The organism is Bradyrhizobium sp. 197, assembly GCF_023073375.1.
GTDB lineage: Bacteria > Pseudomonadota > Alphaproteobacteria > Rhizobiales > Xanthobacteraceae > Bradyrhizobium.
Genome location: NZ_JADPJJ010000191.1, coordinates 113,369 through 169,313, shown reverse-complemented (window position 1 = coordinate 169,313; position 55,945 = coordinate 113,369). Strand labels below are relative to the sequence as shown.

The window sequence follows — 55,945 nt, the reverse complement described above, 5'->3', positions numbered from 1 at the left end:
GCTCGAACAGCACGAACAATACGATAATGATGCCGTAGATCGCGCCTTTCAGGCCATTGAGCGAGGCGAAGGCCGCGACCTTGGACTGAATGTTGGCCGCGCCTTGCGTGCCTGCTCCGAACATCGCGGCAATGCCGGCGATGATGCCGGGCATGTCGTCCTTGAGGTAGGTCAGGAACGGATCGATCATCACGATGAAGATCGCCCCCAACACCGCGCCGTGCAGGCTGAAGGTGCCGCCGATCAGGATCACGATGATGAACTCGATCGAGAGCTGCAGCGTGAACATCTCCGGTGAGATGAAGGAGAGCTTGTGCGCGAACAGCACGCCGGCGAAGCCGGTGATCGCCGCCGAGATCGCAAAGGATTTGACTTTGTACAGCGCGACATTGACGCCCATGCTCCGCGCCGCGGTCTCGCTGTCGCGGATCGCGACGAAGGCGCGCCCGGTCGGCGAACGCAGCAAATTGAGCGTGCCGACGATGGTCAGCACCAGCAGGGCAAGGCAGAGGAAATAGAAGGTCGGGCTGTCGCGCGAGACTGTGACGCCGAACAGCGCCACCGCCTTGATCCGCATGCCCTCGTTGCCGTTGGTGACGCTCTCCCAGCGCGCCAGGATCTCTTCGACGATGAAGGCGAAGGAGATGGTGGCGATGACGAGATAAATGCCTTGCAGCCGCAGCGCGGGGAAGCCGACCAGCGCACCGATCAGACCGGTCAGGAGCCCGGCCGCCAGGAAATAGACCGGGAACGGCACTCCATATTTCTGCAAGTACGCCGCCGTATACGCGCCGATCGCGAGAAACGCCGCATGGCCGAGCGAGGCCTGCCCGGTGAAGCCCGTCAAAATCAGCAGCGCCACACCGACGGTCGCATAGATGCAGACGAAGACGAGCTGGCTCATCAGATAGCTGGAGAGCACATAGGGCGCGATCAGCAGCACGGCCAGCAGGAGACCGTATGAGACGAAATAGCCCGAGTGCGGGAACAGCTTGATGTCGTCTTCATAGTCGGTCTTGAACGGGAAGCGCATGGCGTTCAGACCTTCTTGCGGACGTGACGGCCGAACAGGCCTTCGGGCTTCAGCAGGAGCACGGCGAGCAGCACGATGTAGGGCGCGACGTCCTTCCAGCCCTCGACCAGATAGAAGCCGGCCATGCTCTCGATGACGCCGATCAGGACGCCGCCGACGACGGCGCCGGGGATCGAGCCGAACCCGCCGAGCACGGCGGCCGGGAATGCCTTCAGGCCAAGCACCAGACCGACATTGGAATGGATGAAGGTGATCGGCGCCAGCAGCACGCCGGCGCAGGTCGCAACCGCAGCGCTGATCGCCCAGACGATCGACACCACGCGCTTGACCGGGATGCCCATGTAATAGGCTGCCAGCATGTTCTCGGAACTGGCGCGCATCGCGGTGCCGAGCGTGGTCTTGTTGAAGAACAGCCAGAGCAGCGTGCAGAGGATGACGGTGGCCGCGATCACCGAGAGCTTGTCGTAGGCCAGCACCAGCGCGCCGATCCGCAGTACGCCCTGGCTGAACGGCGTGTCGATCTTGAAATCGTCGGTGCCCCAGATCATGCCGGCGACCGAGCGCAGGAAATAGCCGAGCCCGATGGTGGCCATGATGATGGAGAATTGCGGATAGCCGAGGATCGGCCGCACCACCACGCGCTCGGCCAGCATGCCGAACAGCGCCATCGCCGCCACCGCGCCGGCAAAGCCGACCCAGTAGTTCAGGCCCAACATGCCGATGAAGGTGAAGGCAAAGAAGCCGCCCAGCATCATCAAATCGCCCTGAGCGAAATTGACGACCTCGGTGGCCTTGTAGACGAGCACGAAACCGAGCGCGATCAGGCCGTAGACGCAGCCGAGCGCAACACCGCTGACCAGCTGCTGAACGAAATCCAGCATCGCCGCGCATCCTCCCGATACAACCGGCGGTTCTTCCTGACCGCCTTGCCGCATCTTGTGTTCAGTCGCTACGCAGTCGTTTCGCTGCGTTCGCGCCATTCGTCCCTTGGCCAATTCAGCCTGAACCGCCAAGCGCTGTCAACAAACGGTGACTTGCCTTTAGTCCAATCCGGATGACGGAATTTGCGGCAGCGCGATTCACGGTGCCGAAACATCTTCGGATCATGGTCGCGGGCGATGCAAAACCGCAAAGTGTGGCCGTCATGAAGCCGGACGACTCGGCGCTCGAAGTCCTGGGGTTAACGAAGCGTTTTGACCGCCTGGCGGTCGATAGCCTCGATCTCACCATCCATGCCGGCGAATTCTATGCGCTGGTCGGCCCCAACGGCGCCGGCAAGACCACCACTTTGCGCATGATTGCCGGCTTGCTGCGGCCCGATGCCGGCGCGGTCTCGATCTTCGGCATCGATGCGCTCCAAAACCCCGTCGCCGCCAAGCAGGTGATGGCGTGGGTCTCCGACGAGCCCATGATCTACGACAAGCTCACCCCGCTCGAATATCTCGAATTCGTCGCCGGTCTGTGGGGCATCGCACCGTCGGTCTCGGAACCGATCGCCGAGGGGCTGCTCGCCTCGCTCGGGCTCGAGCCGCACCGGCACGAACGCTGCGAGGGCTTTTCCAAGGGCATGCGCCAGAAGGTCGCTCTCGCCGGCGCACTGGTGCACGATCCCCGCCTCATCATTCTCGACGAGCCGCTGACGGGACTGGACGCCGTCTCCGCCCGCCACGTGAAGGGATTGCTGAGCGATCGCGTGCGCAGCGGCTGCACCGTCATCATGACCACGCATATCCTCGAGGTCGCCGAACGCATGGCCGACCGCATCGGCGTGATCGCAGCCGGGCGCCTGGTCGCGGAGGGCACGCTGACCGAGCTGCGCCAGCAGAACGGCCACGCCGATACCAGCCTGGAAGATCTCTTCATCGCGCTGGTGACGCTGCAGGAAGCCGCATGAGTTCGGCCACCGCGCTCTCCTGGTTTGCCCGCCACGAGCTCCGGCTCGCCTGGCGCGAATGGTTCGCCATGATGACCGGCGGGCGGCGCAAACGGGCGCGTGTCGCGGTGATCGGCCTGCTGTTGTTCGCGGCGCTGCTGCACGTGCCGGCCTGGGCGGTGATCGGCCGCTTCGCGGACCTGGAACTGCCGCTCGACAAATCCTCGCTGATCGTGATTTCGGCGACCATCTTTCTCGCCTGGACGCTGATGCTGTCACAGGCGATCGAATCGGTGACGCGGGTGTTTTACGCCCGCGCCGATCTCGACCTCATCATGTCCTCGCCCGCGACGCTGGCCAATCTGTTCTCGGTGCGCATCGCCGCGATCGCACTCACCGTCACGGTGATAGCGCTGCTGTTCTCGACGCCCTTCATCGACGTGCTGGTGTTCGGGGGCGGCGCACGCTGGCTTGCGGCGTTCGGCCTCGTCGTCGCCATGGGCCTGTCGGCTGCGGCGATCGCGATTGCCGTCACCATCCTGCTGTTCCGCCTGATCGGCCCGGCGCGGACACGGTTCGTCGCGCAGATCCTCGCCGCGATCATCGGCGCCGGCTTCGTGATCGCGCTCCAGGTCGCGGCAATCATGTCCTACGGCACGCTGTCGCGCTTCACCATCCTGACCTCGGGTAGCGTGGCTGACCATGCCCCCGACGTCGACAGCATCTGGTGGTGGCCGGCGCGCGCGGCCATAGGCGACAGCGAAGCGCTGCTGCTGCTTCTGGCGCTCGGCCTCGTGCTGCTCGGGAGCGTCATGGCGATCTTCTCGGGCCGCTTTGCAGACACCGCGATCGATGCCGCCGCCTATGGCGCGTCCGGCCGCACAAGCGCGAAGGAGCGCCCGTTCCGCGGCGGGTCGCGGCAGCACGCGCTGCGGCGCAAGGAGTTTTCGCTGCTGTGGCGCGATCCCTGGCTGATCTCGCAGACCCTGATGCAGCTGCTCTATCTGGTGCCGCCGGCGCTGCTGCTCTGGCGCAGCTTTGCCGACAGCTCCGCGGCGCTGACGCTGATCACGCCCGTCATCGTCATGGCGGCGGGACAACTCGCCGGCGGGCTCGCCTGGCTGACGATCTCGGGCGAGGACGCGCCTGATCTGGTCGCGACCGCGCCGCTAACTTCGTCCAGCGTCATCCGCGCCAAGATCGAAGTGGTGCTGATCGCGATTGCCGTCATCTTCTGCCCGCTGATCGCCGCGCTCGCTTTCATCTCGCCATTCCAGGCCGCGGTCAGCGCCGGCGCGGTCATCGTCAGCGCGGCGTCCGCGACCGCGATCCAGCTCTGGTTCCGGGTGCAGGCCCGGCGCAGCCAATTCCGCCGCCGCCAGACTTCCTCCCGGCTTGCGACCTTCGCCGAGGCGTTCTCCTCGATCGGCTGGGCTGCCAGCGCAGCGCTGCTGCTCGCGCTGCCCATCGCCGGTCTCGTCAGCGGCCTGATCACCGCTAGCCTGGTCGCCATCACCTGGAAGTTCAGCCCAAGGCGGGAGTAGAGCCGGCTTGGCCTACCTAGCGCTCACTTGAAAGTAAGGCGATATTGCCTTACTTAAGCTTATCAGCGAGCGAGGATCCCCCATGGGCACGCTTACCGTCACGGTAAAGGGACAGGTCACGTTGCGGAAAGACCTCCTGGAGCACCTTGGTGTGCATCCGGGCGACAAGATTTCGATAGAAAAGCTTCCTGGGGGGCGAGTTGAGGTGAAAGCAGTTCGGCCCACCGGGAAGATCTCGAATGCCTTCGGCTTCCTGAAAGGAAAGACGAACGGTCGATCGCTCTCGATCGAGGAGATGAACGCGGTCATTGCTGACGGCTGGGCCGGCAAGCGATGAAGATAACACCCGACACCAACGTCTTGGTGCGGGTGTTGGTCGGAGATGATGCCGAACAGGGCAAGTTGGGCGAAGCCCTTCTGGAGAACGCGGACCTAATAGCCATCTCGATCCCCGCATTATGCGAGTTAGCTTGGGTCCTCTCACGAGGCTACAAAACCTCTGCTGGAAATATCGCGGCTTCGATCCGGCACTTGATCAATGCCTCCAATGTAGTCGTCAACCGGCCCGTAGCTGAGGCTGGATTAGCGCTCCTCGACGCCGGGGGCGATTTTGCCGATGGCGTCATCGCCCACGAAGGCAACTGGCTTGGGGCCGATACTTTCGTGTCGTTCGACAAAAAAGCCGTGAAACTGATCGAAGCGAGCGGCGGAATGGCGCGGCTCGCCAGCACCACATGACGCGAGGATAATTCGTAGATACACTCATCAGATCGTCGATAAGCGGCGGACGGTTCCTGATGTCTCGACTATTGCTGACGGTCTGTGCGCTTCTCGGTTGGCTGGTAACACCTGCCTTCGCCCAGCAGCCTCAGCGCAGCGAATGCCTGGCGATGGCGAATGCGGCCCCCCGCGTGACGCCTGTCGCGTTGCGGCAGGCCGCGGCCTCGGCTGAAGTCCAGATCACCTATGCCGGCCATTCCACCTATTTCATCGACACGCCCGGCGGCTTGCGCATCGCCACCGATTATAGCGGCGCCTATCAGGTGGGACGGCTGCCCGATGTCGCCACCATGAACCGGGCCCACAGCACGCATTATTCTCTATATCCCGATAGGCGCATTCCTCATGTGCTGCATGGCTGGGGCGAGGACGGCAAGCCGGCGCTGGTTTCGGAGCGCATCGGCGACACCTTCATCCGCAATGTCACCACCGACATCCGCCGCTATTTCGGCGACGATTCCGGCGCCGACATGATCCGCGACGGCAATTCGATCTTCATCTTCGAGGTCGCGGGCCTCTGCATCGGCCATCTCGGCCATCTCCACCACAAGCTCGACGACAGCCATTTTGCCCAGATCGGGCGGCTCGACATCGTAATGGTGCCGATCGACGGCACCTACACTATGTCGCTCGACGGCGTCTCCGAGATCACCAAGCGGCTGCGCGCCTCGGTGGTGCTGCCGATGCACCGCTTCGCGACCCCGCTCGACGAGTTTATGCGCCTCATCGGCCAACAGTTCGAGATCGACCGGCGCATGGAGCGAAGTTTCCGGATGTCGCGGGATGCGCTGCCGTCGAAGCCGACGGTGATTATCCTCGACGGCGTCTGACGCGCAATTTTCTCCAAGCCGGCCATCGGCCGGCCGTGCTGGTCTCCTGAGCAGAGGAGATCGACATGACAGACTTTGCGAGATTATTGCATGCGGACGGACCGAACCCCGAGCACGCGGCGGCGCTCCAGCTTTATGGCCGCTTCGTCGGCGATTGGGACGCCGAGATCAGCGCCCATGGCCCCCACGGAACGAAACACACCGCGCCCGGCGAAATCCATTTCGGCTGGGTGCTGGAGGGCCGCGCCGTGCAGGACGTCTGGATCATCCCGCGCCCGACAGGCAGCCCGGCCTTGCCGATCGCCGGCAATTGGTACGGCACCACGCTGCGGGTCTACGATCCGACCATCGACGCATGGCGGATTTCCTGGTTCGATCCCGGCCGTAGCGTGTTCCGCCAACAGATCGGCCGTCCGCGCGGCGAGGACATCGTGCAGGAAGCCACGACCGAAGCCGGCGACCTGACGCGCTGGAGTTTTACGGAGATCACCGAGGATTTCTTCCACTGGCTCGGCGAGGTCAAGCCGGCCACCGCAACCGACTGGCGGCTGGTGGTCGATGTGAGGGCGAAGCGGCGCAAGGGCTGACGACAGCGCCGCTGTGCCCGCGATGACGGGTGCGGTTGCGCAACGCGCGCTGCTACGTGCGAGGACGAGGTGCTAGGCTCCCAGAACAAGAAGCATACATCAGGGGAGCGAACGCCGATGGCTGCAAGCAGTCTGCCCGCCAACACGAGCGGGCTATTCGTCGAGCCGCGCGAGGACTGGCTCGCGCTGCATCAGGAGGAGATCATCGATCCCTTACGGCCGATCGTCGATCCCCATCACCATCTCTGGAATCGCGGACACCGCTATCTGATCGAGGAGATGGCAGCCGATGTCGCCTCCGGCCACAACATCATCGCCACCGTCTATGTCGACTGCCGCTCGATGTATCGCGCGCACGGGCCCGAAGCATTCCGGCCCGTCGGCGAGGTCGAGTTCGCCAACGGCGTGGCCGCGATGAGCGCGAGCGGCGCTTACGGCAAGGCCGCGATCTGCGCCGGCATCGTCAGTCACGCCAATCTTCTGCTCGGCGACGCCGCAAAGCCGGTGCTGGAGGCCGAGATCGCCGCGGGCAACGGTCGCTTCCGCGGCATCCGGCATTCCTCGGCCTGGGACGAAGACCCCGCCGTCGCCGGCATGTATGCGAACCGGCCGAAGGGATTGTTGCAGGACCCGACGTTCCGCAAAGGCTTTGCCTGCCTCGCGCCGCTGAACCTCAGCTTCGATGCCTGGCTGTTTCATCCGCAGATCGGCGAGCTGACCGAACTTGCCCGCGCCTTCCCCGACACCAGGATCGTGCTCGATCATTGCGGCGGTCCGGCCGGAATCGGCCGCTTTGGCGGGCGGCGCGAGGAGGTGTTTCCGCAGTGGCGCGCCTCGATCCGGGAGATCGCGAAATGCGAGAACGTGGTGGTGAAGCTCGGCGGGCTCGCAATGTGTTTGCTCGGCCACGACTTCCATTTACGCGACAAGCCACCGTCGTCCGAGGAGCTTGCCGCGGCATGGCGGCCCTATGTCGAGACTTGCATCGAGTCATTCGGGGTGAAGCGCGCAATGTTCGAGAGCAATTTCCCGCCGGACAAAGGCCAGTGCAGCTACCAGGTGATCTTCAACGCCTTCAAGCGCATCGCCGCGCCCTTGAGCGAGACCGAGAAGACGGCGCTGTTCTCGCAGACCGCGAGCGACTTCTACCGGCTCGACTTGCCTTGAAAAGGTTTGTGTCATGACGGAAAGAGGGGCCGGGATGTTGATCCCGACCCCTCTTCCGTCGTAGCCGCTGGGAAGCGTCCTTGAAACTGTTTGAGTGCTAACCGGCGCCCATCAGCGAGGCGGGGCGGCGCTCGCCGGCGGAGACGAACATCCGCTTGAGCCTGTTGACGACGCGGATCAGGAAACCGATCATCGCGGGATTGGTCTTGCGGCAGAAGGCGATCTTCTTGACGTGGCCTTCGACGTGCCACTTGGCATGCGCGCCGTCGCGGAAGAAAATGACGTCGCCTGGGCCGTAGCGCTTCGGCGGCATGCCGTCGCTTTCGAGCACGATCGATCCTTCCATGATCATGATCGTCTCGTCGATATCGTAGTACCAGTTGAAGCGCCCTTCGGTGCAAGCCCAGATGATGGTCGAAGCGGTACCATCGGAGCTGGTGGACAGGACGCGCGAGCGCGACACCGGATTGCCCTCGATGATCCAGGACGGCTCGATCGGCCGCAGCTCGAGGTCCACACTGCAACTACCGATTTCAATCAATGAGCGCGACATCTTTTCCCCTGGGATAAAATATGACCGGCCGGGGCTCGGCCCGGATTGTTTCAAAAGATGTTGGAACGCTAATAGCCGGCTTTTAATTCTTTCTTACGCGGGCCTCGACAATCAGCCGCAAGTTGCAGACCCGAAGCGGTTAACGTCGCGATTCCCCTGCATTTTCGTGCACATGAACCCACCTTTTCCGGGGTGCGACAAAGTGCGCGAACGTGACAATCGAAGGAGCCATGCCGATGCCCCTCACCCCGGAGGTCCTGATAGCCCAAGGCGAAGCCGTCGCCTGGCTCGGCAGCCTCGACGTCTCCTTCACAACCGACGAGGAGCCCTGGTTCACCGTCGACGGCATCGACAGCCCCCGGCAGATCGGCAGTGACGGCTCCGGCGGCGCGTTCGTGCTGCTGCCGTCGCAGAATGTGCTCTACGTCTCATCGGAAGGCCGCGCGGAAATTATCGCGGAGAGTTTCGAGGCTTTCGTGCAGCTCGTCGTCGCGCGCCCCTACTGGCTCGACATCCTCAAATTTTCCTCCGGCGGCGACCTCCCGGAGATGCGGCGTGCGGCCGATGAGCTGGAGGCGACGCTCGACGACGAGGACGACGTCAACGAGGCCCGCGAAGAAATCCGCCGGGGCCTCGACCTGCCCGACTCGAGCGATCCGGTCGGTGCGCTCTACGACGCGGTGGCGGTTTCCGACGCCATCGTCCGGGCCACCGACGGCAGCCCGTTCACGACGCTGTTCAACCGCTTCAGTATCGACAACAGCCCGATGCTGCGCAACGCGGCGGCGTGAGAGGGGCTTGAGGGTACTTGCCCGTCCTGCATGGTTCGAGACGCGCCGTAACGCGGCGCTCCTCACCATGAGGGTCTAAGATGTCGCAACGAAGCAAGACCTCATCCTGAGGAGCCCGCCAATGGCGGGCGTCTCGAAGGATGGGCCGCAAGACGCGTTACTTCGCCCATTCGCCCTTGCGAAACACCGGCACCTTGCTTCCGTCGGCGAGAATGCCGTCGATGTCGGTCTCGGCCGAGCCGATCATCCAGTCGATATGGATCAGGCTCTGGTTGCCGCCTTGCGCGGCGATTTGCTGCGGCGTGAGCTGCGCGCCGTTGACGAAGCACTTCGAATAGCACTGGCCGAGCGCGATGTGCGAGGCCGCATTCTCGTCGAACAGCGTGTTGTAGAACAACAGCCCGCTCTGCGAGATCGGCGACGAATGCGGCACCAGCGCGACTTCGCCGAGACGGCGCGCGCCCTCGTCGGTGTCCAGCACCTTGTTCAGCACCTCCGCGCCGCGCGAGGCTTTTGCGTCGACGATCCTGCCGTCCTCGAAGCGCACCGCGATGTTGTCGATCAGCGTGCCCTGGTAGGACAGCGGCTTCGAGCTCACGACATGGCCGTAGACCCGCCGGCAATGCGGCGTGGTGAAAACCTCTTCAGTCGGAATGTTGGCGTTGCAGCTGATTCCGTTCTTGGACAGCGAGGCCCCGCCCTCCCACTCGTGTCCGTCGGCAAGCCCGATGGTGAGGTCGGTGCCGGGACCTGAATATTGCAGCGCGCGAAAATGCTGGCCGTTGAGCCAGTTGGTGCGCTCACGCAGCACCGCATTGTGGCTCGCCCAATTGCCCATCGCGTCCTCGCGGTCGACGCGCGAAGCGGCAAAGATCGCATCCGCCAGCTTGCCGATCGCAACGTCTTCCGGATCGTTCGGAAACACCTGCTTCGCCCAGGACGGGCTGGGATAGGCGATGATGTTCCAGTTGGTGTCGAAGTTGACGATTTTCTCCAGCGCCGGCTGATAGGCCATCGAATTGGCCTTGCTGGCGCGCGCCACCTTGGACGGATCTTCGTCCGACAGCAGCATCGGATTGTCCCCGACGATGGCGAGCCGCGCCGTGTTATTGGAGAATGCCTTCGCCATGCCGTCATAGAGCCAGTTGGCGGCGCGATCGAAGCTGTTGTCGTGGCCGTGGCGGTAGCGCGCCAGCGTCATCTCTTCGTCGGAGAGTATCGGCGTCACGATGCCGGCGCCGGCTTTGTAGGCATGCACGGCGATCCGCCGCACCAGCGGCAACGCGATCGCGGGCGCCGTCAAGAGCACATCCTGGCCCGGCCGCAAGCCCAGGCCCACCTTCACCGCCACCTCGGCCAGCCGGTCGAGCTTCACGGGATCGATGGGAGGGGAGGTGATGCGTTGATCAGTCATGCCAGATCCTCTGCCGAACGTCTCTCACTCAATCTAAGTCTAGCATTGCGAGACACAAGTGTGCGAGTGCCTTGCGACACGCCAAAGATACCCAGTTTCACGCATTTTGGTTTTCAACGCGTTGCCGATTTCAGCACCCGGTCGACCATGGCGGTAGCAAGGCCGAGGTAATTTTTCGGTGATGTGAGCGCCTCGATCGTGGCACGGTCGATTCTGGCAGAGACGCGGGCGTCGGACGAGAGCGCGTCCGCCAGCGTCAGGCCGTTCTCATTGGCGAGCCTGCAGGCGTCATAGACCACGTCATGCGCCTCCTGCCGCCCGATCTGCGGCGCGAGGCCCATCATGACCGCTTCGGCCACGATCAGGCCGCGGCTGACGCCGAGATTCTCGTTCATCTTGCTTTCGTCCACGATGAGGCCGGCGAGCGCGAACTTCGCCTGGTGCAAGGCGCCGGCGGTCAGCACGAAGCTTTCCGGGATCGCCATCCATTCAGCGTGCCAGGGCCCGGTGGCGCGCTCGAAATCCTGCACCATGGCATCCAGCATGAGGCCGGCGTGCTGGCGCACCGCCTTGGACGCAGCGAGCATCAGTTCCGAGGAGATCGGGTTGCGCTTCTGCGGCATGGTCGAAGAAGCGCCGCGCCCCTTGACGAACGGCTCGTAGACCTCGCCGAATTCGGTCGAGGCCATGATCATAATGTCGAGCGCGATCTTGCCGAGCGAGCCGGTGACGAGTGCGAGAAAGTTCACGGTCTCGGCAAAGCCGTCGCGTGCGACGTGCCAGGTCGAGGCGGGAACGCCGAGCTTCAGCTCGGCGCAGAGCGCTTCCTGCACCTCAAAGCCCTTGTCCCCGAGCGAGGCCAGCGTGCCGGCCGCGCCGGCGAACTGGCCGACCAGCACACGCGGCTTCAATTGTGCCAGACGTTCGGCGTGGCGGTCGAACATCGCAAGCCAGATCGCGGTCTTGTAGCCGAAGGTGACCGGCAGCGCCTGCTGGAGATGGGTGCGGCCCGCCATCGGCGTGTCGCGGTAGCGCTTCGAGATGTCAGCGAGGATCTTGCGCAGGGCGGCGAGGTCCTGTTCGACGATCTCAAGCCCGGCGCGCAGTTGCAGCACCACGGCGGTGTCCATGATGTCCTGCGTGGTCGCACCCCAATGCACATAGCGGCCGGCCTCGCCGCATTGCTTCACCATCTGATGCACCAAGGGCAAGATCGGATAGCCGACGACATCGGTCTCCTGCCGCAACAGGTCGAAATCGAGTGCGGCAACATCGGTCCGCGCCGCGATCTGATCGGCAGCATCCTGCGGGATCACCCCGCACTTCGCTTCCGCCTTCGCCAGCGCCACTTCGACCTCGGCATAGCGCGCGACCGTCGCAACGTCGGAAAACACCTCCCGCATCTGCGGCGTACCGAAGGCATCGCGGAACAACATGGAATCGAGCACGGTGGTCGAGGCGTGAAAAGCGAGCATGAGCGTTTCTTCGTGGTTTGTGTTCTGTGTGAGGCAGCTTACGCAGACGGAGCTGTTCGGCAATGGACAAAGCCCCCTACTCCCGTCATTCCGGGGCGGGCGTAGCCCGGTGCATCCGGGCGCGACCATCCGGCTTCAATCGCCACATTCTCGTTGAAGTTGCATTCATCCTCACAAACCGCATGGCAGCCATCACGCGATCGTGGTGAACCGGGCAGGCCCCTCGGCGGACTCACAGACTTCAGTCGAAATCCGTTCTGTTTTTATTATTGCCGATGTCATCGTAAGGTCTGAGTCTTCGACGTGCAGTTTCTGTTCCGGGATCATCTGCTCGATACCGACTTGCGCGAACTGAGCCGCGAGCAGGTTCCCGTTGCCGTGGAGCCGCAGGTCTTCGATCTCGTCGTCCACCTCATGGAGAACCGCGACCGGGTGGTCAGCAAGGACGAGCTTATCGACAAGATCTGGCACGGGCGCAGCGTCTCCGAATCCACCCTGACCAGCCGGATCAATGCGGCACGCAAGGCGGTCGGCGACAGCGGCGCGAGCCAGGCACTGATCCGCACCATCTCACGCAAGGGTTTTCGTTTCGTCGGCGATGTCGAGACCAAGCGTGGGGCGACCGCTCCGGAACCCGGTTTCGGCGCGAAGGTTCTGCAGGCCCCGCTCGCACTACCGGACCGGCCGGCGATCGCGGTGCTGCCCTTCACCAACATGAGCGGCGACCGCGAGCAGGATTATTTCTCCGACGGGATCAGCGAGGACATCATCACAGCGCTGTCGAAGCTGCGCTGGTTCTTCGTCGTCGCGCGCAACTCCTCCTTCGTCTACACGGGCCGCGCCGTGCACATGCACGAGGTCGCGCGAGATCTCGGCGTGCGCTACGTGCTGGAAGGCAGCGTGCGGCGGAGCGGCGATCGCGTGCGTATCTCCGCGCAGCTCAACGACGTCTCGACCGGCAGCCATCTCTGGGCCGAACGGTACGACCGCGAGCTTGCCGACATCTTCGCCGTGCAGGACGAGATCACCGAGGCGATCGTCGCCGCGATCGAGCCGCAGCTCTATACCGCCGAGAGTTTTCGCGCCCAGCAGAAGCCGCCGGGAAGCCTGGATGCCTGGGACCTCGTGATGCGCGCCTTGTCGCATTACTGGCGCATCACCCGCGAGGACAATGCCGCCGCGCAAGAACTGCTCGAAAAGGCCGTCGCGCTCGATCCCGCCTATGGCAAGGCGCTCGGCCTGCTCGCGACCAGCCACATCTTCGGCGCGCATATGGGCTGGGCCGGCATGGCCGCGACCGTACCGGTCGCCGAGCGCGCGGCGCTCGCGGCGGTGGAGGCCGATCGTGAAGATGCCTGGGCCCATCACGGCCTCGCTTATACTTATCTATTCCGCCGCCGTTTCGACGACGCGCTGGCGGAATTCGAGCTGACGCTGGAGCTCAATCCGAACTTTGCGATGGCGCACGCCTTCCACGGCGTGACGCTGTGCTACGCGGGACGATGGCAGGACGGCGATGCCGCCGCGCGCCGCGCGCTGCGGCTCAGCCCGCGCGATCCGCTCGCGGCGATCTATTGCGGCGTTGCCGCCTATGCCCGTTTCATCGGCCACGACTACGAAGGCGCCATGCAGATGGCGCGCGAATCGATGCGGCAGCGCGCCGATTTCGTCGGCGCGCATCGCGTGCTGACGGCCGCCGCCGGAATGTCAGGGGATCCCACGCTCGCGGCTTCCGCACTGGAAGGCCTGCGCCGCGCCCAACCCGGCATCTCGCTCGCCTGGATCACGCGCGAGCTGCCGATGCTGCGGGATGAGGATCGCGAGCATTACCTCGAAGGATTGCGGCGCGCAGGGATGAGGTAGCTAACCTCTCCTCTCCCGCTTGCGAGGAGAGGAGAGGGGCACCGCTACTCCTGCATCATCTCGCCGCTGCCGCCGAGCTCGGCCGGAAAATCCTTCAGCTTGGGCAGGCCGTCGCGCATCGGCAGCACCGTCTCGGCGTAATTGACGTGAACGCCGGGCGCGAATGCCAGCGTAGGGATGGTGGCGGTGAAGACATCGACCAGGCCGAGCGGCGGATGGTTGGTCATGAGATGGCCGCCGCACTTCCGGCAATATTTGCGCTGGCTGAGCGGTGTCTTGGTAAAGGTCTCGACGTTCTGTGCGCCTTCGGTGATGCGCACGGCTTCGGGCTTCCACAGGCTGAAGGCGTTCACCGGTCCGCCCGACCACGAGCGGCAGGAGCGGCAATGGCAATAACCCATCGCCTCCGGCGCGTCCGTGACCTCGATTGTGACCGCGCCGCAGAAGCAGCTTCCGACATGTTTCATTTGGTCGTCTCCGTTGATGAAGGTTTAAATTCCTCTCCCCGCTCCTGTTTGCCGGTAAACTCGGCAGAACGGATGCGGGGCCGCGACGAGCTTTGCTCGCACTGATAGCGTCGGGGTGGGGGGATTCACCCCGAGAAACATTGAAGGCCGGGTCGGCAAGCTCCGTTACGCGCCTCGGCGCCGCCGCGCATCCTCCGTTCGGCCGACGCGGCGGAAATGCGCGCCAACTATACTGACTTGCGCCAGGGAATAAGCATCGACACACGTTGTTTGTACTGCCGATACTCGTCGCCGAAGAGATCGACGAGATCGTGCTCCTCCAGCGCAATGCCGACGAAGATGTAGAGCGTGGTCACGGCGGCGAACAGCAGATGGCCCGCGGTCATGACCGGCGCCGCCCAGAACGCGATGATGAAGCCGAGATAGATCGGATGGCGAACGAACTTGTAGAGCAGCGGCGTCTTGAAGCGCGGCAGCGACGCCTCCCTGCCGACGAGATGATTGGTCACCTGATGCAATCCGAACAACTCGAAGTGATTGATGATGAAGGTCGAGGTGAACACCAGGACCCAGCCCGCCAGCGACAGCGTGACGATCGTCACAGCAAGATCCGGGTTCGCGACGTCCCATATGACCGTGGGCAGCGGACGCCACTGCCAGAACAGGAGCAGCAATGACAGGCTCGCAAACAGCACATAGGTGCTGCGCTCGACCGGCTTGGGGACGTACTGCGTCCACCATGCCTTGAATTGCTGCCGCGCCATCACGCTGTGCTGGACCGCAAACAGGGCCATCAGGAGCAGATTGATGATGACGGCCTCGGCCACGGGCGTGTCGGTCCCGGTGTCGATGGTCTTCGGCACCACCAGCCCCATGACGAAGCCGATGGCGTAGAGAATGGTGACGAAAAACACGAGATACGCCGCAATTCCGTACAGAAAAGCGATGAACCTGAAAATGCGTGAGCCCGCAACCGGGCCGACGGGATGAACCTGATGATCAATTTGGGTCATAAACAGCTCCGTTGTGCCAAAACGCCGGCACTTCATTGGTCGCTGCACCATGCCGCATCGGAGTGCCGAAGACTTTCGCGGACGGTTGATTTTCGCCTGAGACGATTTTGATTTTTGCTTGAGACGACAGAAACGTGCGATTTCGCTTTGAAAACAACCTGCTCGACGGCGACCTGCGGGAACTGACCTGCAGCGGAGCCGCCGTGCCGTTGCAGCCGCAGGTGTTCGATCTCCTGCTCTATCTGGTGGCGCAGCGCACCCGTGTGGTCAGCAAGGATGACCTGATCAGCCAGATCTGGAGCCATCGGATCATTTCGGACTCCGCCCTGAACAGCCGGATCAACGCCGCGCGCAAGGCGCTCGGTGACGACGGTGCGAGCCAGCGGCTGATCAAGACCATTCCACGCAAGGGCTTTCGCTTCGTCGGCGAAGTCCGGGAAGAATTGGCAGTCGCCCCGGCGTCCGCTGAGCCCGTCGCTGCCTTGCCGCGCGCCCAGACGGACCGTCCGGCGATTGCAGTGCTCGCTTTCGAGAACATGAGCGGCGATCCCGCACAGGACTATTTCGGCGACGGGATCAGCGAGGACATCCTCACCGCGTTGTCGAAGCAACGCTGGTTCCTGGTGATCGCCCGCAACTCGTCCTTCACCTACAAGGGACGCGCGGTCCACATCCGGCAGATCGCCCAGGAGCTCGGCGTCCGCTACATCGTCGAAGGCAGCGTGCGCAAGGCGGACAACCGGGTGCGCATCACCGCGCAGCTCAACGACGCCACAACCGGCAGCCATCTCTGGGCCGAGCGCTACGATCGCGAGCTGGTCGATGTGTTCGCCGTGCAAGACGAGATCACCAACGCGATCGCCGCGGCGATCGAGCCGCAGATTCATGCAGCGGAAAGTTTTCGCGCCCATCGCAAGCCCCCTGCGAGCCTGGACGCCTGGGACCTGCTGATGCGGGCGCTGTCGCATTACTGGCGCGTGACGCGGCGGGATCACGAGACCGCGCGGACGCTGCTGGAGCGTGCGGTCGAGATCGACCCGAACTACGGCCAGGCGCTGTCGGTGCTCGCGGCGAACCACATGTTCGGCGTGCATCTCGGCTGGACCGAGCTTGCCGTGGTGGCGCCGGCGGCGGAGGCCGCCGCGCTCGCCGCGGTGCGCTGCGACCATGAGGATGCCTGGGCGCATGCCGCGCTCGGCAGTGTCTGCTTCTCGACACGAAGACTTGCGGACGCACTGTCCGAGTTCGAGCAGGCGCTCGCGCTCAATCCGAACTTCTCGCTGGCGCAGAGCTATTACGCGCTGGCGCTGTCCTATGCCGGGCGGCCGAAGGAATCGTTCGAGGCAGCGCAGAGGGCAATGCGGCTCTCGCCGCGTGATCCGTCCCTGGCGATCTATCACGGCATCGCCGGCTATGCCCGCTTCACGGAGCGGCGCTATGGCGAGGCCATCGCGCTCGCGCGCGAGGCGATCCGCCACCGCGGCGACCTCACCGGCGCCTACCGCGTGCTCGCGGTTTCTGCCGGCATGACCGGCGACGGCGTGCTTGCGGAGATGGCGCTGAGCGAGCTCCGCCGCACCCAGCCCGGCATCTCGCTGCATTGGATCGCGACGCAATTGCCGTGGGCCAACGAGGCCGATCGCGAGCACTATATGGAGGGATTCCGGCGAGCGGGCTTGCGTTAGACGATCCGCATGCCGGGTCTACGTCGGGCTTCCGGCGCAGATGGACGACGACGTCGAGAGCCGCGCAATCTCGTGGCCCGGGAGCGCCTCGGGCATTTTGGTGAAGGTCTGGCCCTGGCCTGAGGCGCAGATGCGCTCGCGCGACGGCCCGCAGCGCTCGAGCCGGATGCGGGCGCGGCCGTCCTCGACCAGCCGGGTCCCGCTCGGATCGGGCGGCGCTGCGGCGCCGGCTTGGCCGCCAAACGCCATCATGGGACGCGCTGTACATTTTTTGTGCGAACACTGTCGAGACTTTCATCTTGCGGCGCCGAATGGGACTATGTGAGCCTCGATAGCGGATGGGGACTGGGATGGGCCGGCCGTAGCTTAGCGCGCCACGACGTGCGAAGCGTTCGCGGCTGGTCTCGCTTGAGAAAGATACGACATGTCGAAACGAGTGTTGCTTGGACTCCTCCTGGCCTGCGGCCTCACGGCCCCGGCGCTGGCGCAAGAGCCGAAAACAGGGGGCGCGATCAATGTCGTGATCCAGCCCGAGCCGCCCGGCCTGATGATGGCGATGGTCCAGAACGGCCCGGTGCAGATGGTGGCGGGCAACATTTTCGAAGGCCTGCTTCGCTACAGCCCCAAGCTCGAACCGCAGCCGGAACTCGCCGAGAGCTGGAGCGTCAGCGAAGACGCAAAAACCTACACCTTCAAGCTGAGGAAAGGCGTGACCTGGCATGACGGCAAGCCCTTCACCGCCGCCGACGTGCTGTTCTCGGTCGAGATGCTGAAGCAGACTCATGCGCGCGCCCGCAACAACCTCGCGCAGGTCGACAAGGTCGAGGCACCCGACGACACCACGGTGGTGTTCACACTGAAGCAGCCGTTCGGTCCGTTCCTCGGCATCTTCGAGGTCGGCTCGATGCCGATGGTACCGAAGCATCTCTATGAAGGCACCGACTGGAAGACCAATCCCTACAACAACGCCCCTGTCGGCACCGGCCCCTTCATGTTCAAGGAATGGCAGAAGGGCTCTTTCATCCGCCTGGTCAAGAACCCGAACTATTACGAGAAGGGCAAACCCTATCTCGACGATATCTACTGGCAGATCATTCCCGATGCCGCGGCACGCTCCGTGGCGTACGAGACCGGCAAGGTCGACGTACTGCCCGGCGGCTCGGTCGAGAATTTCGACGTGCCCCGTCTCTCCAAGCTGAAGGACACCTGCGTCACCGGCGCCGGCTGGGAGTTCTTCTCGCCGCTGGCCTGGCTGTGGCTCAACAACCGCCAGGGTCCGCTCGCGGACAAGCGGGTGCGGCAGGCGATCATGTATGCGATCGACCGCGAGTTCGCCAAGGACGTGATCTGGAACGGGCTCGGCAAGGTTGCGACCGGCCCATCGGCCTCGACCATCAAATATTACACCGACGACGTGCCGAAGTACCCCTACGATCCCGCCAAGGCCAAGGCGCTGCTGAAGGAAGCCGGCTACAAGGGCGAGAAGATCCGCCTTCTGCCGCTCGCCTATGGCGAGACCTGGCAGCGCTGGGGTGAAGCCGTGAAGCAGAACCTTCAGGACGTCGGCATGAACATCGAGACCATCGCCACCGACGTTGCCGGCGGCAACCAGAAGATCGGCGACTGGGACTACGACATCGCCTTCACCTATCTCTACCAATATGGCGATCCCGCGCTCGGCGTCGGCCGAAACTACGTCTCAAGCGCCATCGCCAAGGGCCAGGTGTTCAACAACGTCGAGGGCTACTCCAACCCGGAAATCGACAAGCTGTTCGCCGACGGCGCGGTGGCGACGCCCGACTCCAAGCGCAAGGAGATCTACGAAAAGGCGCAGAAGATCCTGGTCGAAGACGTGCCGGTGGCCTGGATGCTCGAGCTGCAATTCCCGACCATTATGCGCTGCAAGGTCAAGAACCTGATCACCACGGGCATCGGGGTCAATGATGGCTTCAAGGACGCGTGGCTCGACAAGTGAGGAGACGCGCTCCGAACTCCCCTTACCTCTCCCGCTTGCGGGAGAGGTCGCTACGCTCGAAGAGCGTAGCGGGTGAGGGTTCTCTCCACTTGGCAATCCCTCTGCGGAAATACCCTCTCCCCTACCCTCTCCCGCGAGCGGGAGAGGGGGCGCACCGCTGTTGCCGCTGCGTTCAACCTGATCTGATCGCCATCTAACAATGCTCTCCTTCATCGCTCAGCGTGTCCTGAAGGGCGTGATCGTCCTGCTCGCGATCGTCGTTCTCAATTTCTTCCTGATCCGGCTTGCGCCCGGCGACCCCGCGGTCGTGATGGCGGGCGAGGCCGGTGCAAGTGACCAGATCTTCGTCCAGCAGCTCAGGCAGAAGTTCGGCCTCGACAAGCCGCTGCCCGAGCAGCTCTTCGTCTACGTCAAGGGCGTCGTGACGCTCGACCTCGGCTTCTCCTTCCGCCAGCAGGCACCGGTGTCGAAGCTGATCCTGGAGCGGCTGCCGGCGACGCTGTTGCTGACGCTGACCGCGTTCGCGATCTCGCTGATGCTCGGCATCCTGTTCGGCACCTTCGCGGCGCGCTTCGCGGGGACGTGGCTCGACACCGCCATCACGATCTTCGCGCTGATCTTCTTCGCCATGCCGCTTTTCTGGGTGGCGCTGATGGGCATCCTGTTGTTCTCGGTCGCTGTCGATTGGCTGCCGAGCTTCGGCTACGAGACCGTCGGCGCCAATTTCACCGGTCTTGCCCATGTGGTCGATGTCGCAAGGCACCTGATCATGCCGGCGATGACGCTCGGCCTGTTCTTCATGGCGACCTACACCCGCATGACGCGCGCCTCGATGCTGGAGGTGAAGCGGCTCGACTTCGTCAAGACCGCGCGTGCGAAAGGCCTGTCCGATGCCGTGATCCAGCGCCGCCACGTGCTCCGCAACGCGCTGCTGCCCGTCGTGACGCTCGCCGGCGTCCACTCCGGCACGCTGATCGGCGGCGCCGTCATCACCGAGACCGTGTTCGCCTGGCCGGGCATCGGACGGCTGATGTACGACGCCCTGCTGCAGCGGGACTACAATCTACTGCTTGGTGTCTTCGTGATCTGCTCCGCCATGGTCCTGACATTCAATCTCATCACCGACCTGGTCTATCGCCTGGTCGACCCGCGCATCGAATTCACCGCATGAAACAGTTCTGGAAATCGATGCTGAGGAGCCCGAGCGGCGTCATCGGGCTCATCATCCTGCTTCTTGCGATCGCACTCGCGGTGTTCGGTCCGATGCTGTTCCCGAACTCGCCCTGGCGCATGGTGCAGCGGCCGTTCCTGCCGCCGTTCACGCTCTCGACCGTGCCGCTCGGCACCGACGCGCTCGGCCGCGACGTGTTCGCCGGCATGATCTTTGGCGCTCGCGTCTCGCTGCTTGTGGGCCTTGTCTCCACACTGGTGGCGCTGGTCGTCGGCCTGCCGATCGGCGCCATGGCCGGCTATTTCGGCGGCAAGGTCGACGACGCCTTGATGCGCTTCACCGAATTCTTCCAGACCATCCCGAGCTTTGCGCTCGCGATCGTGCTGGTCGCGATCCTGCAACCCTCGATCTATTCGATCGTCGCCTCGATCGCATTGGTGAGCTGGCCGCCGGTCGCGCGTCTCGTCCGCGGCGAGGTGCTGTCGCTGCGCACGCGCGAATATGTCCAGGCCGCCGTCGTCACGGGCCAGAGCAACACCTGGATCATCCTGCGCGAAATCCTGCCGAACACGCTGTCGCCGGTGATCGTGCTGGCCTCGCTGATGGTGGCGACCGCAATCCTCCTGGAATCCTCGCTGTCATTCCTCGGCCTCGGCGATCCCAATCTGATCTCCTGGGGCTACATGGTCGGTGCCGGCCGCACCGTGATCCGCCAGGCCTGGTGGATCACCGTGTTTCCCGGCGTCGCCATCCTGATCTCTGTGCTCGGCCTCAATTTGATCGGCGAAGGCCTCAACGACGCCCTCAATCCGCGCCTGTCGCGGGAGGGACGCTAGAGATGACCGCACCGCCCGCCGTCTCCATCAAGAATCTGCGGATCGCGCTGCCCAAGGGCGCCGAGCGTCCCTTCGCCGTCGATGGCGTCTCGCTCGACTTGCGACCCGGCAAGATCGTCTGCGTCGTCGGCGAGTCCGGCTCCGGCAAGTCGATGTGCGCGCATGCGCTGATGGGCCTGTTGCCGGACACGGTCTCCGTCACCTCCGGCGAGATCCAGTTCGAAGGCCGCGACCTGCTCAAGCTGGATGACGACGGCTGGCGCGATCTGCGCGGCCGCCGGCTCGCGATGATCTTTCAGGAGCCGATGACCGCGCTCAATCCGTTGATGCGGATCGGCGACCAGATGGCGGAGATGTTCGAGGCGCACGGCCTGCTCACCCCGAGGGAGCGGCGCGCAAGGGCACTGGCGCTGGCGCGGGAGGTCGGCCTGCCCGACCCCGAGCGCATCGTGCGCGCCTATCCGCACCAGCTCTCCGGCGGCCAGCGCCAGCGCGCCATGATCGCGATGGCGCTGGCGCTCGAACCGGCGGTGCTGGTCGCAGACGAGCCGACCACTGCGCTCGACGTCACGACGCAGGCACAGATCCTGAAGCTGATCCGCAACCTCCAGCGCAACCGCAACATGGCGGTGATGTTCATCACCCATGATTTCGGCGTGGTCTCCGACATCGCCGATCAGGTCGTGGTGCTCCGCCACGGCAAGGTCGTGGAGGAGGGTCCCGCTGCAACCGTCTTCAACGCGCCGCAGCACGACTACACCAAGGCGCTGCTCGCCGCGGTGCCGTCGATGGATCCGCCGGCGCGCGCGCCGCTGGACGATCAGGCCAGAGCGGTCGAGGTGATCGGACTGGACAAGACTTACGTCACCTCTGGCGGCTGGTTTCGCGAAGACCGCCGCGTCGACGCCGCGCGCGCGGTCAACTTCAACATCCTCAGGGGTGAGACGCTCGGCCTCGTCGGCGAATCCGGCTCCGGAAAATCGTCGGTGGCGCGGCTCGTGATGCGGCTGATCGAAGCCGACCGCGGCACGGTGCGGATCGGCGAGACCGATCTCACCTCACTCTCGGGCAAAGCGCTGCGCGCCGAGCGGCATCGCATCCAGATGATCTTTCAGGATCCGTTCGCCTCGCTCAATCCGCGCCGCAAGGTCGGTCACATCATCGCCGACGGTCCTATCGCGGCGGGCACCGATCCGAAAGTGGCATTCGACCGCGCCCGCGATCTGCTCAGGATGGTCGGCCTCGATGCCGGCGCGCTCGAGCGCTATCCGCATGAATTCTCCGGCGGCCAGCGCCAGCGCATCGGCATTGCGCGCGCGCTCGCGCTCGAGCCTGAGATCATCGTCGCCGACGAAGCCGTCTCCGCGCTCGACGTCTCCGTGCAGGCGCAGGTCTTGAAGTTGCTCGAAGACCTCAAGGCACGCCTCGGCCTCTCGATGCTGTTCATCACCCACGATCTGCGCGTCGCAGCCCAAATCTGCGACCGGATCGCGGTGATGCAGCGCGGCGCCATCGTCGAGTTGAAACCGACCGCGCAGCTGTTCGCCGCGCCCGAGCATGCCTATACGCGCGAGCTGCTGGCGGCGGTACCGGGACGCAAGGAGCGCACGCCGGCGGCGTGAGACGAGCGGTATTCCGCTCTGGCGCCGATACTCGGCCGGATCGTCCTAGGAACAGGGCAGTCACGCGCTTGTTATTGCTCCATCAGCGTTGCTCCGGCTTCAAAGCGGCAAGCGGCGTCCTACATGCATGACATGACACACGTCATCTAATGATGACGTACCGACCAAGTTTTGGAGCGATCATGGGCGAAGTCATTCAGTTTGTCTCGAAATCGGAGCGCGAGCGAGAGCGCCTCATTCGAGAAGCACGCGCGATCTACGACAGCATCTTCCCGCCGGCTGATCCGGTCAGCGACCAGTCGAGCGGAGGTACTGCGCGTCGCAGCGACGGAGGCAATTTCGCGTGATCAAGATCATCGCCGTGCTCTGCAACCTCGCCTCTCCGGCGAATTGTCATGAGCAAACCGTCACCACGTCCGATTTCGCCGAGGTCTCGATGCAGTCCTGCCTGATGGGCGCACCGCAGCTCGCCGAATGGATGAACCAGCATCCGGCCGAGCGCCTCGCCGGATGGCGCTGCGTGATCGGCCAACAGGGCCGCAGGGGCGCCTGAGATCGCAGGGACCGGATCGAACGCCGCGGTCCGGTTGAACCGTGACGGCGGCGCATCTCCAAGCTAGGATGGGATTTATCTGCCTGGCCAAGGGGAAGCCGGATGGAGGTCGCCAGCCTCGTTCTTCCTGTTTTCGCGATCATCGTCACCGGCTGGCTCGCCGGAGAGCTCGGCTATCTCTCCCGCTCGCTTGCCGATGCCCTGGTACATTTCGCCTACAACGTCGCGATGCCGGCGCTACTGATCGTGACGATCGCCCAGGAGCCGGCACGCAATCTGCTGGAATGGCGCTTCCTGCTCGCGTTCGGCGGCGGGTCCCTGATCTGCTTTGCGCTGGTGTTCCTGGTGGTCCGCACGGGTGGCAAGCGCGATCTCGCCAGCAGCACCATCCATGGCATGGCCGCGGCGATGACCAATACCGGCTTCGTAGCCCTGCCGATCCTGCACGCGATCTACGGCCAGCCCGCCGTCCTGCCCGCGGCGGTGGCGACGGTGTTCGTGGCTGGCGTGATGTTTCCGCTCACCGTCGTCCTGCTGGAGAGGGACGCGCGCGGGCCGGCACATTCCGCCGGACTGGTGAAGCAGATCCTGCTCAATCCGATGGTCCTGTCGACCCTCATTGGTCTCGCATGGGCGATCACCGGCTTGCCAATTCCAGCGCCGGCCATCGCCTATCTGAACATGATTGCCGCCGCGCTCACGCCCTGCGCGCTGTTTGCCATCGGACTAGGTCTGTCGGTCGAGGGACTGCGGTCGAACCTGAAGGCATCGTTCGCGCTCGCCGCCGTGAAACTGCTGGTGATGCCGCTGATCGTCTACGGACTCTGTGTGGTTTTGAGCCTCAGCCCGCTCGACACGGTCGCCGCCGTCATCTGCGCGGCAGTACCGACGGCGAAGACCGTGTATGTGCTGGCGCACGAACACAAGGTCGAGGAAAAGCTGGTCGCTGCCACGGTCTCGGTCACGACGATGCTGTCGGTCGCGACATTGCTGGTCGCGCTCTATCTTCTCTCTGGCCTCGCGACCGGCACACGGTGACCGGTATTGGACGTTCCCTATCTGAGGGGCGGGTTGGTGTTGTTCCAGGTCGGGACCGTGTTGGTGACGCCGACCGATGGCGTATTATACGTGCCGATTGACGGCGCCGTGACCGTCCCGACCGACTGCCCGGTCGACCCATAGGTCCTGGGCTGTGCCGCCGGCGATCCGGCGCTCCCATAGGTCGGAGCCACCACGCCGGTACTGTAAGATCGGCTCGAGCGGTGCTTTTTGGCTTCAGCCGCAAGCGGCGCGGCAAGCAGCCCGATCGCGACGAGTGCCGCAAGGGCGGGTTTGATGCTTGTCATGGCTGATCCCTTCATACGCTGCCGGCCCCTTGTGCCATTTGTTCACTCAATGGACGATTTCCATAGGCTCCCGTTCATAACTCCGTGCGCGGGCGAAGGTGCCGGAGCGCGACTGCCGTTTCCGCTCAGATCAATGCCGAACGTCCTGCGCAAGCTCGCTCCAGTCCAGGCATGGACGGCAGGAGATTCGCCTGCTAGCGGATTTCGGTGCCAGCACCGCGCCGAACGCGAAGAGGAAGAGGAAGTGCAATGTCTATTGCACGCCGGATCCCCGCTGGCGAGGTCACATGGATGACATCAGGGGCGGACTGCCTCGCCTTCGGATGGACCCGAATCAGCGCTAGTGCATTGACCTCAACGACTTCGCGCATTGAGGTGACATGACCGGCCCCGAACTGAAGCAACTCCGCAACGACCTCTCCGAGGCGCTTGAGCGCAAGCTCACCGCGGCCGACATGGCCCGGCTTTGCGGATTGCCGGAGCAGGGCGGCGTCGACACCATCCGACGCTGGGAGGTGAGCGGCCCGACACCATCGGCAACCAAGGTGCTGCGCGTGCTCGCGATGGCGAGCGAGCGCCATCCGATTCTGGAGAAGTTCGACGTCTTCGATCGCCATGACGTGCGCGAGCAAGACCGGCCCGCAAAGCGCGCTGCATTCCGCGAACAGATGCGCGATGAGGCACGGCGCCGTCTTGGTTAATGAGACACGCGCGCAAGGTACCGGAACAGCGCTGGATTAAGTCTTCCTTCACCACTTCTTAAGCCGGCATTAAGCACGAAAATCATTTACAGGCCAATAAGTTAGGTTGGCTGCCGCTGTGCCATGCATGTGACAGCATTTTCGTCAAAAGCGAGCTATCTGCAAAACCAACGACGGCGCGGAAAGCGCGCCTGCCGGGGACCAAAGTGTTGGAGTTTGGACTATGAAGAAGATTCTGTTTGCGACCGTTGCGCTGCTCATGGTGGGCGCTGCTGCGCCGGCGATCGGTGCCGATCTCGGTAACCGCAATTATTACAAGACGCCCGCGCCGGCCTATGCCGCGCCGATTTACAACTGGACCGGTTTCTACATCGGTGCGCATCTCGGTGGCGCATTCTCCAGCGACAATAATTTCAACGGCCTCTCCACCGGCAACAACGGCAATGGCCGCTTCCTCGGCGGCGTGCAGGCCGGTGCGGACTGGCAGTTCCACCCGAATTTCCTGGTCGGTGTCGAAGGCCAGTATTCCTGGCTCTCCGGTAGCGTCGGCGCGGTGTTCCCGGGCGGCGTCGCCTACACCAACGACCAGCGCGGCCTCGGCTCGATCACCGGCCGCGTCGGCTACACCTGGGGTCCGGGCCTCCTCTACGTGAAGGGCGGCTACGCCTACTCCGACAACAACGAGAAGGTCACTGTTGGCGGCGTGCCGGCCGCCTTCGTCATCGCTGGCGATCACCGCAACGGCTACACCGTCGGCGCCGGCCTCGAATACATGTTCGCCCCGAACTGGTCGGCCAAGGCCGAGTACCAGTACTACAATTTCGGCGACGCGCACTTCATCGGAGGTCCGCTGGCGGGCTCCGGCAACTTCACCACCGACGACCACACCATCAAGGCGGGCGTCAATTACCGCTTCAACTGGGCCAACTCGGCGGTCGCGCGCTACTGAACGGTTACCAAGACCTTATCATGATGAAGGGCCGGCATCGTTGCCGGCCCTTCTTTTTTCGCTGTGCGGAACGCGCGCAACCAATTGAGCAACTTGCGAATTTTTAACCCGCTCCAAGGATACTCCGCGGCGAAAACATAAGATCGTGGGTGGGGGAATTTCGATGGCGATCCGTCTTGGTGGCATTCTTGGCCCTGTCCTTGGCCGTTTCAAGCCTCGCTTCAAGATGCCGAAATGGGGCGTGCGCGGCAGCCTGTTCACGGCCTTCGCAGTGATCGCAGGCATGGGCCTCCTGATCGCCGCAGGCGCCGGCTTCGTCTTCAACCATCTCGGCAGCACCATGATGGACCTGAGCGGCCGCGACATTCCGCGCCTCTCCGCGAGCCTTCAACTCGCATCGCAAAGCGCAACGCTCGCGGCGCAAGGGCCCGGCCTCCTGGCATCGCCGTCCGACGAGGCGCTGAACGAACGCACCAAGAAGGTGCAGGAGATTCAGCAGCTCGCCATGGCCAAGCTTGGCGAGATCATCGAGCTCGGCGCCGACAAGCAGATCGCGACCGCACTGCGCGACACCGCCAAGAGCATCGACGAGGCGACCCAGAGCCTGGTGTCGGCCGCGCGCGAGCGGCTCGATACCGGTGCGCTGCACGACAAGCAGTATGAAGCGCTGCGCAAGGCGCAGCTCACCTTCGTCGGTGCGGCCGGTCCTGCCATGCTGGATGCGCAAACGCGCCTGAACGCGATTCTCGGCGCGGCGGAAGTTTCCGCCGATGATGCCACCGAAGCCGCCCGCACCGTCTCCCAGGTCGCGACCATCTCCGCCAACGGGAATCTGATGGCCGCCGACATGATGGCGGCGCTGTCGGCCAACAACAGCGACACGCTGGAGGCGATCGAGAAGGAGTTCAAGGCGACGCGCGACCGCGTCAAGTCGAACCTCGAGGACCTGCCGAACATGACCTCGATGCAGGCGGTGCGCGACACCGTACAAAAGCTGTTCGCCTTCGGCGAGGGCAAGACCGGCGTGTTCAAGATCCGCCAGAAAGAGCTCGACGCCATCGACTACGGCCAGACCATTCTGGACGAGACCCGCAAGCTCAATGTCGGCCTCGGCATCAGCGTGCAGCAGCTCGTCGAGGGCGTGCAGAAGGAGACCAACGCGTCGACCTTCCAGGCGCGGCAGGAGATCTCGCTGGCGACGACCGCGATGCTGGCACTCGGCGCGCTGATGCTGGTCGGCTCGGCGTTGTTCGTCTGGCTCTATGTCGGCCGCAACATCCTGCGCCGGATCACAGGCCTCCAGCACGCCATGCAGCTGCTCTCGGCCGGCGATCTCGACACCGAGATCGCGCGCGCGAAGCAGAATGACGAGATCGGCACGATGACGGATACGCTTCAGGTGTTCCGCGACAGCATGATCGAAGCCCGGACCCTCGCCGGCGAGCAGGACAAGGATCGGCTCGCCAAGGCCGAGCGCGCCGAGCGCATGGAGGCGAAGATCGCCGAGTTCGAGGGCACGGTGCGCTCCGCGCTCGACAATCTCGCGCAGTCGGCCAATTCGATGCAGACGACCGCGCAGAGCATGTCGAACACCGCCGACCAGTCCAACGCGCTGGTGAACGCAGTGGCGTCGGCCGCGGAGGAAACCTCGGTCAACGTGCAGACCGTGTCATCAGGCACCGAACAGCTGTCGTCCTCGATCCAGGAGATCAGCAAGCAGGTGATCACCTCCGCCGAGATCGCCAGGAAGGCCGTCGACGAAGCCGGTTCGACGGACGCCACAGTGCAGAGCCTTGCCGACAGCGCGAGCCGCATCAACGTCGTGGTCGATTTGATCCAGACCATCGCCTCGCAGACCAATCTGCTCGCCCTCAACGCCACCATCGAGGCCGCGCGCGCGGGCGAGGCCGGCCGCGGCTTCGCGGTGGTCGCCTCCGAGGTGAAGAGCCTCGCGAGCCAGACTGCCAAGGCAACGGAAGAGATCCGCACCCAGATCGCCAGCATGCAGCAGGTCACCACCTCGGCAGTCGGCGCGATCCAGGGCATCGGCCGGATCATCGGAGAGATCAACGACGTCACCACGACGATCGCCGCCGCGGTCGAGGAGCAGGGCGCGGCGACGCGCGAGATCGCCCGCAACATCCAGCATGCGGCCGGCGGCACCAGCGAGGTCTCCAGCAACATCGTCGGCGTCTCCACGGCTTCGGCGGAAGCCGGCGCAGCGGCGAACGAAGTGCTGGGCGCCTCCGACGCGCTCCGCCGCGAAGCCGACATGCTGCGCGGAGAGATCGACGCGTTCCTCAACAACATACGGGCGGCGTAAGCCGCCGCCGGCCTGTCGTGGCTCCATCCGGGTCACGGAAAAACCCTTGCGGTATGACGGCCATGCGACGGCCGCCGCGCGGCTTTTTTCGGCTGGCGCGCCGCAGCCAGTGGGTTTAAGCCGGTAGAATGAACGCAAAAACCGACACCGTGCAGTCCTCCGCCGAGGCCCTGCGCTATCCATGGGAACAGCATCCCGGCCCCGAAGAGGTCGTCGAGGTGAAGCCGGGCGTATTGTGGGCGCGGCTGAAACTGCCGTTCCGCCTCAACCACGTGAACATCTACCTGCTCGCCGACGGCGACGGCTATGCCATCGTCGACACCGGCTTCGGCAACGAGGAGACGATCGAGGCCTGGACCAAGCTGTTCGACGGGCCGCTGAAGGGCGTCAACATCACGCGCCTGATCGTGACCCATTCCCATCCCGATCATGTCGGTCTGGCCGGGTGGATCGTCGAGCGATTCAACTGCCCGCTGGTGATGTCGCAGGTCGAATATCTGCAATCGGTCTATCACCAGAACCGCGGCACGGAGGAGCGGCAGCAGGCGCAACGGCTGTTCTTCCGCCGCCACGGCATGGACGAGTCGCTCACCGAAAAGCTGCTCGGTCGCGGCCAGGATTATCTCAAGCGCGTCTCGGTGCTGCCGCCGTCCTACCGCCGCATCTCGCATGGCGACGACGTCGTGATCGGCACGCGCCGGTTCAAGGTGATCACCGGCGGCGGTCACGCGCTCGACCAGGTGATGCTGTATTGCGCCGACGACAAGCTGTTCCTTTCGGCCGACCAGGTGTTGAGCAAGATCTCGCCGAACGTCAGCGTGTGGGCGGTCGAACCCGACCAGAACTCGCTCGGCGAATATCTGGCCTCGCTCGCCAGCCTCACCACGACGCTGCCCTATGATGTGCTGGTGCTGCCGGGCCATGGCGTTCCGTTCTACGGGCTTAAGCCCCGCATCAAGCAGCTGGCCGATCACCACGAGGAGCGCTGCCGCCTGATCGCGGAAGCCTGCCGCGAGGTGCCGCAGACCTCGCGCGCCTTGGTGCCCGTCGTGTTCAACAAGCACGTGCTCGACGAACACCAGATGGGTTTTGCCGCCGGCGAGTTGGTCGCCCATGTCAACTACATGATCGTCGAGGGCCGGCTGACGGCGGAGACGAAAGACGGCGTGCTTCAATTCAGAACGAGTTGAGCGCTGACTTCAATTCAACTGATGGTGCAGGGCAACATTGCATCTCGCGCGAACTTGATCGGATCAAGTTTCAAATCGCACGATAGGGCATTTTGCCCAAATGCCCCGCAGGTGCAAATGTGGGATAGCGCATAGACATTAGAGCTGGAATAACTCTAAGAAGATGCAGCCCTTTGGTCAGTTCCGTTGCAGGTTTGACGATGGATTACAGCCAGTTTTTCAATTCCGCCCTTGATCGCCTCCACACTGAGCGGCGCTACCGCGTGTTCGCCGATCTCGAGCGCATCGCCGGCCGGTTCCCGCATGCGCTCTGGCACTCGCCCAAGGGCAAGCGCGACGTCGTGATCTGGTGCTCCAACGATTATCTCGGCATGGGCCAGCACCCGAAGGTGGTCGGCGCGATGGTCGAGACCGCGACGCGCGTCGGCACCGGCGCCGGCGGCACCCGCAACATCGCCGGCACGCATCATCCGCTGGTGCAGCTCGAGGCCGAGCTCGCCGATCTCCATGGCAAGGACGCCTCGCTGCTCTTCACGTCCGGCTACGTCTCGAACCAGACCGGCATCGCGACCATCGCGAAGCTCATTCCGAACTGTCTCATTCTGTCGGACGAGCTCAACCACAATTCGATGATCGAGGGCATCCGCCAGTCCGGCTGCGAGCGGGTCGTGTTCCGCCACAACGATCTCGCCGATCTCGAAGCGCTGTTGAAGGCTGCGGGCCCGAGCCGGCCCAAGCTGATCGCCTGCGAGAGCCTTTATTCGATGGACGGCGACATCGCTCCGCTGGCAAAAATCTGCGATCTCGCCGAGAAGTACGGCGCGATGACCTATGTCGACGAAGTCCACGCCGTCGGCATGTACGGCCCGCGCGGCGGCGGCATCGCCGAGCGCGACGGCGTGATGCATCGCATCGACATTCTCGAAGGCACGCTCGCCAAGGCGTTCGGCTGCCTCGGCGGTTACATCGCCGCCAACGGACAGATCATCGACGCCGTGCGCTCTTATGCGCCGGGCTTCATCTTCACCACCGCGCTGCCGCCAGCGATCTGCTCGGCCGCCACCGCTGCGATCAAGCATCTGAAGACGTCGAACTGGGAGCGCGAGCGCCACCAGGACCGCGCCGCCCGGGTCAAGGCGATCCTCAACGCCGCCGGCCTGCCTGTGATGTCGAGCGACACCCACATCGTGCCGCTGTTCATCGGCGATGCCGAGAAGTGCAAGCAGGCTTCCGACCTCTTGCTGGAACAGCACGGCATCTACATCCAGCCGATCAACTATCCGACGGTCGCCAAGGGCACCGAGCGCCTGCGCATCACGCCCTCGCCCTATCACGACGACGGCCTGGTGGATCAGCTCGCCGAAGCCCTGCTGCAGGTATGGGACCGCCTCGGTCTGCCGCTGCGCGAGAAGTCGCTGGCGGCGGAGTAGGCGTTTTCCGTCGTCCTGACGGAAGCCAGGACGACATTGGGGCTGATGGCCTGCCGCGCACCTTAACGACAACCCGAGTTCCCGGGCCCGCACGGCATTTGGCTGTCGCCTGCCGCCGCCCAACGCGCTAGATTTGCAGGGAAAATGAGATCGGGCGCTGCCAGCGCGCCCAGGGAGAAGCACGCTCGCCATGCTGCACGACTGGGGCGTGATCGCCGCCGCCTTCGGCTATATCGGCTTTCTGTTCCTGGTGGCGAGCCATGGCGACCGCCGCTCGCCGGCCGGGCGCGGCCGCGCCTCCGGGCTGATTTATCCGCTGTCGCTGGCGATCTACTGCACCTCCTGGACCTTCTTCGGCTCGGTCGGCTTCGCCACCCGCACGTCCACCGACTTCCTCGCGATCTATGTCGGCCCGATCCTGATGATCGGGCTCGGAGCCGGCGTACTCCGCCGCGTGATCCAGCTCGCGAAAGCCCACAACATCACCTCGATCGCCGACTTCATCGGCGCGCGCTATGGCAAGAGCCAGGCGGTGGCGGCGACCGTCGCGCTGATCGCGATCATCGGCTCGGTGCCCTATATCGCGCTCCAGCTCAAGGCGGTCGCCTCCTCGCTCGAAACCATCCTGGGCGAAGACCAGGCCTTCTCTCACATCCCCATCGTCGGCGACATGGCGCTGATGGTGACGCTGGCGATGGCGGCCTTCGCGGTGCTGTTCGGCACGCGGCAGACCGACGCCACCGAGCATCAGCACGGCCTGATGCTGGCGGTCGCAACCGAATCCATCATCAAGCTGGTCGCCTTCCTCACCGCCGGCATCTTCGTCACGTTCTGGATGTTCTCGCCGCACGAACTGATCGAGCGCGCCATGAAGACCCCGGAGGCGGTGCGCGCCATCAACTATTCGCCGTCGATCGGCAACTTCCTGACCATGACGCTGCTGTCGCTGTGCGCGATCATGCTGCTGCCGCGCCAGTTCCACGTCAGCGTGGTGGAAAATTCCTCGGATGCCGAGGTCGGCCGCGCGCGCTGGCTGTTTCCGCTCTACCTCGTCGCCATCAATCTGTTCGTGATCCCGATCGCGCTCGCCGGCCTCATCAGCTTCCCGTTCGGCACCGCCGATCCTGACATGTACGTGCTGGCGCTGCCGATGGAAGGCGGCGCGAATCTGCTCAGCGTCGCCGTCTTCGTCGGCGGCCTGTCGGCGGCGACCGCGATGGTGATCGTCGAATGCGTCGCGCTCTCCATCATGGTCTCGAACGACCTCGTGATGCCGCTGGTGCTGCAACGACGGCCGGAAGGACGCACCGGCGGCGCCGATTTCAGCGACTTCCTGTTGCGCTCGCGCCGGCTCGCGATCTTCGCCATCATGGTGATGGCCTACTTCTACTACCGCGCGCTCGGCAACACCCAGCTCGCGGCAATCGGCCTGCTGTCTTTTGCCGCCATCGCCCAGCTTGCACCAAGCTTCTTCGGCGGGCTGCTGTGGCGGCGCGCGACCGCGCGCGGCGCCATCGGCGGCATGCTGGTCGGATTCGCGGTGTGGCTCTACACGCTGTTCATCCCGAGCTTCATGGATTCCTCGACTTCGGGCATCCTGCTGCTCCAGCACGGACCGTTCGGGATCGAGGCGCTGCGGCCGCAGGCGCTGTTCGGCGCCGACCTGCCGCCACTGATGCACGGCGTCATCTGGTCGCTGTCGCTCAACATCCTCACCTATGTGCTGCTGTCGCTGGCGCGCCGGCCGTCTTCGATCGAGCTGGTGCAGGCCGATCTGTTCGTGCCCAACACGCTGGCGCCGATCTCGCCGAACTTCCGCCGCTGGCGCACCACGGTCACGGTGCAGGACATCCAGACCACGGTGGCGCAATATCTCGGGCCGGACCGCGCGCGGCATTCGTTCGAGGCATTCTCCGCGCGGCGCAATGTCCGGCTGGAGCACGGGGCACCCGCCGATTTCGAGCTGTTGCAGCACGCCGAGCACCTGATCGCCTCCTCGATCGGAGCAGCCTCCTCGCGGCTCGTGATGTCGCTGCTGCTGCGCAAGCGGACGGTCTCCGCCAAGGCTGCGCTCAAGCTGCTCGACGATTCCCATGCGGCGCTGCATTTCAACCGCGAGATCCTCCAGACCGCGCTCAACCATGTGCGCCAGGGCATCGCGGTGTTCGATGCCGATCTGCAATTGATCTGTTCCAACCGGCAGTTCGGCGATCTCCTCAACGTTCCCCCGCATTTCATCCAGTTCGGCACGCCGTTGCGTGAAATCCTCGAATTCATGGGCGTGAGCGAGCCGAACGATCCGGTCGAGCGCGAGGCCATGCTGGAACGCCGGCTCGCAGCTTACACCACCGACGGCGAGCCTTATCTGGAGCGCCTGCCCGATCGCCACATGGTGATCGAGATTTTGACCAACCGCATGCCCGGCGGCGGCTTCGTCATCACCTTCACCGACGTCACCCCCACCTTCGAGGCGGCCGCAGCGCTGGAGCGCGCCAATGCGACGCTGGAAAAGCGGGTGCGCGACCGTACCGAGGAGCTGACCCGGCTGAATTCCGAGCTGGCTCAGGCCAAGAGCGCGGCCGAAGACGCCAGCATCTCCAAGACGCGGTTCCTTGCCGCCGCCAGCCACGACATTCTCCAACCGCTGAACGCGGCGCGGCTCTATGTCACGAGCCTGGTCGAGCGCCAGCACAGCGGCGAGGAGACGCGGCTGGTCGAGAACATCGACGAATCGCTGCAGGCGATCGAGGAGATCCTCGGCGCGCTGCTCGACATCTCCCGGCTCGATGCCGGCGCGATGACGACCTCGATCTCGAGCTTCAAGATGGCCGATCTGATGCGTTCGCTGGAGATCGAATTTGCGCCGATCGCACGCGCCAAGAATTTGGAGCTCGCCTTCGTGCCCTGCTCGCTGCCGGTCGAGTCTGACCGCTTGCTGCTGCGGCGCCTGCTTCAGAACCTGATCTCCAACGCGATCAAATACACACCGCGCGGCCGCGTGCTGGTCGGCTGCCGCCGCCAAGGCCCCTCGCTCAATATCTGCGTCTACGACACCGGCGTCGGCATCCCGCCGGTCAAGCGCAGCGAGATCTTCAAGGAGTTCCACCGCCTCGAGCAAGGCGCGCGGATCGCGCGCGGCCTCGGGCTCGGGCTGTCGATCGTCGAGCGGTTGGCACGGGTGCTCAATCACGGCATCGCCATCGACTCCAATGTCGGCGGCGGTTCGGTGTTCTCCGTAACTGTGCCGACGGCGAAGGCGATCACCCACACCGCCGCAGTGACGAGCGCGACGCCGCTGGCGCGCGCGCCGATCTCGGGCGCGCTCATCGTCTGCATCGAGAACGACGCGGCGATCCTCGACGGCATGCGCACGCTGCTGAAGGCGTGGGACGCCGAGGTGATCGCGGTCGCCGATCCCGAAGGCGCGATCGCCGCGATCGAAAGTGCCGGCGGCCGCGTCACCGGCCTGCTGGTCGATTATCATCTCGACCGCGGCAACGGCATCGCCGCGATCCGCGACATCCGCCGCCGCTTCGGCGACGGCATCCCCGCAATCCTGATCACCGCCGACCGCAGCCCCGCCGTGCAAATGGCTGCGCGCGAGGAAAAGGTCGCGGTGCTCAACAAGCCGGTGAAGCCGGCATCGCTGCGCGCCCTGCTCGGCCAGTGGCGCACCCAGCAGATGGTCGCGGCGGAGTGACACGCCGCACTCACGGCGCGAGCCGCGTGAAGACGTAATCGCGGCTCCTGACGCGGGCTTCGTGGCAGGCAAAGCAGGTGCGATGCTGGGCCTCGTCGACCGGCTTGCCGTTGACGAAGCGGCCAAAACCCCAGCCGCCGGTCGAGGCATATTTTCTGGAATCCTTCACCATCACCTGGACGGTGGTGGGCTCTCCGGGAATGGTTGCGGACGAAAATTCGGACGACTGTTTCCGCTTCCAGGCGCGCTTGACCAGAATGGTGCCGTCCGGGAACGGAAGCTTGTTGTCTTGATAAGCATCGATCGCAGTCTTGTTGCCGACGATGGCACGCAGCTCGTCCAAGGGAGCCGCCTCCTCGGCCGGTGCGATCAGCTGCCACTGCTTGTAGCCGGGCGGGACAGTGATGCCGAAGATCGGCGAGGCATCCGCCGGTTCCTCCGCGAAAGCGATCGTGACCAGATACGGCACGCATGTCAGGACAACGACGAGGAGGAGCGCAGCCAGCACAATCATCGTTGTGTAGGACAGAAATTTGGTCTTTTCAGATTTCATCGTCATGACGCTTTATCAAGCTGGGATCCCGTGTGAGGCCTCGGCCCAGCCACGCTGGACCGAAGTGTCGAGCAAAATCCTCAGGCGCCGCCGTCGGCATCGATGACGGCCTTGGCAAAGGCTTGTGGAGCTTCCTGCGGCAGATTGTGGCCGATGCCGCCGGTGATCAGACGATAGTCGTACCGACCGGAGAATCTCTTGGCATAGGCGCTCGCGTCGGGATGCGGCGCGCCGTTGGCATCGCCTTCCATTGTGATCGTCGGCACATCAATGACGGGAGCCGCCGCGATCTTCTTTTCGAGTTGCTCGTATTTCGCTTCGCCCTGGGCGAGCCCGAGCCGCCAGCGGTAATTGTGGATCGTGATCGCGACATGATCCTTGTTGTCCAGCGCCGCCGCGCTGCGGGCGAAGGTGGCGTCGTCGAACTTCCACTGCGGCGAAGCGAGCTTCCAGATCAGTTTTGCGAAATCATGCGTGTACTTCTCGTATCCGGCGCGGCCGCGCTCGGTCGCGAAATAGAACTGGTACCACCATTGCAGCTCGGCCGACGGCGGCAGCGGCGCGTTGCCCGCGGCCTGGCTGGAGATCAGATAGCCGCTGACCGACACCAGCGCGCGGCAACGCTCCGGCCACAGCGCGGCGATGATATCGGCGGTGCGCGCGCCCCAGTCGAAACCGGCGACGACCGCCTTCTTGATGTCGAGCTTGTCCATCAGCGCAATGATGTCGACGGCCATGGCGGCGGGCTCGCCATTGCGGGGCGTCTCGCCAGAGAGGAAGTGCGTCGAGCCGTAACCGCGCAGATAAGGGATGATGACGCGATAGCCGGCCTTTGCCAGGATCGGCGCGACATCGACGAAGGCGTGAATGTCGTAAGGCCAGCCGTGCAGCAGGATCGCGACGGGACCGTTCGCAGGACCGGCCTCCGCGTAGCCGACGTTGAGGACGCCGGCATCGATCTGCTTGATCGCGCCGAACGACGCATTCGTCGCGGAGGAGCGCGGCGCTTCCGATTCGGCGCGGGCGAGGCCGATCACGCCAAGGCCGGCGGCGACGGTTCCCGCGGCGACGCCGAAAAACTGGCGCCGGTGCTGGTCAATGATCTGTTTCATGATGTTGCTACCTTGTTGATGGTTGGTTGGTGTTGGTGCGTCAGATCAGCGCGACCGTGACGTCGATGTTGCCGCGAACGGCCTTGGAATAGGGGCAGGTCTGGTGCGCCTCATCGATGAGGCCGCGCGCGATCTCGCGATCGAGACCGGGAAGGCTGACATCGAGGCGTGCCCTGAGCGAATAGGCGCCCTCCTCCAGCACGAGGTCGATCTCCGCGTCGATCGCGCATTTCCTTGGAAGCTGGATCTTCCGCTTGCGGGCCGCGATCTCCATCGCGCCCTCGAAGCAGGCCGACCAGCCGGCCGCGAACAATTGCTCGGGATTGGTGCCGCTGCCCGCGCCGCCCGGCGGCGACAGCTTGACGTCCAGGCGGCCGTCGGAACTGCGCGACATGCCGTCCTGTCGCCCGCCGCTGGTGTGGGTCCGGGCCGTGTAGAGCAATTTTGCCGCTTGGGTCATCGAGGTCTCCTTGCCGTCGCACAACTGACTAGCAGCGGCGGCCTCAGGACACCCGTTTGGACTTGTGAGAAGTTGTGAGGTCTCGGCTCGCACCCCTCGCAAGGCCTGCATCCGCGGTCTGATGCCGATGCAGGGACGGCCTTGCCGGATCGCGATCATCTGGCTATCCGGTTCATTCGAAGGATCAGGATTCCGCCATGACCGAGCCGGCCGGCACCGCAACGGGAACCCTGTCGTTTGGACCATTCACCGTGACGCCGCATGAAAGACTCGTGATGCGCGATGGCGTCGCGCTGCCGCTCGGTGCAAAGGCCTTCGACACGCTGATCGCGCTGATGTCGCGGCCGAACGAGGTCGTCAGCAAGTTTGATCTGATGGCGCTGGTGTGGCCCGGCATCACGGTCGAGGAAGCCAATCTGCGCTTTCACGTCGCGGCGCTTCGCAAGGTCCTTGGCGACGGCAAGGACGGCACCCGCTACATCGCCACACTCTCCGGCCGCGGCTATTGCTTCGTAGCGCCGATCTCGCGGGTGGAACTCCCGGCACAGCGGCGCGCCGCACGGCGAACGGAATTGCCGCCGGTCAAACTGCCGAACCGGCTGCAACGGATGGTCGGGCGCGACGATGAAGTCGCCGCCGTCTCCGACAGGCTGATCGGCTCGCGCTTCGTCACGATTGTCGGCCCGGGCGGCGTCGGCAAGACTGCCGTTGCGGTTGCGATCGCTCACGACCTGCTCGAAACATTCTCCGACGCCGCGCACTTTGTTGATCTTGCCGCACTGAGCGATCCCGATCTCGTGATCACCTCGATCCTGCTGATGCTCGGCCTGCCGGCGCAAACCGACGATCCCCTGCCCGCGCTGCTCGCCCATCTCCGGGACAAGCGGATGCTGCTGATCCTCGACAATTGCGAACACGTCGTCGCAGCCGCAGCGCCGCTGGCCGCCGAGATCTTCCACGCCGCACCGCATATCCATATCCTGGCGACGAGCCGCGAAGCGCTGCGCGTCGAGGGCGAGCAGGTCTATCGATTGGCCCCGCTTGCCGTTCCGCCCGACAATCCCGGACTGACGGCGGCCGCGGCGCAGACCTATCCCGCGCTTCAGCTCTTCCTCGAACGTGCCACGGCCGGCGGCGCGCAGATTGCGCTCGACGATGCCAACGCCGCAATCGTCGCCGGCATCTGCCGCAAGCTCGACGGCATGGCGCTGGCGATCGAACTCGCCGCCGGCCGGGTCGAAGCCTACGGCCTGGAGCAGACCGCGACGCTGCTCGACGAGCGCCTCAATCTGCTCTGGCAGGGCCAGCGCACGGCGCCGCCACGACAGAAGACATTGCAGGCGACGCTGGCCTGGAGCTATGGGCTCCTGTCCGACATCGAGCGCCTGGTGCTGCGCCGGCTCGCGGTCTTCGCCGGTCACTTCACCATCGACGCCGCACTGGAGATCGTGCCGGACCAACGGGTCGACCGCTCCCGCCTGTTCGACGCCATCGACGGCCTCGTGGCCAAGTCAATGGTCGCGCCGCGGCCGATCGGCGCCATGATGCGCTATCGTCTGCTCGACACGACGCGCGCCTATCTGCGCGATGTCGGGCCTGATGACGCATCGCTCGCCGCCCGCCACGCAACCTACTACCGGCGATGGCTGGAGCAGGCCGGTAGGACATGGGCCACGGTGCCGAGCGCCGACGAGCGCGCGATCCATTTCTCCGCGCTTCACAACGTCCGCGCCGCGCTGGACTGGTGTTTTGGCGTGAACGGCCATGCCGGCATCGGCGTTACACTCGCTGCTGCGGCGGCTCCCATCTTTCTCGCCATGTCGCTGCTGATCGAATGCCGGCGCTGGTCTGAACGGGCGCTGCTTGCAATCGATCCGTCCTCGCGTGGCAGTGCCGAGGAAATGCACATCCAGGCCGCGCTCGGACTGACCTTGATGTTCACGCGCGGCGGCAGCGAAGCGGCGCGTGCCGCCTTGAGCCGGAGCCTTGCGATCGCCGAGGCCCGCGGCGACGCGCCGAACCAGCTCCAGCTGCTCGGCCGCGTGCATATCTTCCACGAGCGGATGGGACAGTTCGACACCGCGCTCGGCTATGCGCAGCAAAGCCTCACGGTCGCCGAGACACTCGGCGAAGCCGCCTCGCTCGCCCTCGCCCATTCGCTGCTGGGTGTCTCCTTGCATCTGGCCGGCGAGCATCGCGACGCGTTGACCATGCTGAAGGCCGCTTGGCACGGGCCGGGCACGGAACGGATCAGCACCGTCTATGGCTTCGATCACCGCAACCGGGCCGGCATCTCGCTCGCGCGAGAGTTTTGGTTGCAGGGCCGCCCCGCCGATGCGTTGCAACTGGCCCGGCAGACGGTCATCGAAGCCGCGCAGATGGACCATCCGATCACGCTCTGCATCGCGTTGATCTGGGCGGTCTCGATTGATCTCTGGAGCGGAGATCTCGATGGCGCGGAAGAGAACATCGACCGCTTCATCGCCCATGCCGAATCGCGCTCGATGGGCCCTTATGTTGCGGTCGGCCGCGGCGTCAAAGGCGAGCTGGCGATCCGGCGCGGCGACGCAGCTAGCGGCGTCGAGACGATCGAGGCGTGCCTGCGCGAGCTCCACGGTGCCGGCTACGAGCTGCTCACCACGACGTTCAACATCGCGCTTGTGAACGGTCTTCTGGCGCTCGAGCAAGTCGAACAAGGTGCGCGCCTGCTCGACGATGCGATCAGCCTCGTCGATCAGAGCGGCGATCATCTGTACATGCCCGAGCTGCTGCGCATGAAGGGCAGGGTTCTCCTGGCCCGCCCGCAGCCCGCTGCCGATCAGGCAGAAGCCCACTTCGTGCAATCACTGGAATTGAGTCGTCGCAAAGGCGCCAAAGCCTGGGAGCTGCGGGCCGCGATCGATCTTGCCGGATTCCTTGCCGAACGCGACCGGCGCGAGGAAGCGAAACGATTGCTTCAATCGGCGCTCGAAGGTTTTGTCGAGGGATCGGAGACTGCGGATATCAAAATAGCCAACGCTTTGCTGCAGACATTATAGGGCGCACCGCATCGTCATTGCGAGCAAGGGGCGGCATCGCCATCCTCCAATGCACATTGAACTCGCAGACACGCCTTCGAACTCGCAGACACGCCTTCGCGTCCTCGCGGCGCATTTCGCCCGAGCTTTGCTTCGTCGCTCCACCCTCTGGTCCAGGAGGGCGCAGGGAAGGCCGGGTGCCGGCTGGCACCCGCGGTCCGCTGCGCGAAAGGTAGCGCAAGGAAACCGCACAGCAGCATACAGGTGTAGCCAAATCACTCGGCCTTCCCTGCGCAGTGGCTTTACGGCTTATGCCGTGCTCTCCCGGGAGCCGAGTTCCTGTTGGCCTCCCTCGTCTTCACGAAAGTCGCGGACACCGCGCCGGTTGACGCGAATGCCGCATCCGCAAAAGGCTTGACCGTAGCAACGACGGCCAGGACCACACGGTTTTGCCGTACGCACGGCTCGCTTGTCGCCACCGGTTTCGACGACGTTGTGCACGTTGCCGCCGACCTGATGACGAGACGAACCTGACAGCGCCGCTCATCGCGCGCGAAACTCTCGGGCTCACGGAGAGCAATCCGCCCTGCCCGCACTTTCGCGCCCGACGCTGTCGCGTCCACCGCAAGCCCGGCTCTACGACCATCACGACACATGGTCGCCCCTCAAGGGTGAGCCGGGATGGACGACACATACGTCAAAACCGAATTTCGGTAAAGTGGAATATTTTCGCGCTGGCGGATTGACAGGGGGGCGACACAGACGCGGCCGCGCAGCTCGCTCAGGCTCACCCCGTCGGGGTGCCCTGCCTCCACTGGCCGCCGGCGATCTTCGCGGCGGCGATGACGGCTTGGGTGCGGCTTTCGACGCCGAGCTTTTGCAGGATGGCCGAGACGTGCGCCTTGATGGTGGCCTCGGAGACGCCGAGCTCATAGGCGATCTGCTTGTTGAGCAGCCCCTCCGACAGCATCATCAGGACCCGCACCTGTTGCGGCGTCAGCGTCACCAGACGGTCGCGCAGCTTCGTCATGTCCGGGTCGGCGGCGGCCGACAGGTCGGTGTCGGCGGGAACCCAGACGTCACCCTCCATCACCTTGAGGATGGCATCGCGCAGGGTCTCGACGCCGAACCGCTTCGGGATGAAACCCGAGGCGCCGAAATCGAGCGAGCGGCGGATCGTGGCGCTGTCGTCGGAGGCCGAGACAATGACCACCGGGATCGCCGGATATTGGGCGCGCAGATAAATCAGACCGGAAAAGCCGGAGATCCCGGGCATCGAGAGGTCGAGCAGGATCAGGTCGACGTCAGAGGCCTGTTCCAAAAGCTTGGTCAGATCCTCGAACGATCCGGCCTCGTCGATCCTGGCCGAGGTCAGGACGCCCGCCACCGCCTGCCGCAACGCGTCGCGGAACAGCGGATGGTCATCGGCAATGACGAGATGGGTGGAAGGAGCGTTCATCGTTCTCTTGCTGTCGTTCGCGCCGGGCGGCGAGTCAACGCCGCGGCACCCTAATTCTTCCCTGAGCGGCCGTGGCATGCAAGGGCGCATTATTCCTTTAAAGCAAAGGGGTTAATCCGGAGGCACGCGGCGGCCCGATATCCGCCGTCAGCTGCGCGTCAGTGCGAAAGGCCGAAAGTCGTATTGGGGCGGGTTTCACGCCAATGTTACCTTGAGGGCAAGACCTAGGTTGATCCGGCCCGCCCGGACACCTAGGGCGTGAGGAAACGATTTTCGGGGAGCGACTCAACATGTCGACAATGGCTGTGTCTCAAGCACGCGCGGGAGGGATGACGAAAGACGAACGGTTCGTCATTCTCGCCTCCTCGCTCGGTACCGTCTTCGAGTGGTACGACTTCTATCTTTACGGGTCGCTGGCCGGCATCATCGGCGCGCAGTTCTTCTCGGCCTATCCCCCGGCAACCCGCGACATCTTCGCGCTGCTGGCCTTCGCGGCAGGCTTCCTGGTGCGCCCGTTCGGCGCGATCGTGTTCGGCCGTATCGGCGACATCGTCGGCCGCAAATACACCTTCCTCGTCACTATCCTGATCATGGGTCTGTCGACCTTCATCGTCGGCCTGCTGCCCAACGCGGCGACCATCGGCATCGCGGCCCCGATCATCCTGATCGCGCTGCGCCTCGCCCAGGGCCTGGCGCTCGGCGGTGAATATGGCGGTGCGGCGACCTACGTCGCGGAGCATGCTCCGAACGGCAAGCGCGGCTACTACACCTCCTTCATCCAGACCACGGCGACGCTCGGCCTGTTCCTGTCGCTGCTGGTGATCCTGTTCACGCGCTCCGCGCTCGGCGAACCCGAGTTCGCGGCGTGGGGCTGGCGCATTCCGTTCCTGGTCTCTGTGCTGCTGCTTGGCGTCTCGGTCTGGATCCGGCTTCGTCTCAACGAATCCCCGATCTTCCAGAAGATGAAGGACGAGGGGAAGAGCTCGAAGGCCCCGCTGACGGAAGCCTTCGGCAACTGGCAGAACGGCAAGCTCGTGCTGCTGGCGCTGCTTGGCGGCGTGATGGGCCAAGGCGTGGTCTGGTACACCGGCCAGTTCTACGCGCTGTTCTTCCTGCAATCGATCCTCAAGGTCGACGGCTACACCGCCAACCTGCTGATCGCCTGGTCGCTGCTGCTCGGCACCGGCTTCTTCATCGTGTTCGGCATGCTCTCCGACAAGATCGGCCGCAAGCCGATCATCCTCGGCGGCTGTCTGATCGCGGCGCTCACTTTCTTCCCGATCTTCAAGATGATCACCACCAACGCCAATCCTGCGCTGGAAAAGGCGATCGAGTCGGTCAAGGTCGAGGTGGTGGCGGATCCCGCAGGTTGCGGCGACCTGTTCAACCCGGTCGGCACCCGCGTCTTCACTTCGCCTTGCGACACCGCACGTGCCTACCTGTCGCAGTCGTCGGTCAAGTACACGACCACGCCAGGTGCGGCCGGCTCCGGCGTGAAGGTGATGGTCAACGGCAAGGAAGTTGCCTACGCCAACGCCAAGGACGGTAATCCGGCGCTCCTCGCCGCCGCGCAGGCAGCCGGGTATCCGAAGGCCGGCGATACGGGCATCGTGAAGATGGCGCATCCGTTCGACATCTTCCGTCCGCAGGTAGCCGCGGTTGTCGGACTGCTGTTCGTCCTGGTGCTCTTCGTCACCACGGTGTACGGCCCGATCGCCGCGATGCTGGTCGAACTGTTCCCGACCCGCATCCGCTACACCTCGATGTCGCTACCCTACCATATCGGCAACGGCTGGTTCGGTGGCCTCTTGCCGGCGACCGCCTTCGCCATCGTGGCCTCGACGGGCGATATCTATGCGGGCCTCTGGTATCCGGTCATCTTCGCATCGATTACCGTCGTGATCGGCTTGTTCTTCCTGCCCGAGACCAAGGACGTCGACATCAAGGCGACCTGATCGGCGGCAGATCCAAATCAACACCAACCGGCCGCGGATCGCTCCGCGGCCGGTTTTCTTTTGGGCTCTACTGATTGCCGCCGATGAATTGCAGCACGATTTCGCGCCGGTGCGGGCGCTTGCGGTGCTCGATCAGATAGATCGCCTGCCAGGTACCGAGCATGAGCTTGCCGTTCAGGACCGGGACCTGAAGCGAAGTCTGCGTCAGCATGGTCTTCACGTGCGCCGGCATGTCGTCGGGTCCCTCGGTATCATGCGTCCATCCGGCGTTCTCCGGCGCGAGCTGGGACAGCGCGGTGGTGAGATCGACGAGCACGGAGGGATCGGCGTTCTCCTGGATCGTCAGCGACGCCGAGGTGTGACGGATGAACAATGTCAACGCGCCGTCTCGCGCGCCCGCCTCGGCGACGAATTTCGCAGCTTCGCCGGTGATATCGGTGAAGCCGCAGCCCGGCGTCTGCACGGTCAGCAGCGACGATGCGATGGCGGTGACTTGCACAGTCGACGGCGCAGAGCGTGCGAAGCGTTTCTCAGATGCCATTCAAACTCTCAAATCTTCCCCGACACGTCCTTCTGCACGCGGTTGGCCATGTCGATCAGCCGGCGCCAGGCCTTTTCCAGGAACGACATCACGCGATCGACGTCCTGGTCGCTCGGCAGCGGGATCTCGATCCTGCGGTCACCCTCGGCGGCCTTCGGCTCCGCCTTCTTGAACGGATCGGATTTCGGCAGCGCCTCGTCGATCTTGCCTGATACGGTCGGCCCCGCCGCGAGCCGTCCCTTCAGCGTCTCGACTTCAGCCTGCAGCCGGCCGATCTCGGCGTCGAGCGCGGTCCGCTCGTCGGGCACCGCGTAGCAGGCCCAACCGGCGCCGCTCCGGGTACAGGTCGATACCGTGCCGGTGCGGGTGTCGAGCCGCAGCACGCCCTCGGGGATGGGGGTCATGCTGTAGCGGCCGTTTTCACTGTCGGGCGCGGATTGCGCGGCGAGGCAGCCTCCGCTGATGGTCATCACCGCGGCGAACGCCGCGGCCGCAAGCCATGATGTTGTGGATGAATTCGCTGGTCTCATCGCGCTCTCCGCCACGACGCGAAAGGTGGCACTCTCGCAAATTCTACACCCCCGCGAGGCGATCCGCCGCCCAAAACGCGCCCCTGATATCAACGAGGGCAGTGCCCTCTTTGATCCCGGCAGCGGGGCGAAATGGCGACGGCATCCGCCGATCATGCGGAGAGCTGCTGCGGTGCGGCGTCACGCTGTGTGCAGCGCTGCCGCGCGCGCCAATATTGTAAAATAAATCAGATACATAACCGGAATGGACACAATCGTGACTTGGCTTGACTTGATTATGGCCCATCAGTATGGTCCGCGCGGCTTTTGAGGGTGGCGGGCGTAATTTCCATTCAGCCGCGGCGTTTTCGGGTCTTCGTTGCATGACACAGGGCACGGGACACGGCGAGAATGGAGATCGCGATAGATCGCCCGAGGAAGCTGCGCTTTCCGAACGGCTCGGAAATCTTGATCAGCGGTTGTCCGAATTTCGCGGCCGCCACGTCAAGACCGAGCAACCCGCAGGTGACGGTGAGGACAGAGCGGCCAGAGCCTCGGCGATGGCGCTTGGTTTCCGGTTATCCTCCGAGTTGGTCGCCGGGGTCGTTGTCGGAGCGGGGATTGGCTGGGGTTTCGACCGCTTGCTGTCGACGTCGCCTTTCGGATTTATCGTGTTCCTGCTGCTGGGCTTCGTGGCCGGCGTGGTGAACGTGGTGAGGACGGCAGGCGCGGGTCAAAACAGACGCGGTGGTTCTTAAGCGGTCCACACCAGGAGAGGAATGATCGTGCCGGCTTCGCCGGTACGGGCCGGCCCGACCGGCAGACCGAGACCCGCCGGCATTGCCCGGCAGACCAAGAGATGCTGCGCTGATGAAAATCGACCCGATCCACCAGTTCAACATCGAGCCTCTCTTCACCCTGGGCCATATCGGCAATCACACGATCGCCTTCACCAATTCGTCGCTCTACATGCTGGTGGCGGTCGCGATCATCTCGATCCTGATGCTTGCCAGCGGCACGCAACTGGTTCCCGGGCGCCTTCAGTCGGTCGCCGAGATCTCCTACGAGTTCGTCGCCTCGACCATCCGTTCGACTGCCGGCGCGGAAGGCATGAAGTTCTTTCCGCTGATCTTCTCGCTGTTCATGTTCCTCTGCGTCTCGAACCTCGTGGGTATCATCCCCTATACCTTCACGATTGCGAGCCATCTGATCGTGACGGGAGCGCTCGCGCTGCTGGTGTTCTTCACCGTCCTGATCTACGGCCTCTACAAGAACGGCCTGAAATTCTTCAAGATTTTCGTTCCCCAGGGCGTCCCTATCTACATCCTGCCGCTGGTCATGTTCATCGAGATCCTGTCGTTCTTCCTGCGGCCGGTCTCCCACAGTGTCCGTCTCTTCGCCAACATGCTGGCCGGCCACATCGCGCTGAAGGTGTTCGCGGGCTTCGTCGCCATGCTCGGCTTCTCGCTCGGCGCCGTCGGCTGGGTCGGCGGCGTGCTGCCGCTGGCGCTCACGGTCGCGCTGTACGCTCTCGAGATTCTGGTCGCGTTCCTGCAGGCCTATGTGTTTGCGATCCTGACCTGCATCTACCTCAACGACGCCATTCATCCGGGACACTGAGCGGTCCGGGGAATTTCCACCCACAACCCAATCTTTCTTCCAAGGAGTCTAAAATGGATCCGGCAGCAGCAAAACTTATCGGCGCGGGCATCGCATGCATCGGCATGGGCGGCGCGGGCGTCGGCGTCGGCGTGATCTTCGGCAACTACCTCGCCGCAGCCGTTCGCAACCCTTCGGCTGCTCAGGGCCAGTTCGGCAATTTGATCTTCGGCTTCGCCGTGACCGAAGCGCTCGGCATTTTCTCGCTGCTGATCGCGCTGCTGCTGCTGTTCGTTCCGCTCTGAGGACGTGTTTCGCGCCGCTTCAACCGAAGCGGCGCGCATGACTGCAACAGGAGTACTCCATGGCTGAAAGTCATGGCGGCGCAAAAGGTCCGGCGGCGGGCGCCCACACCGAGGCTGACGGTAGTCACCACGGTGGCGGCTTCCCGCCGTTCGAGAGCAGCAGCTTCGCTTCACAGCTGGTGTCGCTCGCGATCTTCTTCGTCCTGCTTTACGTGATCGTGTCCAAGCTCGCTCTGCCGCGTATCGGCGGTGCGATCGAGGCGCGTCAGAACAAGATCGAGGGTGACCTCGCCGAAGCGCAGAAGCTGAAGGACCAGTCCGACGCCGCGCTGAAGGCCTATGAAAGCGAGCTCGCCTCGGCGCGCACGCGAGCACAGGCGATCGGCAACGAATCCCGCGAGAAGGCGAATGCGCAGGCGGAAGCCGAGCGCAAGACGCTGGAAGAACAGCTGACGGCCAGGCTCGCCGGGGCCGAGAAGACCATCGCCTCGACCCGCACCGCCGCCATGAGCAACGTCCGCGGCATCGCAGCCGATGCGGCCGGCCAGATCGTGCAGCAGCTTACCGGCGTCGTTCCCGACGCCGCGTCGGTCAATGCCGCGGTCGATGCGTCCTTGAAGGGTTAGTCGATATGTTCTTCGAACCTGAATTTTGGGTCGCCGTCGCCTTCGTCATCCTGATGCTCGTGTTTGCCTATCTCGGCATCCACAAGACCCTGCTGACGACGCTCGATCATCGCGCAGCCCGCATCAAGGCCGAGCTCGACGACGCGACGCGCCTCAAGCAGGAGGCGGCCAAGGTGCTCGCCGACTACAAGGCGCGCACCGCGACGGCCGAGCGCGAGGCTGCCGACATCATCGCCAACGCCAAGTCCGAAGCCGAGCGCATCGCGACCGAGGCCAAGGCGAAGATGGAAGACTTCGTCGCCCGCAGAACCAAGACCGCGGAAGGCAAGATCGCGCTCGCCGAGGCCCAGGCGGTGGCCGACGTCCGCGCCGCAGCCGCGGAAGCCGCCGTCCAGGCCGCCTCCACGATCCTGTCGCAGTCGGTCAAGGGCAACGTCGCCGACGATCTGCTCGCCAAGGGCATCACCGAGGTTCGGCAGAAGCTGAACTGAGGGGTCTCGCTTCACCAATCAGAAAGCCGGCGCGATGAGTGCCGGCTTTTTCGTTTGTCGGGCACTGCATCGGCAAACCTGATGTCATCGCCCGCGAAGGCGGGCGATCCAGTATTCCAGAGACAGTCCTGATCAATCGAGAAGCCGCAGCGTACTGGATGCCCCGCCTTCGCCGGGCATGACAACTATGTTTTCGTGGTTACTTCTTCCTCCCCCGCGCCTTCGGCTCGGGCGAGAGCGCTTGCGGGTCGAAGCCGACATAGAAGATGTAGGAATCGGCGGCCTTGGCCGAAGGCATCGGATAGGCCAGATCCTCGGCGACGAACGTGAAGGGCACGCTGCCGCCCTCCGACATCTCGACCGTGGTCCGGTAGGCCTTCGAGGCGATCACCTTCTCGCCGACGCCGCCCTGCACCACGGCGATGCGCAAGGGCACCTCGACGGTCGCAGGCGCACCGGCGGGACCGGCGATGACGCGGCCCTGAATGCCGATCCGGGCCGTGATATCGGCACCGTTCCGGGTACATTCACGCGCCATCTTGGTGATCGTAGCCTGGAAGCGGATCTCATTGCCGACGGCCGGCTTGCCGGTGGCGCCAACCGCGTAGGTCGAGGCCCCCGCGCGCACCGTAACCTGCGGACAATCGACGTCGTCATCGGCCGCCGGCTGGCCTGGCGCAGGCGCAGGCTTGGGCTGTGCCGGCTCGTCGGACTTGCCGCCGAACAGACCCTTGAATCGATCGGTCAGCGATTGCGCCGCGACCGGCGAGACGGAGACGAGCGCAACCGACAACGCCAGCGCGACCGCTGTCCCCCGCCGCAACGTATTCCGCGACGACCGAAACTTCTGCACCATCAACGCCCATACTCCACGACAACATCCCGGCCGATCGCCGGCCGGCCTTGCGCCGTTATATCGTCAAAACCGGCGAACCCAAGGCAAGCACAACAAGGCAGCAAACAAGGAGACTTTGGCCACATGACTGAACGGCCTCAGCCGCGGAAATCCTCGTGCAGCAGGCCGAACAGCAAATGGTCCTGCCAGACCCCGTTGATGCAGAGATAGCGGCGCGCCAGCCCCTCGCGGGAGAAGCCGCACTTTTCCAGCACCCGGATCGACGGCGCATTGGTCGGAATGCAGGCGGCCTCGACCCGGTGCAGATTGAGTTCGCCGAACAGCGTCGGCAGCAGCACCCGCAGCGCGGCCGTCATGTAGCCGCGCTGGGCGTTGGGCTTCCCGACCCAATAGCCGATGGTGCCGGCCTGGACGATGCCGCGCCGGACATTGGCGAGCGTGATGCCGCCGAGCATGGCGCCGTCGAGCTCGCGGAAGATCAGAAAGGGATAGGAACGGTCCGCGGCGATGTCCTCGGAATAGCGGCGCAGGCGGCGACGGAAGCCGGAGCGGGTGAGATCGTCCGACGGCCAGATCGGCTCCCAAGGCGTCAGATAATCGCGGCTGGACTCGCGCAAATGCGCCCACTGCAAGAAGTCCGACATCTGCGGCGCGCGTAGCAACAGGCCGTTGCCGCGCGGCGCGAGCGCGGCAGGTCCACTGGATGGCAGGCGAAAGAGGGCCATGGTGATGCTTCCCGGGGCAGATCAGCCCGTGCGCGGCTCCTAATGCAGCCGCGCTTTGGCGCGTGCCCGGGTCAATCCTTCCGCAAAAGACACCGCCGTGTCCAGACCCCTGCCGCTGCCTAATGCGACAACCGCAGGGCGGCTGCGCGACAGCAGCGCACGCGCCGCATCCCGGGTCGATTCGACGCTGACGGCGTCGATCCGGGCCACCAGCTCCTCGGCCGTCTGGGGCCGGCCATAGGCCAGCACATGGCGGGCGAGCTGCTCGGCGCGCGACGAGCAGCTCTCCAGCGCCATCAGCAGGCCCGCCTTCATCTGCGCCTTGGCCCGCGCGATTTCGACCTCGGTCAGGGTCTCCACCGAATCGTTCATGATGTCGACCACGACTTCCATCATCTCGGGCGCATCGGCCGGATCGGTGCCGGTGTAGAGGCCGAAGAATCCGGTGTCGGTATAGGGCGCGTGGAACGAGTAGATCGAGTAACAGAGGCCGCGCTTCTCGCGGACCTCCTGGAACAGCCGCGACGACATCCCGCCGCCGAGGATGTTGGTGAAGACCTGGAGCGAGAACAGCGACAGATCGCCCTGCGGCACGCCTTCCAGCGCCAGCGTCAGATGCGCCTGCTCGAGCTCGCGATGCACCACCTTGGTGCCGCCCTTGCCGAACTGTGCGGATTGCGGCTTGGGACCCGGCGTCCCCTCAAAACTGGCAAAGCGGTGCTCGACTTCGGCGACCACCTGCTTGTGATCGACCGCGCCGGCCGCCGCCACCACCATGTCCGGCCCGCGATAATGCGTCGACAGATAGTCGCGCAGCGAGTCGCGGCTGAAGGCACGCAAGGTCTTCGCAGTGCCGAGTAGCGAACGGCCCATCGGCTGGTCGGGATAGCAGAGCTCGTTGAGATGCTCGAACACCACGTCGTCGGGCGTGTCCTGCGCCGCGCCGATCTCCTGCACGATGACGTTCTTCTCGCGCTCGAGCTCGTCGGGCTCGAAGGCGGGATTGGCGAGGATGTCGGCGAGCACGTCGAGTGCGAGCGGCACGTCGGCCTTCAGCACCCGCGCGTAATAGGACGTGGTCTCGGTCGAGGTGCCGGCATTGAGATCGCCGCCGACCGCCTCGATCTCCTCCACGATCTCGCGCGAGGAGCGTTTCGTCGTGCCCTTGAACGCCATGTGTTCGAGAAGATGCGAGATGCCGTGCTCGTTGGGCTTCTCGTCGCGCCCGCCGACCCCGGCCCAGACGCCGAGCGCCGCCGTTTCGAGATGCGGCATCTTGTCGGTGACGACGGTCAGGCCGGACGCAAGCTTGGAAATCTCGACGCTCATCCGGCAACTCCCTGTTTCGCGGCGCGGCTGACCGACAGCACGAACCGCTCGACCTCGGCCTGGTCGTTCTTCATCACCTTCATGTGTTCGGATTTGGTCATCAGACCGTCGAGCCAGGCCGGCAGTTGCGGCCGCTGGCCGCAGGCCGCCTCGACCGCGTCGGGGAATTTGGCCGGATGGGCGGTGGACAGCACGATGCTGGGAACCGTCGTGTCGGTGGTGTCGCGGTCGGCGACCGCGAGCGCGACCGCGGTGTGGGGATCGACCAGTTCGCCCGCCTCGCGCCAGGCGGCGCGGATCGCGGCCGCGGTCTCGGTCTCGTCGGCGCGGCCCGCGTCGAATTCCGCGCGGATCGCGGCCAGCGTCGCATCGGGCAGCACGAAGCGCCCCGACTGCTTCAGCGAATCCATCAGCCGGCGCACGCCGGCGGCATCGCGCCCGCCAGCCTCGAACAGCAGCCGCTCGAAATTCGAGGAGATCTGGATGTCCATCGACGGCGACGCGGTCGCGTGCACCTCGCGCACCTCGTAGATCCCGGTCTTCAGCGTGCGCGCCAGGATGTCGTTGACGTTGGCGGCGATGCCTAGAGTCCGCACCGGAAGACCCATGCGCTTGGCGACATAGCCGGCAAAGATGTCGCCGAAATTGCCGGTCGGCACGACGAAGTCCACCGCGCGCGCCGGCGCGCCGGCGGCAATGGCGGAGGTGAAATAGTAGACCACCTGGGAGACGATGCGCGCCCAATTGATGGAATTGACGCCGGACAGCGAGGTCGCATCGCGGAAGCGATGGTTGTTGAACATCCCCTTCACGAGCGCCTGGCAATCGTCGAAATTGCCATCGATGGCGAGCGCGTGGACATTGGCCGCGCCTGTCGAGGTCATCATCCGCCGCTGCACCTCGGAAATGCGGCCGTGCGGAAACAGCACGATGAGATCGACATTCTCGAGCCCCGCGAACGCGTCGACCGCAGCACCGCCGGTGTCGCCGGAGGTCGCGACCACGATGGTGGTGCGCTGGCCGCGCTTGGCAAGCACATGGTCCATCAGCCGCGAGATCAGCTGCATCGCCACGTCCTTGAAGGCGAGCGTCGGACCGTGGAACAGCTCCAGCACGAACTGGTGCGCCGCCATCTGGCGCAGCGGCACCACCGCGGGATGGCGGAAGGTGGCGTAGGCCTCGTTCGCCATGCGGCCGAGTTCGGCATCCGAGATCTCGCCGCCAACAAAGGGCCGGATCACCTCGACGGCGACCTCCCAATAGGGACGACCGAAGAAGCCGGCGATGGCCTCAGTCGAGAGTTGCGGCCAGACGGCCGGCACATACAGGCCGCCGTCGCGGGCAAGCCCGGTCAGCATCACGTCGCAGAAGCCGAGTTCGGGGGCCTCGCCCCGGGTCGAGATATAACGAGTCAAACTGCCCTCCAAAGGCCGGCCGAGCCTGAGCTCGATCCGCAAGCCTTTGATTTTACGAAACTACTTGTTAACAGCCAGAGGCTTTGGGCCACCATAAAGTGTTTTACGGCATCGGGAAACCGCTTCGCGTCCCTGCCGATCCAACGAAAAAGGGCTGCCCAATAAAAAGGGCTGCGGCAATGCCGCAGCCCTCTCCTGGAAGGTCTGTCGTTGATGTGTGCAGACCAGTTTGCCTCTTGGGGTCGCTGACCCGCTAAAACTGTTCGCGCAAGCTTTCGTCGCCTGTCACGACATCGTCAAGAGCCAAAACGGCGCGTGAGAGAAGATGTTCCTATTTTTCCCGGCAATGCCTCGGCGTCGACAAATGCTCGCGAGCGATTTCTTGGCGCGCATTGCCATTATTTCCCGAATGACCGGACAGTGCCGGAACGAACTGCCGGCTCGGTCCATTGTGTCGGCGGATGGTATCGGCGCTATCCATGCATTGCCCGGCTCAGCGCCGAGACCGCTCCGCCCCGCCGAACCGGCAGCATCCTGGAGCAGCCGGTTCGGCGCTCTGGGCGTGTCAGCTCATCCCGATTTCCACCGCGATCCGGATCAGATCGGAATGGTTCTTGGCACCGAGTTTCTGCTTGAGCAGGGACGTGGTGTTGGCCACGGTCTTGTAAGAAATGCCGAGCGCCTCGGCGACCTCCACGATCTTGTCGCCTCGCCCCAGCAGGCGAAGAATCTCGAGCTCCCGCGGCGTCATCTGCGAGGCCGGGTTGGCCTTGATAGCCGCGCCGGAAAACGTCACGGCTTCCGCGAGCTGCGGCGAGATGAAATTGTCGCCCGCGACCACCTTGCGCACCGCCTTGAGCAGGATCCGGGGATCGTCGCCCTTGGAGACATAGCCCTGCGCCCCAAGCTCGACCGCCCGCACCACGAAGGCCGGATCGTCATTCATGCTGAACATGATGATCTTGGCGTCCGGATCGTCCTTGCGAATGCGCCGCATCAGTTCGAAGCCGGAGACATCCGGCAGGCTGATGTCGATCACGGTGACGTCGGGCCGCTTGCTGACATAGGCGCGATGCCCGGATTTGGCGTCGGCCGCCTCTTCGATCCGGATCGAATGGTCGGAGGCGAACAGGGTGCGGCAACCGGACAGCACCACGGGATGGTCGTCAACGATCAGGACTCGGGTTGCCGGCTTAGTGGAATCTTGCATCGCAGCTCTCTTGCTTTTCGACTCATAGACCCCCGGGAACAAATGGAAAGAGCAAATCCGGCCGATGCGCGTTAGAATTGACCTAATGTGGCAACGCCTCTCGTTCAGAACCCAACTGTTCCTGCCGCTCGGCACGAGCTTCCTCGCCGCGCTGATCATGGGCGGCGTGCTGCTTCAAACCTTCGCGGCCGGGCAACTGGCCGACGAGAACGAGCCAAGGCGGCGTTTGACCCAGACGGTTGCCGTCGCGCTCAACAACACCCTGCGCACCTCGAACACTCCGCGGCAGACCCTCGACGCCTTTGTCCATTCTCTGGACATCTCCTCTGATATCCAATTCCGTGCTGTGGACGCGGGTCCCGCATCTTCAGCGAAGGACGGTCTGCGCAAGCCGCATGGCGTGCCGCAATGGTTTGTCGACCTGCTCACCATTCCGGACATGGACACGGCAACTCCGGTGATGATCGGCGGCCAGCGTGTCGGCGATCTCCTCTTCCTGCCGGACCTGTCGGCCGATCTGTTCGAGAAGTGGATCGGCTTTCTCGCGCTGACCACCCTCGTCGCCGTGCTGATGGTGCTCACCGGCACAATTGCCTATGTTTTCGCCGGATCGGCCCTGCGCCCGCTGCAATATCTCGGCGAAGGCCTCACGCGGATACGGCGCGGCGACTACGCGACGCCGATCCCGGTCGGAGGTCCGCCGGAAATCCGGCAAAGCTGCGAGGAGGCCAATGCGCTGGCCGCAACGCTGGCGCAATTGAGCCAGGACAATCGCGACCTGCTGCACCGCCTGGTGTCGCTCCAGGACGACGAGCGGCGCGATCTCGCGCGCGAACTGCACGACGAACTCGGCCCGTTGCTGTTCAGCATTCGCGTCGGCACGATCGCATTGGTCGAGGCCTCGCCTACGGCGGGACATCTCGGCAATTCGGCGGAAGAGGTGTTGCAATCGGTCGAGGCACTCCAGCAGACCAACCGCCGCATCCTCGATCGCTTGCGACCGCTCTACATCGAGGAATTGGGTCTGGAGACCAGCGTGCAGACGCTGCTCCGGAACTTTCGCAAGCAAGCCCCGTGTGTCGGCCTGACGGACACGATTGATCCGGATCTCAACGGGATCGACGGGCCGCGGGCTCAGACCGTCTATCGCGTGATTCAGGAGGCGCTGACCAACGTGCTGCGCCATGCCGGCGCCAGCAATGCCCATGTGCAGGCGACCTTCGCCGGCGAGACGGTCGTCATCGAGATTTCCGACGACGGCGGCGGCTTTCCCGAAGGCGATTTGTTCGGCCGTGGCCTGACCGGCATGCATGAGCGCGTGCGCGCGCTCAGCGGATCGCTGTCACTGCTGCGCGCGGATGAACGAACCTATGTGCGCTGCCGCCTTCCCGCCGAACCGGCAGGCGAGGCACCGGTCACCGATTAGCACGCACAGCCAAGGTGCGTGTTCTGTCGCGCCGGCTCGCACAGCGTGGTGCGTATCTTGCCGTCCGGGCTGAAGCAAAACGAGGCGCGGATGCGCAGCGCGCCGGCGACGGAATATTCGAGATCGACGCCGTGGGGCGCAGGATGGATTTCCTCCAGCCCGAAACCTGCCGACGAGAAAGCGCTGAGCCGCGGCTGCCAATAGGCTTCGAGCTCGCTGCGGCCGCGATAGCGCTGCGTGCCGTTACACGTGCATTCGACCTGGCCGTCGTCCGCATAGAGGTCGAGCAGCGTCGCGAGATCGCCCTTCCTGCAGGCATCCACCCAGTCGACGACAATTCCCATCTGGTCGAAATCGCTCACGCCGCAATCCTGTCTGCCGCGGAAAATCACTGGTGGCTTAGGACTACACTCGTGAATGTGCGCTGAATGGTAAACCCCGGGCGATACCGGGTTCCCTAGAGGTATCTACGGAGTTCAGCTCTGCCGCCGCCCTTTAGCCCACACGGCGAAGGCGATCAGCACGGCGCCTGCGAGCGTGAACCAGGTGATGGCGTATTGCAGGTGATCGTCCTTGAGATGGACGTCGAGGGGCCCCGGCCGCGGAATGGCGTTCTCGGGTGCGGGCTGCTCGAGGTCGATATAGAATGGCGCAACCGCGCCCCAGCCCAGCGTGCTCGCGATCGCCACATGATCGCGCACGAACCAGAGCCGCTTGTCGCGGTTCTCCGCCGGGGTCAGCCAGCCAGGTGCCTCGGGAAAGCGAAGATAGCCGGTAAACGAGACCACCTGCCCCGTGATGAGCTTCTTGACCGCGCGATCCTCGACGCTGCGATCCTGCATGGTGTTTTCGACGAAGCCCGCATCGATCACGACGGTTTCGCCGCTTGGCAGCCGCGCCGGCAGGAACGCCCAGGTACCGGGGCTTGCGGCATCCTTGCGCACGGCGGACCCGGGCGAATAGACCATCGCATCGGGCAACGGCGCATACGTCGCGGTAAAGCTGACACGGCGGAATTCATCGCGCGCGGGACTTAGCGCGGCCCATCGTGCTTGCGGCGGCAGCGCGACCGGTGCCTCCGCAAGACGCTCGGTGAGTGCTGTGATCAGCTCGTGCTTGGCGAGGCGGCGCTGCAATTGCCAGAGGCCGAGCGCGACGCAGACCGCGGCCAGGAAAAGCGTGAACAGCGCAAAGCCGGCCACGCGTGGCTTGCGCGCGGTCTCGTTCATTTCGCGCGGTCGACCAGCCGGCCCGGCGCCGCCTTGTGGTGGAATTGCAGCGCGATCAGCAGCGACTTCATCGCGCGCAACGGCAGCAGCGTGGTCGCGAGGATCAGCGGCAGCCACAGCACCGCGTGCAGCCAATACGGCGGCTGATACTTGACCTCGACGACGAGCGCGCAGCCGACCACGATCGCGCCGGCCAGCATGATGATGAAGATCGCAGGGCCGTCGCCGGAATCGATGAAGGCGTAGTCGAGGCCGCA

At 64.5% G+C, this 55,945-nt stretch carries 54 protein-coding genes (2 of these 54 cut by a window edge); 31 read left to right on the top strand and 23 right to left on the bottom strand.

Annotation, left to right across the window (positions count from 1 at the left end):
• Positions 1-1,033: the 5' portion of a branched-chain amino acid ABC transporter permease gene (locus tag IVB27_RS42505; protein ID WP_247448438.1), read on the bottom strand. Its footprint begins 119 nt before the window's first position; 1,033 of the gene's 1,152 nt are visible here — the first part of the coding sequence; the start codon lies at positions 1,031-1,033; the stop codon falls past the left edge of the window.
• A 5-nt stretch (positions 1,034-1,038) separates the two neighbouring features.
• Positions 1,039-1,914, bottom strand: coding sequence for a branched-chain amino acid ABC transporter permease (locus IVB27_RS42500; protein ID WP_247448437.1), 876 nt, complete (start codon positions 1,912-1,914; stop codon positions 1,039-1,041).
• A 263-nt stretch (positions 1,915-2,177) separates the two neighbouring features.
• Here IVB27_RS42500 and IVB27_RS42495 point away from each other — a divergent pair, with 263 nt between their 5' ends.
• The 7 genes from IVB27_RS42495 (at position 2,178) to IVB27_RS42465 (ending at position 7,814) form a co-directional block, all read left to right on the top strand.
• Positions 2,178-2,927, top strand: coding sequence for an ABC transporter ATP-binding protein (locus IVB27_RS42495; protein ID WP_247344241.1), 750 nt, complete (start codon positions 2,178-2,180; stop codon positions 2,925-2,927).
• On the top strand, positions 2,924-4,450 hold the full coding sequence (locus IVB27_RS42490; protein ID WP_247344244.1) for a permease: 1,527 nt from the start codon (positions 2,924-2,926) through the stop codon (positions 4,448-4,450). Before IVB27_RS42495 ends, IVB27_RS42490 begins: the two co-directional genes overlap by 4 nt.
• Positions 4,451-4,532: 82 nt before the next feature.
• On the top strand, positions 4,533-4,787 hold the full coding sequence (locus IVB27_RS42485) for an AbrB/MazE/SpoVT family DNA-binding domain-containing protein (protein ID WP_247344246.1): 255 nt from the start codon (positions 4,533-4,535) through the stop codon (positions 4,785-4,787).
• Entirely contained in the window at positions 4,784-5,188 is a 405-nt protein-coding gene (locus IVB27_RS42480) for a type II toxin-antitoxin system VapC family toxin (protein WP_247344249.1), read from the top strand. The genes IVB27_RS42485 and IVB27_RS42480 overlap by 4 nt, the downstream gene beginning before the upstream one ends.
• A 59-nt stretch (positions 5,189-5,247) precedes the next feature.
• Positions 5,248-6,060 (top strand): MBL fold metallo-hydrolase, encoded by an 813-nt coding sequence (locus tag IVB27_RS42475; RefSeq protein ID WP_247448436.1) that lies wholly within the window; start codon positions 5,248-5,250, stop codon positions 6,058-6,060.
• Positions 6,061-6,125: 65 nt separating this feature from the next.
• Positions 6,126-6,647 carry a hypothetical protein gene (locus tag IVB27_RS42470; RefSeq protein WP_247448435.1) on the top strand — a complete coding sequence of 174 codons (522 nt, stop codon included), beginning with the start codon at positions 6,126-6,128 and terminating at the stop codon, positions 6,645-6,647.
• 117 nt (positions 6,648-6,764) lie between these two features.
• The gene (locus IVB27_RS42465) at positions 6,765-7,814 is read left to right on the top strand and encodes an amidohydrolase family protein (protein WP_247448434.1); all 1,050 of its coding nucleotides are present in this window, start codon (positions 6,765-6,767) and stop codon (positions 7,812-7,814) included.
• Between the two features lie 97 nt (positions 7,815-7,911).
• Here the strand turns inward: IVB27_RS42465 and IVB27_RS42460 are convergent, their stop codons facing one another.
• The gene (locus IVB27_RS42460) at positions 7,912-8,367 is read right to left on the bottom strand and encodes a cupin domain-containing protein (RefSeq protein WP_247344256.1); all 456 of its coding nucleotides are present in this window, start codon (positions 8,365-8,367) and stop codon (positions 7,912-7,914) included.
• A gap of 236 nt (positions 8,368-8,603) precedes the next feature.
• Here IVB27_RS42460 and IVB27_RS42455 point away from each other — a divergent pair, with 236 nt between their 5' ends.
• The gene (locus IVB27_RS42455) at positions 8,604-9,158 is read left to right on the top strand and encodes a hypothetical protein (protein ID WP_247448433.1); all 555 of its coding nucleotides are present in this window, start codon (positions 8,604-8,606) and stop codon (positions 9,156-9,158) included.
• Between the two features lie 157 nt (positions 9,159-9,315).
• Here IVB27_RS42455 and IVB27_RS42450 read toward each other — a convergent pair whose 3' ends face one another.
• Positions 9,316-10,572 carry an aminopeptidase gene (locus tag IVB27_RS42450; protein WP_247448432.1) on the bottom strand — a complete coding sequence of 419 codons (1,257 nt, stop codon included), beginning with the start codon at positions 10,570-10,572 and terminating at the stop codon, positions 9,316-9,318.
• A 113-nt stretch (positions 10,573-10,685) separates the two neighbouring features.
• Entirely contained in the window at positions 10,686-12,047 is a 1,362-nt protein-coding gene (pcaB, locus tag IVB27_RS42445) for a 3-carboxy-cis,cis-muconate cycloisomerase (protein WP_247448431.1), read from the bottom strand.
• A 303-nt stretch (positions 12,048-12,350) separates the two neighbouring features.
• On the opposite strand from pcaB, the gene IVB27_RS42440 reads away from it, so the two are divergent.
• Positions 12,351-13,910: a winged helix-turn-helix domain-containing tetratricopeptide repeat protein gene (locus tag IVB27_RS42440; RefSeq protein WP_247448430.1), complete on the top strand. Its 1,560-nt coding sequence runs from the start codon at positions 12,351-12,353 to the stop codon at positions 13,908-13,910.
• A gap of 44 nt (positions 13,911-13,954) precedes the next feature.
• Here IVB27_RS42440 and IVB27_RS42435 read toward each other — a convergent pair whose 3' ends face one another.
• On the bottom strand, positions 13,955-14,377 hold the full coding sequence (locus IVB27_RS42435; protein WP_247448429.1) for a GFA family protein: 423 nt from the start codon (positions 14,375-14,377) through the stop codon (positions 13,955-13,957).
• 227 nt (positions 14,378-14,604) lie between these two features.
• Positions 14,605-15,390 (bottom strand): methanethiol S-methyltransferase, encoded by a 786-nt coding sequence (mddA, locus tag IVB27_RS42430; protein ID WP_247448428.1) that lies wholly within the window; start codon positions 15,388-15,390, stop codon positions 14,605-14,607.
• A gap of 134 nt (positions 15,391-15,524) precedes the next feature.
• Here mddA and IVB27_RS42425 point away from each other — a divergent pair, with 134 nt between their 5' ends.
• A complete protein-coding gene (locus IVB27_RS42425; protein WP_247448427.1) occupies positions 15,525-17,075 on the top strand; it encodes a winged helix-turn-helix domain-containing protein in 1,551 nt (516 codons plus the stop codon).
• Positions 17,076-17,093: 18 nt separating this feature from the next.
• Here the strand turns inward: IVB27_RS42425 and IVB27_RS44020 are convergent, their stop codons facing one another.
• Positions 17,094-17,327, bottom strand: coding sequence for a hypothetical protein (locus tag IVB27_RS44020; RefSeq protein ID WP_524536570.1), 234 nt, complete (start codon positions 17,325-17,327; stop codon positions 17,094-17,096).
• A 172-nt stretch (positions 17,328-17,499) separates the two neighbouring features.
• On the opposite strand from IVB27_RS44020, the gene IVB27_RS42415 reads away from it, so the two are divergent.
• From IVB27_RS42415 to IVB27_RS42385, 7 genes are all read left to right on the top strand, one after another.
• Positions 17,500-19,050 (top strand): ABC transporter substrate-binding protein, encoded by a 1,551-nt coding sequence (locus IVB27_RS42415; protein WP_247344278.1) that lies wholly within the window; start codon positions 17,500-17,502, stop codon positions 19,048-19,050.
• A 199-nt stretch (positions 19,051-19,249) separates the two neighbouring features.
• Positions 19,250-20,221, top strand: coding sequence for an ABC transporter permease (locus IVB27_RS42410; RefSeq protein WP_247448426.1), 972 nt, complete (start codon positions 19,250-19,252; stop codon positions 20,219-20,221).
• Positions 20,218-21,057, top strand: a complete 840-nt coding sequence (locus IVB27_RS42405; protein WP_247344285.1) for an ABC transporter permease — start codon at positions 20,218-20,220, stop codon at positions 21,055-21,057. Before IVB27_RS42410 ends, IVB27_RS42405 begins: the two co-directional genes overlap by 4 nt.
• A gap of 2 nt (positions 21,058-21,059) precedes the next feature.
• On the top strand, positions 21,060-22,679 hold the full coding sequence (locus tag IVB27_RS42400) for an ABC transporter ATP-binding protein (protein WP_247448425.1): 1,620 nt from the start codon (positions 21,060-21,062) through the stop codon (positions 22,677-22,679).
• A gap of 182 nt (positions 22,680-22,861) precedes the next feature.
• Positions 22,862-23,026 carry a hypothetical protein gene (locus IVB27_RS42395; RefSeq protein WP_247344290.1) on the top strand — a complete coding sequence of 55 codons (165 nt, stop codon included), beginning with the start codon at positions 22,862-22,864 and terminating at the stop codon, positions 23,024-23,026.
• Positions 23,023-23,232 carry a hypothetical protein gene (locus tag IVB27_RS42390; RefSeq protein WP_247344293.1) on the top strand — a complete coding sequence of 70 codons (210 nt, stop codon included), beginning with the start codon at positions 23,023-23,025 and terminating at the stop codon, positions 23,230-23,232. The genes IVB27_RS42395 and IVB27_RS42390 overlap by 4 nt, the downstream gene beginning before the upstream one ends.
• Before the next feature lie 102 nt (positions 23,233-23,334).
• Entirely contained in the window at positions 23,335-24,270 is a 936-nt protein-coding gene (locus tag IVB27_RS42385) for an AEC family transporter (RefSeq protein WP_247448424.1), read from the top strand.
• A 17-nt stretch (positions 24,271-24,287) separates the two neighbouring features.
• Here the strand turns inward: IVB27_RS42385 and IVB27_RS42380 are convergent, their stop codons facing one another.
• Entirely contained in the window at positions 24,288-24,578 is a 291-nt protein-coding gene (locus tag IVB27_RS42380; protein ID WP_247344298.1) for a hypothetical protein, read from the bottom strand.
• A 380-nt stretch (positions 24,579-24,958) separates the two neighbouring features.
• Between IVB27_RS42380 and IVB27_RS42375 the strand changes: the two genes are divergently transcribed.
• The 6 genes from IVB27_RS42375 to IVB27_RS42350 all read left to right on the top strand — a co-directional run bounded on the left by IVB27_RS42375 (position 24,959) and on the right by IVB27_RS42350 (position 34,871).
• The gene (locus tag IVB27_RS42375; protein WP_247344301.1) at positions 24,959-25,279 is read left to right on the top strand and encodes a hypothetical protein; all 321 of its coding nucleotides are present in this window, start codon (positions 24,959-24,961) and stop codon (positions 25,277-25,279) included.
• A gap of 223 nt (positions 25,280-25,502) precedes the next feature.
• Positions 25,503-26,228 (top strand): outer membrane protein, encoded by a 726-nt coding sequence (locus IVB27_RS42370; protein ID WP_247448423.1) that lies wholly within the window; start codon positions 25,503-25,505, stop codon positions 26,226-26,228.
• A gap of 163 nt (positions 26,229-26,391) precedes the next feature.
• The gene (locus IVB27_RS42365) at positions 26,392-28,551 is read left to right on the top strand and encodes a methyl-accepting chemotaxis protein (protein WP_247448422.1); all 2,160 of its coding nucleotides are present in this window, start codon (positions 26,392-26,394) and stop codon (positions 28,549-28,551) included.
• 128 nt (positions 28,552-28,679) lie between these two features.
• On the top strand, positions 28,680-29,741 hold the full coding sequence (locus IVB27_RS42360; RefSeq protein WP_247344308.1) for an MBL fold metallo-hydrolase: 1,062 nt from the start codon (positions 28,680-28,682) through the stop codon (positions 29,739-29,741).
• A 200-nt stretch (positions 29,742-29,941) separates the two neighbouring features.
• Complete coding sequence (gene hemA / locus IVB27_RS42355; protein ID WP_247448421.1) at positions 29,942-31,171, top strand: 5-aminolevulinate synthase; 1,230 nt, start codon at positions 29,942-29,944, stop codon at positions 31,169-31,171.
• 190 nt (positions 31,172-31,361) lie between these two features.
• Positions 31,362-34,871 carry a PAS domain-containing hybrid sensor histidine kinase/response regulator gene (locus IVB27_RS42350; RefSeq protein ID WP_247448420.1) on the top strand — a complete coding sequence of 1,170 codons (3,510 nt, stop codon included), beginning with the start codon at positions 31,362-31,364 and terminating at the stop codon, positions 34,869-34,871.
• Positions 34,872-34,881: 10 nt separating this feature from the next.
• On the opposite strand, the gene IVB27_RS42345 is transcribed toward IVB27_RS42350, so the two are convergent.
• From IVB27_RS42345 to IVB27_RS42335, 3 genes are all read right to left on the bottom strand, one after another.
• Positions 34,882-35,385 carry a cytochrome P460 family protein gene (locus tag IVB27_RS42345; RefSeq protein ID WP_247448480.1) on the bottom strand — a complete coding sequence of 168 codons (504 nt, stop codon included), beginning with the start codon at positions 35,383-35,385 and terminating at the stop codon, positions 34,882-34,884.
• Between the two features lie 119 nt (positions 35,386-35,504).
• Positions 35,505-36,536: an alpha/beta fold hydrolase gene (locus IVB27_RS42340; protein WP_247448419.1), complete on the bottom strand. Its 1,032-nt coding sequence runs from the start codon at positions 36,534-36,536 to the stop codon at positions 35,505-35,507.
• 40 nt (positions 36,537-36,576) lie between these two features.
• On the bottom strand, positions 36,577-36,996 hold the full coding sequence (locus tag IVB27_RS42335) for an organic hydroperoxide resistance protein (protein WP_247344319.1): 420 nt from the start codon (positions 36,994-36,996) through the stop codon (positions 36,577-36,579).
• Between the two features lie 197 nt (positions 36,997-37,193).
• Here IVB27_RS42335 and IVB27_RS42330 point away from each other — a divergent pair, with 197 nt between their 5' ends.
• Complete coding sequence (locus IVB27_RS42330; protein ID WP_247448418.1) at positions 37,194-40,034, top strand: ATP-binding protein; 2,841 nt, start codon at positions 37,194-37,196, stop codon at positions 40,032-40,034.
• Between the two features lie 766 nt (positions 40,035-40,800).
• Here IVB27_RS42330 and IVB27_RS42325 read toward each other — a convergent pair.
• Complete coding sequence (locus IVB27_RS42325) at positions 40,801-41,472, bottom strand: response regulator (protein ID WP_247352380.1); 672 nt, start codon at positions 41,470-41,472, stop codon at positions 40,801-40,803.
• 329 nt (positions 41,473-41,801) lie between these two features.
• On the opposite strand from IVB27_RS42325, the gene IVB27_RS42320 reads away from it, so the two are divergent.
• Positions 41,802-43,427: an MFS transporter gene (locus IVB27_RS42320; RefSeq protein ID WP_247448417.1), complete on the top strand. Its 1,626-nt coding sequence runs from the start codon at positions 41,802-41,804 to the stop codon at positions 43,425-43,427.
• 67 nt (positions 43,428-43,494) lie between these two features.
• Here IVB27_RS42320 and IVB27_RS42315 read toward each other — a convergent pair whose 3' ends face one another.
• Together IVB27_RS42315 and IVB27_RS42310 are read right to left on the bottom strand one after the other, a co-directional pair.
• Positions 43,495-43,968, bottom strand: a complete 474-nt coding sequence (locus tag IVB27_RS42315; RefSeq protein ID WP_247448416.1) for a secondary thiamine-phosphate synthase enzyme YjbQ — start codon at positions 43,966-43,968, stop codon at positions 43,495-43,497.
• A gap of 8 nt (positions 43,969-43,976) precedes the next feature.
• Complete coding sequence (locus IVB27_RS42310; RefSeq protein ID WP_247448415.1) at positions 43,977-44,498, bottom strand: hypothetical protein; 522 nt, start codon at positions 44,496-44,498, stop codon at positions 43,977-43,979.
• A 362-nt stretch (positions 44,499-44,860) separates the two neighbouring features.
• Here IVB27_RS42310 and IVB27_RS42305 point away from each other — a divergent pair, with 362 nt between their 5' ends.
• The 5 genes from IVB27_RS42305 to IVB27_RS42285 all read left to right on the top strand — a co-directional run bounded on the left by IVB27_RS42305 (position 44,861) and on the right by IVB27_RS42285 (position 47,498).
• The gene (locus tag IVB27_RS42305; protein WP_018459992.1) at positions 44,861-45,235 is read left to right on the top strand and encodes an AtpZ/AtpI family protein; all 375 of its coding nucleotides are present in this window, start codon (positions 44,861-44,863) and stop codon (positions 45,233-45,235) included.
• 112 nt (positions 45,236-45,347) lie between these two features.
• Complete coding sequence (locus IVB27_RS42300) at positions 45,348-46,097, top strand: F0F1 ATP synthase subunit A (RefSeq protein ID WP_247448414.1); 750 nt, start codon at positions 45,348-45,350, stop codon at positions 46,095-46,097.
• A 53-nt stretch (positions 46,098-46,150) separates the two neighbouring features.
• Entirely contained in the window at positions 46,151-46,381 is a 231-nt protein-coding gene (locus tag IVB27_RS42295) for a F0F1 ATP synthase subunit C (RefSeq protein WP_007599451.1), read from the top strand.
• 59 nt (positions 46,382-46,440) lie between these two features.
• Positions 46,441-47,007 carry a F0F1 ATP synthase subunit B family protein gene (locus IVB27_RS42290; RefSeq protein ID WP_247448413.1) on the top strand — a complete coding sequence of 189 codons (567 nt, stop codon included), beginning with the start codon at positions 46,441-46,443 and terminating at the stop codon, positions 47,005-47,007.
• 5 nt (positions 47,008-47,012) lie between these two features.
• Positions 47,013-47,498 carry a F0F1 ATP synthase subunit B family protein gene (locus IVB27_RS42285; protein WP_247352370.1) on the top strand — a complete coding sequence of 162 codons (486 nt, stop codon included), beginning with the start codon at positions 47,013-47,015 and terminating at the stop codon, positions 47,496-47,498.
• A gap of 199 nt (positions 47,499-47,697) precedes the next feature.
• Here IVB27_RS42285 and IVB27_RS42280 read toward each other — a convergent pair whose 3' ends face one another.
• The 5 genes from IVB27_RS42280 to IVB27_RS42260 form a co-directional block, all read right to left on the bottom strand.
• Positions 47,698-48,354, bottom strand: a complete 657-nt coding sequence (locus tag IVB27_RS42280) for a hypothetical protein (RefSeq protein ID WP_247448412.1) — start codon at positions 48,352-48,354, stop codon at positions 47,698-47,700.
• A gap of 137 nt (positions 48,355-48,491) precedes the next feature.
• Complete coding sequence (locus IVB27_RS42275; protein ID WP_247448411.1) at positions 48,492-49,079, bottom strand: GNAT family N-acetyltransferase; 588 nt, start codon at positions 49,077-49,079, stop codon at positions 48,492-48,494.
• Positions 49,080-49,118: 39 nt separating this feature from the next.
• Positions 49,119-50,408 carry a M16 family metallopeptidase gene (locus IVB27_RS42270; protein WP_247352364.1) on the bottom strand — a complete coding sequence of 430 codons (1,290 nt, stop codon included), beginning with the start codon at positions 50,406-50,408 and terminating at the stop codon, positions 49,119-49,121.
• The gene (gene thrC / locus IVB27_RS42265) at positions 50,405-51,823 is read right to left on the bottom strand and encodes a threonine synthase (RefSeq protein WP_247448410.1); all 1,419 of its coding nucleotides are present in this window, start codon (positions 51,821-51,823) and stop codon (positions 50,405-50,407) included. The genes IVB27_RS42270 and thrC overlap by 4 nt, the downstream gene beginning before the upstream one ends.
• Positions 51,824-52,388: 565 nt before the next feature.
• The gene (locus IVB27_RS42260; protein ID WP_247352361.1) at positions 52,389-53,033 is read right to left on the bottom strand and encodes a response regulator transcription factor; all 645 of its coding nucleotides are present in this window, start codon (positions 53,031-53,033) and stop codon (positions 52,389-52,391) included.
• A gap of 85 nt (positions 53,034-53,118) precedes the next feature.
• Here IVB27_RS42260 and IVB27_RS42255 point away from each other — a divergent pair, with 85 nt between their 5' ends.
• Positions 53,119-54,459 (top strand): ATP-binding protein, encoded by a 1,341-nt coding sequence (locus tag IVB27_RS42255; protein WP_247448409.1) that lies wholly within the window; start codon positions 53,119-53,121, stop codon positions 54,457-54,459.
• Here the strand turns inward: IVB27_RS42255 and IVB27_RS42250 are convergent.
• The 3 genes from IVB27_RS42250 to IVB27_RS42240 form a co-directional block, all read right to left on the bottom strand.
• A complete protein-coding gene (locus IVB27_RS42250) occupies positions 54,456-54,821 on the bottom strand; it encodes a nuclear transport factor 2 family protein (RefSeq protein WP_247448408.1) in 366 nt (121 codons plus the stop codon). The two genes, IVB27_RS42255 and IVB27_RS42250, sit on opposite strands and share 4 nt — an antisense overlap.
• A 114-nt stretch (positions 54,822-54,935) precedes the next feature.
• Positions 54,936-55,688, bottom strand: a complete 753-nt coding sequence (locus IVB27_RS42245) for an SURF1 family protein (RefSeq protein WP_247448407.1) — start codon at positions 55,686-55,688, stop codon at positions 54,936-54,938.
• A protein-coding gene (locus IVB27_RS42240) for a DUF983 domain-containing protein (RefSeq protein WP_247352353.1) crosses the window boundary here: on the bottom strand, positions 55,685-55,945 show its 3' portion. It continues 141 nt past the right edge of the window; the window shows 261 of its 402 coding nt (coding positions 142-402); its start codon lies off the right edge, out of view; its stop codon occupies positions 55,685-55,687. The genes IVB27_RS42245 and IVB27_RS42240 overlap by 4 nt, the downstream gene beginning before the upstream one ends.

Coding starts and splice junctions, on each gene's coding strand:
- IVB27_RS42295 (WP_007599451.1), top strand. CDS start 46,151: ATGGATCCGGCAGCAGCAAAACTTATCGGCGCGGGCATCGCATGCATC.
- IVB27_RS42245 (WP_247448407.1), bottom strand. CDS start 55,688: ATGAACGAGACCGCGCGCAAGCCACGCGTGGCCGGCTTTGCGCTGTTC.
- IVB27_RS42375 (WP_247344301.1), top strand. CDS start 24,959: ATGACCGGCCCCGAACTGAAGCAACTCCGCAACGACCTCTCCGAGGCG.
- IVB27_RS42305 (WP_018459992.1), top strand. CDS start 44,861: ATGACACAGGGCACGGGACACGGCGAGAATGGAGATCGCGATAGATCG.
- IVB27_RS42490 (WP_247344244.1), top strand. CDS start 2,924: ATGAGTTCGGCCACCGCGCTCTCCTGGTTTGCCCGCCACGAGCTCCGG.
- IVB27_RS42500 (WP_247448437.1), bottom strand. CDS start 1,914: ATGCTGGATTTCGTTCAGCAGCTGGTCAGCGGTGTTGCGCTCGGCTGC.
- IVB27_RS42300 (WP_247448414.1), top strand. CDS start 45,348: ATGAAAATCGACCCGATCCACCAGTTCAACATCGAGCCTCTCTTCACC.
- IVB27_RS42465 (WP_247448434.1), top strand. CDS start 6,765: ATGGCTGCAAGCAGTCTGCCCGCCAACACGAGCGGGCTATTCGTCGAG.
- IVB27_RS42405 (WP_247344285.1), top strand. CDS start 20,218: ATGAAACAGTTCTGGAAATCGATGCTGAGGAGCCCGAGCGGCGTCATC.
- IVB27_RS42335 (WP_247344319.1), bottom strand. CDS start 36,996: ATGACCCAAGCGGCAAAATTGCTCTACACGGCCCGGACCCACACCAGC.
- pcaB (WP_247448431.1), bottom strand. CDS start 12,047: ATGCTCGCTTTTCACGCCTCGACCACCGTGCTCGATTCCATGTTGTTC.
- IVB27_RS42410 (WP_247448426.1), top strand. CDS start 19,250: ATGCTCTCCTTCATCGCTCAGCGTGTCCTGAAGGGCGTGATCGTCCTG.
- IVB27_RS42310 (WP_247448415.1), bottom strand. CDS start 44,498: ATGAGACCAGCGAATTCATCCACAACATCATGGCTTGCGGCCGCGGCG.
- IVB27_RS42270 (WP_247352364.1), bottom strand. CDS start 50,408: ATGAGCGTCGAGATTTCCAAGCTTGCGTCCGGCCTGACCGTCGTCACC.
- IVB27_RS42290 (WP_247448413.1), top strand. CDS start 46,441: ATGGCTGAAAGTCATGGCGGCGCAAAAGGTCCGGCGGCGGGCGCCCAC.
- IVB27_RS42315 (WP_247448416.1), bottom strand. CDS start 43,968: ATGGCATCTGAGAAACGCTTCGCACGCTCTGCGCCGTCGACTGTGCAA.
- IVB27_RS42360 (WP_247344308.1), top strand. CDS start 28,680: ATGAACGCAAAAACCGACACCGTGCAGTCCTCCGCCGAGGCCCTGCGC.
- IVB27_RS42365 (WP_247448422.1), top strand. CDS start 26,392: ATGGCGATCCGTCTTGGTGGCATTCTTGGCCCTGTCCTTGGCCGTTTC.
- IVB27_RS42455 (WP_247448433.1), top strand. CDS start 8,604: ATGCCCCTCACCCCGGAGGTCCTGATAGCCCAAGGCGAAGCCGTCGCC.
- IVB27_RS42345 (WP_247448480.1), bottom strand. CDS start 35,385: ATGATTGTGCTGGCTGCGCTCCTCCTCGTCGTTGTCCTGACATGCGTG.
- IVB27_RS42255 (WP_247448409.1), top strand. CDS start 53,119: ATGTGGCAACGCCTCTCGTTCAGAACCCAACTGTTCCTGCCGCTCGGC.
- IVB27_RS42380 (WP_247344298.1), bottom strand. CDS start 24,578: ATGACAAGCATCAAACCCGCCCTTGCGGCACTCGTCGCGATCGGGCTG.
- IVB27_RS42475 (WP_247448436.1), top strand. CDS start 5,248: ATGTCTCGACTATTGCTGACGGTCTGTGCGCTTCTCGGTTGGCTGGTA.
- IVB27_RS42450 (WP_247448432.1), bottom strand. CDS start 10,572: ATGACTGATCAACGCATCACCTCCCCTCCCATCGATCCCGTGAAGCTC.
- IVB27_RS42370 (WP_247448423.1), top strand. CDS start 25,503: ATGAAGAAGATTCTGTTTGCGACCGTTGCGCTGCTCATGGTGGGCGCT.
- IVB27_RS42415 (WP_247344278.1), top strand. CDS start 17,500: ATGTCGAAACGAGTGTTGCTTGGACTCCTCCTGGCCTGCGGCCTCACG.
- IVB27_RS42385 (WP_247448424.1), top strand. CDS start 23,335: ATGGAGGTCGCCAGCCTCGTTCTTCCTGTTTTCGCGATCATCGTCACC.
- IVB27_RS42280 (WP_247448412.1), bottom strand. CDS start 48,354: ATGGTGCAGAAGTTTCGGTCGTCGCGGAATACGTTGCGGCGGGGGACA.
- IVB27_RS42275 (WP_247448411.1), bottom strand. CDS start 49,079: ATGGCCCTCTTTCGCCTGCCATCCAGTGGACCTGCCGCGCTCGCGCCG.
- IVB27_RS42285 (WP_247352370.1), top strand. CDS start 47,013: ATGTTCTTCGAACCTGAATTTTGGGTCGCCGTCGCCTTCGTCATCCTG.
- IVB27_RS44020 (WP_524536570.1), bottom strand. CDS start 17,327: ATGATGGCGTTTGGCGGCCAAGCCGGCGCCGCAGCGCCGCCCGATCCG.
- IVB27_RS42485 (WP_247344246.1), top strand. CDS start 4,533: ATGGGCACGCTTACCGTCACGGTAAAGGGACAGGTCACGTTGCGGAAA.
- IVB27_RS42320 (WP_247448417.1), top strand. CDS start 41,802: ATGACGAAAGACGAACGGTTCGTCATTCTCGCCTCCTCGCTCGGTACC.
- IVB27_RS42340 (WP_247448419.1), bottom strand. CDS start 36,536: ATGAAACAGATCATTGACCAGCACCGGCGCCAGTTTTTCGGCGTCGCC.
- mddA (WP_247448428.1), bottom strand. CDS start 15,390: ATGACCCAAATTGATCATCAGGTTCATCCCGTCGGCCCGGTTGCGGGC.
- IVB27_RS42395 (WP_247344290.1), top strand. CDS start 22,862: ATGGGCGAAGTCATTCAGTTTGTCTCGAAATCGGAGCGCGAGCGAGAG.
- IVB27_RS42435 (WP_247448429.1), bottom strand. CDS start 14,377: ATGAAACATGTCGGAAGCTGCTTCTGCGGCGCGGTCACAATCGAGGTC.
- IVB27_RS42330 (WP_247448418.1), top strand. CDS start 37,194: ATGACCGAGCCGGCCGGCACCGCAACGGGAACCCTGTCGTTTGGACCA.
- IVB27_RS42260 (WP_247352361.1), bottom strand. CDS start 53,033: ATGCAAGATTCCACTAAGCCGGCAACCCGAGTCCTGATCGTTGACGAC.
- IVB27_RS42400 (WP_247448425.1), top strand. CDS start 21,060: ATGACCGCACCGCCCGCCGTCTCCATCAAGAATCTGCGGATCGCGCTG.
- IVB27_RS42480 (WP_247344249.1), top strand. CDS start 4,784: ATGAAGATAACACCCGACACCAACGTCTTGGTGCGGGTGTTGGTCGGA.
- IVB27_RS42350 (WP_247448420.1), top strand. CDS start 31,362: ATGCTGCACGACTGGGGCGTGATCGCCGCCGCCTTCGGCTATATCGGC.
- IVB27_RS42460 (WP_247344256.1), bottom strand. CDS start 8,367: ATGTCGCGCTCATTGATTGAAATCGGTAGTTGCAGTGTGGACCTCGAG.
- hemA (WP_247448421.1), top strand. CDS start 29,942: ATGGATTACAGCCAGTTTTTCAATTCCGCCCTTGATCGCCTCCACACT.
- IVB27_RS42470 (WP_247448435.1), top strand. CDS start 6,126: ATGACAGACTTTGCGAGATTATTGCATGCGGACGGACCGAACCCCGAG.
- IVB27_RS42495 (WP_247344241.1), top strand. CDS start 2,178: ATGAAGCCGGACGACTCGGCGCTCGAAGTCCTGGGGTTAACGAAGCGT.
- IVB27_RS42325 (WP_247352380.1), bottom strand. CDS start 41,472: ATGAACGCTCCTTCCACCCATCTCGTCATTGCCGATGACCATCCGCTG.